The organism is Frankia sp. AgB32 (assembly GCF_023243045.1).
Classification (GTDB): domain Bacteria; phylum Actinomycetota; class Actinomycetes; order Frankiales; family Frankiaceae; genus Frankia.
In genome coordinates, this window is record NZ_JALKFX010000019.1 from 1 (window position 1) to 57,671 (window position 57,671).

Here is a 57,671-nt window from a genome sequence, read left to right on the forward strand (position 1 = left end):
GGGGGGGGGGGGCCCCCGGCGCCGCCCCGCCGCGGCCCCGGCGGCGCCGTCCGGCACCGACATGCTCCTGCGGCGGCGCGCGAACACCTTGTCTCCTTTCGGCTTTCGTCGTCTGGGTGGATCTGCCGGCCGCGTCGCACTCACGAGTCCTGGCGCGGCGACCCACACGACCAGGGCCTGGGTCAGGGACCGCTGCCGGCGGCGCTCGGGATCGCCGGTAACCGAGCGTGAAGGCACTCCCGCCGGCGTGGACGGGACCGACCGGGAGCCAACCCGCGCTTGCGGCGCCCACCCGGCGACCTCGGCCGTCCGGCTGGCCTGAGGACCCGGGCCGGCGGGTGGTCCGTTCAGCGGACAGCTCCGTCGGCCAGACCGGCGCGTTCGGCCACGCCCGCGGCCTCGGCGGCCAACGGCGGCACCTGCCGGCCAGGCGTACCGCTCAGGCTGGCTGACCCGACTCCGCGACGGCCGGTGCGGACAGAACTGGAGACACTACGGCCACTCCCTACGCCGGAATTACCCGGACAGGTTCAGGCGGTCGGCGGCGCCGGGTCTGCACCCAGCCGCCCTCTCAGCCTCCTTGGGTGGAAGCTCCCGCATCATCGTTCGGACAAAAGTACGGCACGATCGAACTTCCGCCAACCCTGCGAACCGGCCGCGGTCAGGAAGCGATGGCCGCGGGAGCGCCGCGCCGCGGCGGCACCCAGCCGCGCTCCCGCAACGCGCCGGTGAGCAGGGCAGCGGCCTCGTCGGGTGCCTGGCGCAGCAGGCGCGCCGGCAGCAGGACGACGAGCTCGCCGTCGGGCTCACGGCGCGTGAGCGGTTCGGTCACCGTCGTCGCGATCTGGGCCTGGACCGACCACGGTTCGAAGCGCACCCGCAGCCGGGAGACGGGCTCACCCGCCGGACCGTCCACCGAGCACAGCGCGGCGGGCAGGTCGTGGAGCTGCTCCAGCCGCCGCAGCCTGATCTCGGTGAGCCGGGGTGCGTCGGACTCGAGCACGTCGAGCGTCTCGGCGATCAGCGTCCGGCGGCTGATCGGGCCCCGCCGGGCCAGCGCTCCGCGCAGCCCGCCGAGGCTGACGACGCCCTGGAGCACCGCGTCGACGATGGATCTGTGCGCCTGGGCTCGCGTCGGTGCCCACTCGGCCATGTCGACGACCGACCGGCTCGGCGTCGTCTGCCGGGGCAGCCGCAGCGCGTCGATCTCGGAGGTTTCCAGCCGAGCGCTGTGCCGCACCTGGATGCCAGGTGGGGCGTTGACCCGGCGCGGGGCCGGAACCAGCACCGTCACCGGCTCCGTGGGGTGGCCCGCCAGCCCGGCGAGGGCGGCCGCGCAGCCCCCGGCGAGCACCGCGTCGGGACCGACGGCCTGCAGGGCGGCCCACAGCCGCTGCGGGTCGGCGGGCGGCGTGAGGTCCGTGACCAGCACGCCTCGGAACGGCTGCCGCCAGCGGCCCGCGGTCAGGTGCGCACGGATCTCGGTGCGGGGCAGGCCGGCCGCGACCGCGTCGCGAATCGTGATCACGCCAGCCTGCGTGAGGGCGATCTCCTGCCAGGAGAGTCGGCCAGGGATAAGGGCCATGAGAAGACGATGACGGTTGTGCCCGCGTTGATCCAGCATCTGGCCCGAGTTGTGGAAAACTTCTGTGGAAATCGGGCGTGTCAGGCCGGATCGCGGGGCGGAAACTCGATGCGTCGCCGCCCGCGCCGAGGTGGTCTGCCATCGCCAGCCTCGCCCGCGGGCCCCGGCGCGACGGGACCGCCGGCCGGTGGAGTGGTGATCGGCGGTGGTGGGGTCACCGGCGGTCGGGCCGTGGCCGGCGGTCGGGCCGTGATCGGTGGTGGGGTCGTGATCGGTGGTGGGGTGGTGGCCGGTGGTGGGGTGGTGACGGGGACCCAGCCGCTGGGGGCCGGCTCCTGGCGGGCGGCTGGCCCGGCAGGGCGCGGCCCACCGGTCGGCGGGCCTTCGGGAGGCAGCCGAGCTGCGGTGGACGGCCTCGCGGGCGGCCAGGCGGGCGGCCACGCGGGCGGTGCCGCGGCGGGTGGCGCGGGTCGTGGTGATGGCGCCGGTGGTGGTGCGGCGGTGGGCCTGGCTGGGAGGTAGGCCAGGTTGTCCATGGGTACCGGGGCGGGGTGCCGGGGCAGCGGTGGGGATGGCGGGGCGGCCTCGACGGGCCTCGGCGGGAGGTCGTCGGCCCAGGCGGCCGGCCAGGCCGCCGACGGTGCCATCGCGGCCGGCGGAGCGGCGAACGGTGGTGCCAGCCCGGCGGCGGTGCGGGCCGCCGTCCAGCGGTCCACCGGGGAGACCCGGGGGAGCAGCACGGTGCCGGGGTTGCAGTCGCCCAGCGTCACCCGGTCCGGCCCGTCGATCGCGCTGACCAGCAGGAAGGCGGTGGTCGGCAGAGTCTGCACGGTGGTCGGTTCGACAAGGAACTCGTACACCCGCTGGGAGGTCTCGCCGTCGGTCGTCGAGTCGCTGAGCGAGGCGTTCACGGTGCGCTGCCAGGTCTGCGACCGTGACGTCGTCACGGACTCCTGCCAGCCGGTGTTCGTCGAGGTGTTCTGCAGCCAGGGCAGGATGCGGGTGCGGTCGTAGGTGCGGCCGGTGCCGCCGCTGGTCCCGGTGGTGTCGGAGACGCCGTCCTGGCTGCCGACGCTGTCGCTGTCGCCGACGGTGAAGCTGCGCCCGACCTGCGCGGTGACCTGGGACAGGACGAAGCGGTGCCCGCGGCCGATGAACTCCGCGGCGGTGGTGGCGTCCTTGCCGTTGCCGAGCCGCATGATGATCGTCGAGCCGCCCTGCTCGCCGAGCAGGCGTTCGGCGTCGTCCGCGAGCCGTTCGAACAGCAGCACCAGACGCACCCCGGCGATCTCGGCGTGCCGGCTCAGGCTGGTCAGTACCGGTCGGCCGAGCTGATCCGCCCCGGCGACGACGAGCATGTCGTGACCGGCGCCCGGCATCATCGGGCGGTGCCGGAGCTGGTGGAACACGGCCTGGACGGCGAGTCGGTCGGCGAGCTCCTTCAGGTGCGGGGCGGAGCCGCGGCTGGAGGTCGCCAGTACCCGCAGGCCGCGCACCGGCCACCAGGCCGAGAGCCGCCGCGGGCGCGCGCCCGGGTCGTTGCCGCCGGCGGTGGCCGGCCGGCCCGCGGTGTCCGCCGGCGCGGCCGGCGGGCAGAGGGCCTCCAGCGACGAGCGCAGGTAGCGCAGCTCGTCGGCGACGCGGTCGCCGCGGCCGAACGCGTTCATCCTGCCGACGACGGCGCCGGCCTCGGCGGGCGTCAGGGCGCTGGCCGCCCGGCCGTCGTCGAGGCCTTCCAGTACCCGCAGGCCCTCGGTGAGTCGGCGGAAGGTCAGCCAGGGGCCGAGTACCTCGATGACCGCGTTCAGCAGGTCGGCGTGCAGGGCCCGCCGATGATGGTCGGGCTCGTTCTCCCGGCCCGGGGTGAAGGCGTCGGCGACGAGCTCGGCGGCCTCCCGCGGCGCGAGGCCGTCCAGCAGCCCCACCTCGTCGAGCTGGTGGGGCAGGTCCCACGATTCGACGGGGCAACGGGCCTGGCCGGCGAGTCGTGCCAGGCCGCCGCCGACGGTCCGTTCACTGAGGTCGACCAGCAGGATCCCGGTGCCGCCGCCGAGCACGGAGCTGCCGGCGGTCGCGAGCAGGCTGGCCCAGCCGTTCCCGTCGCCGCCGAAGACGTCGACCCGCGGTGTCGCGGTCGGGCTGGTGACCGGGTAGAAGGCGCTGTTCGCGGCCCGTCGGCGCTGCTCGGCGTCATTGTGCGCGGCCACGGTGCTCCGCCAGGCGGTCATCGCCTCCTCGTGCGCGGCGCGGGCCTTCGCGGTGAGGGTGATCGTGCGGGTTCGGGCGCGGGCGAGCTGTGCGTGCCGCACCAGCGGGGCGGACCCGGCGAGCAGCGCGAGCGCACCGCCTGCGGGGACGAACAGCAGTCCGCCGGTGGTGGCCAGCACCGTGCCGAACAGGATGAACGCCGCGGGCAGCAGCATCCTGATCCAGGTCGCGCGGATCGCGCGGCGGCGTCGGTCGACCAGCGCGGGCAGGTCCGGCAGGTCCGGCTGGGCCCAGGTGGGTGGCTGGTCCGCGAGCGGGCTCGGCACGGGCGGTCCGCCGTCGACGAACTCCCAGCCCCAGCGTTCGACCGGGACGAACAACCGGTGCGCGAGTCGAGACTCCGCGGTCAGCAGGGCCGCGTCCCCCATCATCGCCCCCAAGAAGCCCGTGTCGGCCGTACCACCGCGGCGGCTGGGGCGCCGGCCGCGGGACGCCAGGTGGATCCGGGGGCCGGCACGCGCCGTGGCGAATACGCATCCCTACGGTCACAGTATGGCGTCTTGTGTCCGCTCTGTCGCGTTCCGCCGCTCAGCCGGCGGACGGGGGCGCGCCGACCAGGTCGGCGATCTGGTCGGCCAGGTCTGTCAGCCCGGGGCCGGCACAGGCCGCCGCGAGGGCGGTGGCGAGGCAGGCCGGGTCCGTGCCGCCGGCGAGCGTCCGCACCGCGTCGAGCAGGCCGCTGGCCGACACGTCGCCGACGCTCACCCGGTCCGCGCCGCCGGCGTAGATCGGGCTGCCGCGAAGCCAGTCGAGCTGCCCGCCGAGAGTGTCGCCGGTGATGGCGAGGCCCCGCTCGCGCCAGGACGCGGTGAGCGGGTGCGGCCCGGCCGCGGCACCGGACCGGCGCACGGCGTCACCGAGGGCGAGGCGGACGTCCTGCCACCGATAGACCCCGGCGGTGAGCCGCCGCGGGTCGGCCGCGTCGTCGACCGGGCCGGACAGGTCGGTCGGGCTGGCGGCCAGCAGCCGGCGCAGGGTGCCGCGCAGGGCGTCGGCGAACTCGTCGGGGTCGACGAACGTACGCAGCAGCGGTCCGCGCGCACCCGCGGACCGGTCGACGGCGTGCGCCAGCAGGCAGTCCAGCCGCCGCGGCGGCTCGGCGGCGAGGGTGGCACGCAGGGCCTGCGACGGGGCGAACGGCGGCAGTCCGAGCAGGTGGGCGAACCCCATCACCTGGTGCGCGGCGACCGCCTCCACCCACAGCACCAGCCGGGGATCGGCGGCGGCGAGCGCCGCCGTCTCCGTCTCCTCCAGGCTGCACGGCCGGCCGGACACGCAGGCAGCGCCGCAGTGCGCGCTGCGCCGGCCGGCCAGCGGCACCCGGTCGTGGCGGGCCGGCTCCGGCGTCTCCCGGGCGTCGCCGGCGACCATCTGGGCCAGGACGGGCCGGTCCATGCCGTCGATGCTGACCGCGGCCACCCCGGGGGGCAGGGAGACGACGACCTCGGACTGTTCCGGGCGCAGGTTCATCGTCGCGCCGACGGCCTCGCGGTCGTCGGCGGCGGGCAGCCGGTGCATCACCTTCAGAGCGGTGTTCTTGATGACGTCGGGCAGGATCTTCGCCGGGATCTGCTCGACGACGACGAGTCCCTCGCCGTAGGCCCGGATCTCCGCGAGCAGCGAGGCGAACAGCTCGACGGCTGCCGCAGCCGGGCCGTCGGTGACGTTCTTGAGCAGCCGGTGCGCCTCCTCGACGACGAGGACGTGGCGCAGCCCGCCCGCGCCCGTCGCGCCGAACCGGACCCGCAGGTGCTCGACGATGCGGATGAGCACCGCCCCGAGCAGGAACGCCTTGTCCTGGTCGCTGGTGATGTCCTCCAGCTCGATGACGGCGTTGCGGGTCAGCAGCGCGCCGATGTCGAGCGGGTGACCGCCCTCGAAGAACCGGCCGGGGCTGCCTTCGCGCAGGCTGCCGATGCGCACGTCGACGAACCCGCGGACGTCGGCAGTGACCTCCGCGCCGTACCCGATGTCCTCCACCACCCGGGTGGCGGTGCGTTGCAGGTCGCCGAGGGTCGGGTAGCGCCGGCCCGCCTCGACCAGGGGGTCCGCGTCGGGACCGGCGATCCGCAGCCGCGGCCGGTGCGCCGGTTCCGGCCGGTCGAGGACCAGGTTCCAGCCCAGGTCGCGGTAACAGGCGGTGAGCGCGCGCGCGAGGACCTGGGGGAACGGCTCGTGCGCCTCGAAGGCGGCGAGGAACAGCGCGCGGACCAGGTCGACGTGGCTCTGCAGTGGGAAGCCGGCTTCCGGCTCCAGCGGGTTCAGCGACGCCGGCGGCGCGTCGAGCCGCCCTGGTCGGATCACCAGGACCTCGCCCCGCCCGGCCCGACCGTCGGCGGGGTCGGCGCCGAGCGCGGGACCGGTGAGGTCGGCGAGGCGCCCGGCCATCCGGGCGTACTCCGCCTTCGCGGGTTCGAGCACCAGCCACGGCACCGGCCGCGGCGCCCGCGTCAACGACTCCAGCAGGGACCGGACGGTCTGCGACTTGCCGGAGCCGGTGGCGCCGCAGACGAAGGCATGGCGGTTGAGGGTGGCGCGCGGGACGGCGAGCGCGCCGGCCGGTGACCAGCCGGCGTCGATCACCTCGCCGAGGCGCACCGCCTCCGGCTCCCCGTTGGGATCCGCCGGTCCGGCGCGGTCCGGGCCCTCCGGGGTGACGTCGAACGTGTGCGGGGTGACGAGCGTGATGCCCGGCAGTTCCCGGGCGGGCGGACGCGCCAGTGCGGCGAGCAGTTCCGCCCCGGCCCGCAGCGGGGCGGGGGCGGCCGGCGGGCGGGCCGCGAGCGCCTGCGGCAGGGAGCTCACCGGGCCGGCCGGGCGCAGCGTGTACGGCAGTTCGTCGAGGTCGCTGGAGCTGCACAGCAACGCGGCAACGGAGAACGCGCCGGCCCTGCTCCCCCCGCCGACGAGGATCTGGACGTCCCACATGCCGCTGGCCGCGGCCCGGCCGAGCTCCCGGTGGCGCCGTTCGGCTCGCTCCAGGTCGAGGCGGGCGTCCTGGTCGTCCTCCCGGCGGCGCAGCGTGGGGATGGCCCGGCCGAGTGCGTCGCGTTCCGCGTCGAGGTGGTGCGCGGGCACCGGCCAGGCGAGCACCAGCCAGGCGAACGGGCCGGTGAGATGGGCGGCGTAGTCGTCGAACGAGCCGCGCCGGGGGGCGGCGGGTTCCTGGGCGTCCGGGCCGCTGCCGGACGCCGAGGCCCACAGGGCGTCCGGCGTTCCGGCGCAGTGCAGCCAGAACGGCAGCCGCGCGAGGTCGGCGGGCACGGTGCCGGGGGGCATCGGCCGCGCCGTCGAGCCGGGCGGGTAGAGCAGCGGGGCCGGCCGGCCGGTCGATCTTGGCCGTGCGCCCGGCCCCCGCGGTTTCCCCGGCTGGTGTAGGCCCGGCGGGGGCACGGCGGGGAACGGCGGAAGTGCCGGCAGCCCGGCGCCGTCCGCGGCCGGCCAGTCGTCGGCGGTGATCCATCCGGCGTCGCCGGTCGGTGTGCGCATCCCGGGCCAGGCCGCGAGGCCCCCGCCGGGGCGGGCGGCGGCGGGGCGTGCCGGCGGTGTGGGCAGGACCGGCGGTGTGGGCAGGACCGGCGGTGTGGGCAGGACCGGCGGTGTCGCCAGCGTCGGCGTCGGGTCGGCCGGGCTCGGGTCGGCCGGGCTCGGCGGGAAGTAGGGCCGGCCGCCGACGAGGAAGCGGATGTGGGCCTCGCCGGGGCCGCGAAGCCAGGCGACGGCGATGCCTGGCGCCGCGGGGCCCGGTTCGATCGAGGTCAGCTCGGCGTGGGCGCCGACGAGCGCGGCGAACAGCGCGGCCGGGACGGGATCGGGCCGGTCGCCCGGGTCGGGTCGGCGGGGCGCGCTGAGGACGCGGTGAAACAGGAAGTCGTCGAGCACGATCGGCTGGCCTGACTCGCGGGGCCGGATGCGGGCGGACGGAATCTATCACCCTCTGCGTGGCATTCGATCCAGATCGTGGTCATCATTGGTCGGATCAGATGGAGTTGCTGCTTTCCGGAGGTGTCCGGACGGCGCTGGTGGGCGAGTGGTGATGGGAGCGTGACGGATGATCCTGAGTTGTCCCTCGGCGGCGCCGAGGCGTGCGAGGCGAACAGGGCAGGCGTGGGGGCACCTGTCCCAGGACGGGGGCACGGGCGCGAAGTACCCCGGTTTCGGGGGGAAGCAGGCACGTATCGTCGTGGCCGGTGCGGTCTGGCCGCACCCCCGCGGCGCGGGCGAGAGCCTCGCGGGGAGCGCCGGCCATCGACAGCGTGACGCTGCCTCGCTCGCGGCGTTATCCCGGAAACCGGAGACATGGCCGATCACCGAAGCAGGCGGCAGCGGACGCGGCCACGCACAGACACGACGCGCGGCCGATCGATCGCCGTCGGTGTCGCGGCGGTCGGCGTGACGCTGGCCGTGGGCGCCGCGAGCGCTCTCCACTTCATCGGTTCCGGGCCCGAGGGTGGCAGTGCGCCGAGGTCCGCCATGAATATCCGGGCGGCGTCCACCGGGGCGTCCGTCCCGTCCGCGGCGACACCCGATCGTCTGCGGCCGAACCGGCTCGCCGGGCGGGCCGGTGCGCCGGCCAGCGCCGGCGCCCTGCCGGGTCTGGGCTCGGCCATCCTCGCCAGGATTCCGCACGAGTCGCTCCAGGTGATCATCGTGAGCGGCGCCGACCGCGACGCGAACACCAACAGCGTCACGCTGTGGCAGCGCGCGAACGTGGACGCCCTCTGGACGGCGTTCGGCACCCCGATCACCGGCCGTAACGGCGAGAACGGATGGACCACCACGCATCACGAGGGTGACCTGCGCAGCCCGATCGGTGTGTTCAGCCTGACGGCGGCCGGGGGCCGGCTGCCCGACCCGGGCACCGGCCTGCCCTACGAGTACCGGCCGTCCTACTACCGGACCGCCGCCCCGCAGGGCCTGCCGCTGGCCGACGCGTTCAACTACGTGGTCGCCATCGACTACAACCGCCTGCCCGGCCACCCGCCCTCGGACCCGACCCGGCCGCTGGGCGACGACGTGGGTGGCGACATCTGGCTGCACGTGGACCACCGCACGCCGACCCGGGGCTGCGTCGCCGTCCAGCAGGACGCCCTCGCGTCGATCATGCGCTGGCTGGCTCCGACGTCGCATCCGATGATCGTCATGGGGGACGCGCCGGACCTGGATCTCGAAACCTGACCAGGACGGCCGGCCCGGCCGGAAACCGCGTTCCCGGCCGGGCCCACGAGGCTGCTACGGCTTGTGCTGCTCGGCGTGGCCGCCGAACTGCTTGCGCATTGCGGAGAGGATCTTGTCCGCGAACAGGCCCTCCCCGCGGGAGCTGAACCGCTCGTAGAGCGACGCGGTCAGCACGTGGGCGGGGACACCCTCCTCGACCGCGGCCAGCACCGTCCAGCGGCCCTCACCGGAGTCCGAGACCCGGCCGCTGAACTCCGTCAGCTCAGGGTCGGCGTGCAGGGCGGTGGCGGTGAGGTCGAGCAGCCAGGAGGCGACGACGCTGCCGCGCCGCCAGACCTCGGAGATCGCGGCGGTGTCGAGGTCGTACTGGTAGTACTGCGGGTCGCCCAGCGGCGCCGTCTCGGCGTTGTGCTCGGCGGCCTCGCGGCCGATGTTCGCCTTGTCCAGGACGGCGAGGCCCTCGGCGAAGGCGGCCATCATGCCGTACTCGATGCCGTTGTGGACCATCTTCACGAAGTGCCCGGCACCGTTCGGCCCGCAGTACAGGTAGCCCTTCTCGGCCTGGGACGGCTCGCCGGTGCGACCGGGCGTGCGCTCGACCGAGCCCACGCCGGGCGCGATCGTCTCGAACAGCGGCTCCAGACGGGCGACGGTCTCCGCCTCGCCGCCGATCATCAGGCAGAAGCCGCGCTCCAGGCCGAACACGCCGCCCGAGGTGCCGACGTCCACGTAGTGCACGCCCTTCGCGGCCAGTGCCTGGGCCTGGTGGATGTCGTCCCGGTAGTACGAGTTGCCGCCGTCGATGATGATGTCGTCCGGCGCGAAGTGCTCGGCCAGCGCGGTCACCGTCTCACCCGTCAGCCCGGCCGGGACCATGACCCAGGCGGCCCGCGGCGGGCGCAGCGCCGCGGCGAACTCGGCGAGCGTGCTCGCCCCCGTGGCGCCCTCGGCCTCCAGGGCCTTGATGGCCTCGGGGTTCACGTCGTAGACCACGCACTCATGGCCGCCGCGGATCAGCCGGCGCACCAGGTTCGCGCCCATTCGGCCGAGTCCGACCATCCCGAGCTGCATCTCGTCTCCCCGCTCGTCTCGTTCGGCGGCCCGGACGGCGAGGTGCGCCGCGGCCGGGCCGTGCTTCGGCTCCTGCCATTGTTCCCGGCCAGCCGCCCGGCTCCCGGACGTGGTCGGCGCGCCCGTCCGTTCGGGCCGGGTGCTTCTCGTCACCGTCCGGCGGCGCGACCCCGCCGGGGGCTGCCACCCGCTCACGGTGCTACCCGATCCCGTGCGATCGGCTCACGGCGCGACCCGCCGGCGGACGGTCGGGGCGGTTTCGCGCAGCGCCGACCGGCCTGGCCGGTTCACCGTAGCCGTCCGCGTACCGTGCGACGGTCCGACCCGGCAATTCCGACCCGGCAATACTGCCGTGGCCAGGTAACGACACGGGGTCGGCCGGGTAGCGGGCCGGCAGCGGGGGAGGGCGGTAGGCGTGGATGAGGACACGAACGTTGACGTGATCGTGATCGGCGCGGGGCCGGCCGGGGAGAACGTGGCCGGGCGCTGCGCGGATGCCGGGCTTGCCGTGGCGGTCGTCGAGCGGGAGCTCGTCGGCGGCGAGTGCAGTTACTGGGGCTGCATTCCCAGCAAGACGCTGATCCGCCCCGGCGAGGTGCTGGCCGCGGCCCGCCGGGTGCCCGGGGCCGTCTCGGCGGTCATCGGCACGGCGGATGCCGTCGCGGCCTTCGCCCGGCGGGACTGGATGGTCAGTGACTACTCCGACGAATCCCAGGTGCCGTGGCTGACCGACAAGGGGGTCGAGCTCGTCCGCGGCGTCGGCCGGCTGACCGGCCGCCCGCGCGAGGTCGAGGTCACCGCGGCCGACGGCGCGCGGCGGCTGCTGCGGGCGTCCCGGGCGGTCGTGGTGGCCACCGGGACGCGGGCGACGATCCCGCCCATCCCGGGCCTGGCCGACGCGCAGCCGTGGGACAACCGCACCGCGACCGGCGCCCACACCGTGCCGCGGCGGCTGGTGGTGCTCGGCGGCGGCGCGGTCGGCGCCGAGCTCGCCCAGGCGTTTCGCCGACTCGGCAGCGAGAAGGTCACCCTGGTCGAGGGCTCGCCCCGGCTGCTGGCCCGGGAGGAGGAGTTCGCCGGCGAGCAGGTGGCGGTGTCGTTCGCGGCGGACGGCATCACGGTGCTGGTCGGCACCCGGGTGAGCGAGGTCCGCCGGGCCCGGACCGACGTCGACCAGCCCCTCGGCCCGGTCACCGTCACCCTCGACCGCGGGCACCGGCCGGCCGGCACCGACGTCAATACCAGCGCCGCCGCAGATGGCGAGGCGCCGACGTCCCTCGAGGCGGACGAGATCCTGGTGGCCGCCGGTCGTACCCCGGCGACCGCCGAGCTGGGACTTGCCGCGTTCGGGCTGCGCCCGGACGGGTTCATCGAGGTCGACGATCAGCTGCGCGCCGTCGGCGTCGCCGACGGCTGGCTGTACGCCGTCGGCGACGTCAACGGCCGCGCCCTGCTGACGCACATGGGCAAGTACCAGGCGCGGATCGCCGCCGATGTGATCACCGGCCGCCGGGATCCGGCCGGGCAGGCCGCGCGGGATGTCGCCGACGGGTCCGCCGTGCCGCGGGTGACCTTCACCGACCCGCAGGTCAGCGCGGTCGGCCTGACTGAGCGGGCGGCGCGCGCGGCGGGCCTGTCGGTCCGCGCCGTCAGCGTGGCCACCGGCGGGGTCGCCGGGGCGTCCGTACGCGGCGAGGGAACTGCCGGAACCTCGATGATCGTGGTGGACGAGGCGCGCCGGGTCCTCGTCGGCGCGACGTTCACCGGACCGGACACCCAGGAACTGGTGCACGCGGCGACGGTCGCGATCGTCGGGGAGGTGCCGCTGGAGCGGCTGTGGCATGCCGTGCCCTCGTTTCCGACGGTGAGCGAGGTCTGGCTGCGCCTGTTGGAGGAATACGGCTTGTGAGTCGGGGGGGGGGGGGGGGGGGGGGGGGGGGGGGGGGGGGGGCCGCGCCGGGGGGGGGGGGGGGGCGCGGGGTCCGTCACGCGGGGGGGGGCGGCCCCCCCGCGGCGCCTCCCGCCGCCCCGAGCGCGAGAACCGCGAACTTCTGGTGGACGGCGCCCACGTCAGCGAGATACCGACGTGGGCGAAACCCTCGACGTCAGGGCGATGACACCGGGCGAACATGGGATCAGGTGAACACCGAGACCCCGCCCGGACCGATGAGCAGGCCGACGACGATGAGCGCGATCCCGTAGAGCAGACCCCCGCGCACGATCGTGACGATTCCAGCGATGACCAGCACCACGGCGATCAGCCAGAGAAAAAATGCCATGCCGACTCCCTTCCGCGGTCGGCACCGGTAAAACCCTCGGGCGCACCGTGGCGAAATACTGTTTTGCCCGGCGCAGGTCAGCCGGCGGTTGCCCGGTGGGAAGTCAGCCGGCGGCCGGGGCCGGGTCACGCCGGTCGGTGTGGGCGGCGCGGCGCACGTCGGGCGCGCCGAGGCGGGCGGCATCCGCGGTGACGTCGTCGGCCTGTTCCTGGGCGGCCCGTTCCGCCGCGACCCGGGCCAGGTAGTGCTCGACCTCCCGGTCGCGGGCCGCGGCGTCCCAGCCCAGCGTGGGGGCGATCAGCTCGGCGACGGCGGGGGCCGCCTCGACGCCGCGGTCGCGGGTCTCGATGGAGATCCGGGTCCGGCGGGTGAGCACGTCGTCGAGGTGCAGGGCGCCCTCGTGGGTGGCCGCGTACACCGCCTCGGCGCCGAGGTAGCTCGGTGCCCCGGGCAGCGGCAGGGCGAGCTGCGCGCGGGTCGCGGCGAGCGCCAGCACCTCCTCGGCGAGCGTGCCGTAGCGGTGCAGCAGGTGCTCGATCCAGTCGACCCCCAGCCCGGAGCGGCGCGCCAGGGTCTGCCGGGCGTTCCACAGCGCCGGGTAGCCGTCCGCGCCGAGCAGCGGGATCTTCTCGGTGCACGACGCGGGAACCGGCCGGTCCATCCCCCGCACGGCGGCGTCGACGGCGTCGGCGGCCATCACCCGGTAGGTCGTGTACTTCCCGCCGGCGACCATCGTCAGGCCGGGCACGGGCGAGACGACCGCGTGTTCCCGGGAGAGCTGGGTGGTGTCGTCGGACTCGCCGGCCAGCAACGGGCGCAGGCCGGCGTAGACGCCGATGATGTCGCCGGTGGTCAGCGGCGTGCGCAGCACCCGGTTGACGGTTGTGAGCAGGTAGTCGATGTCGGCGCTGCTGGCGACCGGGTGGGCGCGGTCGAGGTCCCACTCGGTGTCCGTGGTGCCGATGATCCAGTGGTCGCCCCAGGGGATGACGAACAGGACGCTGCGCTCGGTGCGCAGGATCAGCCCGGTCTCGCCGTGGACGCGGTCGCGCGGGACGACGATATGCACGCCCTTCGAGGCGCGGACGGTGAGCGGCCCGGGGGTGCCGACCATCGACTGGATCTCGTCCGTCCACACCCCGGTCGCGTTGATCGTCTGCCGCGCCCGCAGCGCGATCTGTTCGCCGGTCTCGACGTCGAGCACGGTGACGCCGCTGACCCGGTCGCCGTCGCGCAGCAGGCCGGTGACGCGGGCGCTGGTCGCCACGCTGGCGCCGTAGCGCGCCGCGGTGCGGGCGACGAACAGGGTGTGCCGGGCGTCGTCGACCTGGCCGTCCCAGTACTGGATCGCGCCGACGAGGGCGTCCGGGCGCAGCGACGGGAAGACCCGCAGGGCGGCCTTGCGGGTGAGGTGGCGGTGGTGCGGCATGGTGCCGTCGCCGCCCGGGCCGATGCGGGCCAGGCCCTGGCCGAGGGTGTCGTAGAGCAGCACCCCGCTGCCGATGTAGGCCCGTTCCCAGCCGTGGCGGGTCAGCGGCAGCAGGAACGGGACGGTGCGGACGAGATGCGGCGCGAGGGTGTCCAGCAGCAGCGATCGTTCCCGCAGCGCCTCGCGGACCAGCGGGGCGTTGAGCTGCTCGAGGTAGCGCAGGCCGCCGTGGATGAGCTTGCTCGACCGGCTGGACGTGCCGGCGGCGAGGTCGCGGGCCTCGACGAGGGCGACCGACAGGCCGCGGGTGGCGGCGTCGAGGGCCACGCCCGATCCGGTCACTCCGCCGCCGATCACGGCGATGTCCATCACCTCGGTGCGCATCCGCTGCAGGGCCTCGGCGCGGCGGGCGGGTTCGAGGCTCGCGGGCGGCGCTGTGGGCCTGGTCGGCGTCATGATGGCGATCCTCCTTCGTGCCTGCGTGGTGCGTGCTGACGGTGTACGGCCGTTGCGGCGTGGCCGTCTCCATCGTGCCGGCTGGCGGTGACGAACGCCTGTGCGCAGGTGAACGACGGGCGTCGACGGGACGGCGCGACGGCGCTGGCCGGAGTTTGTCGAGCGACGCACGACCGGGTCGTGGAGTACTACGGTCTGTCTGTCCGGACCCTCCCGCCCCTGCGACGAGGCCGACAGATGGGTGCGACCACGTGGACCTGACCTACTCTCCGGCCGCGGCGGAGTTCCGCGCCGAGCTGCGGGCGTGGCTTGCCGCGAACATCCCCGCGCGGTGGGCCGCGCCCGGGTTCTGGGCGTCGCTCGACGAGGACGAGGCGTTCGACCTGCGCCGCGACTGGGAGCGCCGCAAGGCCCTGGCCGGCTTCGCCGGGGTCGACTGGCCGGTCGAGTTCGGCGGGCGCGGAGGCACTCCGGCGATGGCGGCGATCCTCGACGAGGAGCTGGCGCGGGCCCGCGCCCCGCGGTCGGTGAACACCCTCGGCCTGACCTTCCTGGCGCCGACCCTGATGGCCGTCGGCACCCCCGAGCAGAAGGCCGAGATCATCGGTCCGCTGCTGCGCAACGAGGTGATCTGGTGTCAGGGGTTCTCGGAGCCCGGCGCCGGCTCGGACCTCGCGGCCCTGCGCACCCACGGCGAGCGCGACGGCGACGAGTTCGTCGTGAACGGCCAGAAGGTGTGGACGACGTTCGCCCGCCGCGGCGACCAGATCTTCACCATGGTGCGGACGGAACCGGGTTCCAGCCGGCATCGCGGGCTGTCCCTGCTGCTGATCGACATGCACGCGCCCGGGGTGGAGGTCCGCCCGATCCGGCAGATGAGCGGCGTCAGCGAGTTCGGCGAGGTCTTCTTCACCGATGTGCGGGTGCCTGCGGCGGCCTGCGTCGGGGGTCTCGGCAACGGCTGGGCGACGGCGATGCTGCTGCTGTCGTTCGAGCGTGGCGCGTCCGCGATCGGCCAGTACACCGACTACCTGCGCGCCTTCGAGGAGATCGTGCGGGTCGCCCGGGCGCTGGGACGGGACGGCGACCCGGTCGTGCGCCAGGAGCTCGCGCGGCGCCGGGTCGAGCTGGAGTGCCTGCGCTACCACTCGCTGCACGTGCTCACCGAGGTCGAACAGGGCCGCGATCTCGGCTTCGCCTCGTCGGTGACGAAACTGCAGTGGTCGCAGGCCTACCAGGGGCTGTTCGAGACGTTCGACGAGCTGCTCGGCCCCGACGCGGCGCTCGTGCGGCCGACGGCGGACGTCGACCTGACGGCGCTGCGCCGGGAGAGCTTCTGGACCAGGTCGGTGACGATCTGGGGCGGCTCGTCGCAGGTCCAGCGTTCGATCGTCGCCGAGCGGGTGCTCGGTCTGCCGCGTGGGTCCTGACCACCCGCTGGCCCCACCATCGCTGGCCCGACCGCCCTGGGCGCCAGCCGCCTCGTGTCCCCGTCCCGTGCCGTCAGGAGACCACCGACCGTGTTCTTCGCCCTGACCGACGAGCAGCGTGCGCTCGCCGCCTCCGTCCGTGACCTGCTCGCCGGCCGCTTCGACCTGGCCGCCGTGCGGGCCGTGTTCGACGACCCGGCCGGCGACGGCCATCCGCTCGACCTGTGGAAGACGATCGGGGAGCAGGGCTGGCTGTCCGTGCGGGTACCGACGGAACACGACGGTCTCGACCTCGGCCTGGTCGACGTGCAGGTGATCGCCCGGGAGTTCGGCGCGGGCGTCGTGCCCGGGCCGTGGGCGGCCACCGTCCTCGCGGGCGAGGCGGTGCTGCGCGCCGGCGGCCCGGAGCAGGCCGCGGCCGTGCTCGGCCCGCTCGCCGCCGGTGACCTCGTCGCGACCGTGGCGCTGCGCGGGCCCGGCGGCGGTCCCGGGCCGGACGGCGTCGCCGTGCGTGCCACCGCCGCGGGACGGCTCGACGGGATCGCGTCGGGCGTCGAGTACGCCGGAGTCGCCGATCTCGTCGTGGTCGCGGCGATCGAGGGGCCCGGCCCGTCGGCCGCCGGCACCGGTCCGGGCCTCGGGCTGTACCTGCTGGACCCGACGGTCGCCGGGGTGACGATCGAGCCCCAGGCGGCCCCCGACGGCACGACCCGCCTGGCCGCGCTGACGCTCGCCGGCGCGGCGGCGACGCGACTGCCCGGTTCGGGCGCCGCCGCCCTCGCGGACCTGCGGCGTCGTGGGGCCGTGCTGGCCGCCGCGGACCTCGTCGGCCTCGCCCGCGCGGCGCTGACCCGCACCGTCGCCTACGACACCGACCGGGTCCAGTTCGGCCGACCGGTCGGCTCCTTCCAGGCGGTGGCACATCACCTCGCCGACCTGCACGTCGCCGTCACGATGGCCGAGCACGCCGTGCTCTACGCGGCGCACGCACTGGACGCCGGCCGCCCGGACGCCGACCTCGCCGTCGCCGTCGCCAAGAGCAAGGCGAACCAGGCCGGTGCGGACACCACCGCCGCCATGATCCAGTACCACGGCGGGATCGGTTATACCTGGGAACACGACGCTCATTTCTTCTACAAACGCGCACGGCGCCTCATCGCCGCCTTCGGCGACAGCCAGTGGCACCGAGAACAGGTCGCGCGGCTGACGATCGACTCCGTGGGCTGATTGTCCCGCCGCGCCGAACCCTGAGTTCGATCACCGGCGGCGATCCTTCCCGTTTTTCGGTCGGCCGGCGGCGGGCCGACATCTGACACTGCGCGGTCAGCTGCCCCGGGCGCTCCGCCCGGTTGCCGGATCCCCCACACTTATGCGACATGAACGGACGCTCCGTGCAGGCGCTGTCAGCGGTGATAGTTCGATGCACGGCTCAGTTGCGGGTCGCGCAGATCGGATTCCTGCTGTTTTTCGGCATGGTCTGGGCCGGCTGGTACCGCGACCATCCGATCGCGGTGGTGGCCATGGCGGTGCTGGTGGCCTGGGGTCTGCTGCTGGCGCTGCTCCGGCGCGGCCCGCGACGGGCGTACGTCGTCGCAGACGCGATCGTGTCCGGGCTCGCCGCCGCCACCACGACCTGGATCACTCCGGCCGAGTCGCGGGGCGACCCGGCGTCCGTCGTGTTCGTCGTCGTGCTCACCGTCGTGGTCGGCGCGGCCTTCTCGCACAGCCGGCGGCTGTTCGTGGCCATCCTGGCGACACTGGCCGTCGCGCAGCTTGCCAGCGCCGTGGGACACCGACCCCAGGTCTTCGCCTCCACGGCGATCATGGTCGTGGTCGCCGTGCTGGTGCGCCGGGCCGTCGACCGGCTGCGCCGGGTCGCGATCGAGGCCGACAGACAGCGCCGCGCCGCCGCCGCCCGCCGCCGAAGACTGCTGGTCGCCGAGGGCCGCGAGCGCGACACCCGGGAGCAGGAGCGGCTGCTGCACGACACCATCCTCAACACGCTGACCGGGCTCGGCATGAGCGTGGACCAGCCGGTGGAGCTGCTGCGCCGGCAGTGTGACCACAGTGTCCGCGTCGTCGAGGAACAACTGGCCGGCCGGGCGGAGCCGGGCGTCGGTGTCCTCGAACGCCTCGCCCAGGTCGTCAGCGCCGCGTCCGTCGACGGCCTGCGCGTCACGCTGGTCCGCGTCCCGCCCACCGCGCAGGCGGGTACGGCGCGGCCCGGCGCGGCTGAGTCGGTCGGTGACGAGTCGGTCGGGGACGAGTCGGTCGGGGACGAGGCGGTGGGGGAGGGACCGGGCGGCGATCCGGCGGCGCTGATACCGGACGAGGTCGCGACGGCCGTCGCCGCCGCGGCGGGCGAAGCGCTGCGCAACGTGCGTTCCCACGCCGGCGTCGCGCACGCACGCGTCGAGGTGGCGCTGAACCCGGGTGACCTGTGCGTCCGCGTCGTCGACGAGGGGCGTGGTTTCCAGCCGGAGCTGGACGCCGCCGGTGGGCAGCGGCTCGGCCTGCGCAACTCGATCGTCGCCCGGATGTGGGCGGCCGGCGGTCGGGCCGAGATCTGGTCGCGACCCGGCCGCGGCACCCAGGTCACCCTGAGCTGGGAGGCTCCACCGGCGGAGCCGGCCGAGGCGCTCGCCGCCGCGCCGCTGGCCGAACAGCTCACCATCGCGGCCCGCCGGGCCTTCGCGGTCGCCGTCGTCGTCGGCTGGCTCGCCGCCCTCGTCCCCGTGATCCTGCACCGTGACCAGACCCGCTCGTTCGCGGCCGGGCTGGCGGTCTGGCTGGTGACCGCGGTGGTCATCGCCGTGACCGCGCGGGTCGTGGCCCGCCGGGCGCTGCGCCGCGGCGAGGCCCTCGGCGTCCTGCTGGTCGCCATCGCCTCGGCGGTCGCCGGGGCCGTCAACACCGTCGAGCTGCCCGGCCACCTGGTCGTCAGCTGGGGCACCACGATGGTCAACCCGCTGCTGGTGGCACTCGCCGTGCTCACCCGGCGGGCCCGGGAACGGTACGCCGCGGCCGCGCTGGCGGCGGTCGCGATGGCCGCGATCGTCCTCGGCCTCGGTGGCTGGGGCAACGAGCTGGTGATGGCCCGGCTCGGCGCGGCGATCTACGCGCTGGTGATCCTCCAGCTGTTGGTGACCATGTTCGGACCGGTCCTGCGCGCCAGTGCGCAGCAGCGGGCGCGCGCCGCGGACCTCGACGTCGAACTCGTCAGCCGCCGGGTCCTGGGCCGGGCGGTGCGGCGGGACCGCCAACTGCGGCTGAAGGAGCTGGACGCCCGGTTCCTGCCGCTGCTGCGCGACATCGCCGCGGGTCGGCTCGATCCCGCCGACCCCGACGTCCGTGCCCAGTGCACGGCCCGGGCCCGCGCGCTGCGCCGCGACCTGACCGGCGCCGGGCCGGCCGCGCTGCGGCGGCTGACCGGGCCCATCGAGGAGGCCGAGGCGCGGGGCATCGCCGTCACCGTCCAGACGGTCGGCGAACTCATGGTCATCCCGGAGGCGGTGCGGGGGGAGTTCCTCGCCCGGATCTCCGCGGTGCTCTCCGCCGTCCGCCACGGCCCGGTGCTGCTCACCGCCTACGTCGACGACTCCGGGGCGAACGTCTACCTCACCTATCCCGCCCGCTCGGCAGCGCGCCCGCCCGCGGAGCGCGCCGCGGCTGTCTCGTCGGCGGCAGCGACCTCCCCCGCGGAGGCAGCCGTGGGGCGCCGCGGCGGGGGACGGCCAACCCGGCGCGCGGCGACGCTCGCGGACTTCGGCCGCACCGGCGAGTTCGGCCCCGGTGGTTCCGGGCTCGTCCGCGGCGGCGGGACCATCGGGGACGGCGTCGTCTGCGTGGAGATGCACTGGTCCGCGGCCGAGGCGGTGGGCGACGCTCCGCCCGCCCCGCGCCAGCCCGGGCAACCCGTCGAGACCGGTCGGCCGGCGGGGCGGACGCTCGCCGCGGCGGGAGCTGGCGGGTCCGGCGGCCCGGACGCGCTGATCGCCATCGCCGGCCTGCGTGGCTCCGGTCGGAGCGGCGAGGACGTCAGGCAGTCATCGCCCGATCGAACAGCCGGGTGGCGGCGGCGAGCGCCGCGCGGCGCTCGCTAGCGACGAGGCCGATCCGCGTCCGGCGGTCCAGCAGATCAGCCGCGTCGAGGGCGCCTTCGTGACGCACGGCGAACAGTAGTTCCGCCCCTGTCACCGACAGGCCGGTGGCGATCGGCGCCAGCAGGTCCGGGTCGTCGTCGCCGAGCGCGAGCACCCGGGGGGCCTCCGTTCCGTACCGCTCGACGAGGCGGCGGGGCGCTGCCACGTCGGCGAGCGCCGCGCGGGGGGCCGCGCCGACCAGCCCGACCTGGCGGGTCCGGCAGGGCCCCGCGAGCAGACCCGTGACCGCGAGAGCCGCGTCCACCGCGTCCGCGGCCATCCGCCGGTAGGTGGTGAGCTTCCCGCCGACGACGGTGACCAGGCCGTCGGGGCCGGTGTGCACGAGATGACGCCGGGACAGGTCCGCGGTGCGCCCGCCGGCCGCCGCGCCGCCGTCGAGCAGCGGGCGCAGGCCGGCGAAGGCGCCGAGCACGTCGGCGCGGTCCAGCGGGGCGGCGAGCACCGTCGACACGACGTCGACCAGCTGGGTGATCTCCTCCTCGGCGGGCTCGGGAACGTCGGTGACCTGGTCCACCGGGACGTCGGTCAGCCCCACGTAGACACGGCCGTCCCCCTGCGGCAGGACCAGCGCGAACCGGTCGAGCTCCCCGGGCATCGGCACGGACAGCGCGCCGCCGCGGGCGAGGGCGTCGCAGCGCACCACCAGATGGGTCCCGCGGCTCGGCCGCAGCCGGACGGCGGGCGCCAGGGTCGGTGCCCAGACCCCCGTCGCGTTCACCACCGCGCGGGCGCGCAGCGTGAACTCGCCGCCGCCAACGCCGTCCCGAACGGTCACCTCGAAGCCACCGCCACCGGGCCGGGTCCGGCCCTCGACGTGCCGCACGGCCAGCCGGGTGAGGATCCGGGCGCCGAAGCCGGCGGCGCTGCGGGCCAGCGCGACGACGAGCCGGGCGTCGTCGACGAGCTGGCCGTCCCAGTACACCAGCCCGCCACGCAGCCCGGTCTCCCGCAACGCCGGGGCGATCCCGAGCGTCTCCACCGCGGTCAGCCGCCGGGGTGTGGGCAGCACCGCGCGCGGGGTGCCGGCGGCGCGGCGCAGCGCGTCGCCGACATGCAGGCCGGCGTGTACCAGGGCCGCGGTCGGCCGCGACACCTGCGGGGTCAGCGGGGTCACCATCGGCAGCGCCCGGATGAGGTGCGGCGCGGTACGCCGCATCAGGATGTCGCGTTCCACGGCGCTCTCCCAGGCCACCGGGAGATCGCCGTGGGCGAGGTAGCGCAGCCCGCCGTGGACGAGCTTCGAGCTCCACCGGCTCGTCCCGAAGGCGAGATCATGGGCCTCGACCAGGGCGACCCGCAGCCCCCGCGACGCGGCGTCCAGCGCGGCCCCGGCCCCGGTGACCCCGCCGCCGACCACGATCAGGTCCAGCCGCTCACCGCCGGCGAGGGCGGCCAGCTCCCGTTCCCGCCGGCCGGCGTTCAGGGAGGTGTCCCCAGGCGGGAACGCCCCGGTCGCGGTGCTCACGACGCGGCCTCCCCGCTGACGGGCGGCGTTCCCGAGGCCGGCGGCTGTGCGGCTGGTGGTGTCTGTGAGTCCGGTGGTGTCTGTGAGTCCGGTGGTGTCTGCGGGGCCGGTGGTGTCTGTTGGGTCGGTGGAGCGAGGTAGGTGCGCAGCAGATGGCGCAGCTCGGCCACCTGGGTGTCGGCGGGGACGGTGCCACCGAGCGCGCCCGCGGACAGCACGAACGACTGCACGACGAGCAGCAGCATCACCGCCAGCGCCTCGGGGTCGGCGCCCCGCACCGCCCCGTGCCGCGCGGCCGGGCCGAGCTGCGTGGCCAGCAGATCCACGATCATCTGCTGGGTCGCGCCGCGGCGCTCGGTCAGGTAGGGCAGCAGCAGCTCCGGTTCGGTCTCGATGATCCGCAGGTAGACCGGATTCGTCCGGAACGCCTCGACGGTCGCGACGATCTGCCCGACGAGGCTGTCGAGGGTGCCGTGGTCCGGATCGTGCGCGGCCAGGTTCGCCGCCTCGGTGACGATCCGGCTCCACTCCCGGGTCATCACGTCCCCGAGGAGGGTGCGCAGGTCGGGCCAGCGCCGGTAGAGGGTCATCCGACTCATCCCGGCGCGGCGGGCGACCTCGGTGAGCGTGGTGCGGCGCACCCCGACCGCGAGCAGGGTCGCGGTCGCCGCGTCGAGGACCGCCGCCTCGCCCGGCCACCGCCCGGGCCGCGGGCCCGCCTGGACGGCCGGGCCGACGTCGACGTCGCGGTCGAGGTCGAGGATCACGCGTTCCTCCCATCCCCGGGAGGCCGACCTGGCCGGCGGGCCGGCGGGCCGGCGTCGGGTATGCCATCGTGGATCGAGCCTGTGTGACAATGTTACGTCTACTGTCACATCGGCACGGGCGGGAGTCCATCCGGATCGATCAGGTGTACCGGAGGCGACGTTGACGAGCACCGATGCATCCCGCGGAATCGCCGCTACCGAACCCGTCTGGTGGGGATGGGGTCCGGCGGTGGCCCACGACCCGCTGCCGGAAACCACCCGCCGCCTGCTCGCCTACCTGGGTATCACCGGCCAGCCCAGTCCCCCCGTCGCCCTCGACGAGGTGCGCCTGCCGCCGGCCCGACTGCCGGTGTCGGCCCGGGCGGCGCTCGTGGAGGTCGTCGGCGCCAGCCACGTTCGCGACGACCGGGAGACGCGCGTGCGGCACTGCCGCGGCCGTTCCACCTCCGACCTGCTGCGGCTGCGGGCCGGCGACGCCGCCGCCGCGCCCGACGCCGTCGTCCTGCCCGCCGGCCACGACGAGGTGCTCGCCGTGCTGCGGGTCGCGACCCAGGAGCGGATCGTCGTCGTGCCCTACGGCGGCGGCACGTCCGTCGTCGGCGGCCTCGCGCCGTCCGGGCACGGCGACCGGCCCGTGATCGCGCTCGACCTGTCCCGGCTGGACCGCCTGGGCCGGGTCGACCGCGAGTCCAGCACCGCCGAACTCGACGCCGGCCTGCGCGGCCCGCGGGCCGAGGCGCTGCTCGCCGAGGAAGGGCTCACCCTCGGGCATCTGCCGCAGTCGTGGGAGTACGCCTCGATCGGCGGTTTCGCCGCCACCCGGTCCAGCGGCCAGGCCTCGGCGGGCTACGGCCGTTTCGACGACCTGGTCGTCGGGCTGCGCGTGGCCACGCCCGCCGGCTCCTGGGAACTCGGCCGCGCGCCCGCGTCGGCGGCCGGGCCGGACCTGCGCGAGCTGGTCCTCGGCTCCGAGGGCGCCTTCGGCGTGATCACCCAGGTGGTGGCGCGGGTGCGGCCGCTGCCGGCCCGGCGCCTCTACGAGGGCTGGACGGTGCCCGACTTCGCCACCGGAACCCGGCTGCTGCGTGCCCTGGCCGTGCGCGACCTGCGGCCCACCGTGTGCCGGCTGTCCGACGAGACCGAGACGCTCGCCGGCCTGGCCGGGCCGCCGCGCCAGCACGACACGACCAGGCGCGGCTCCCTCGAGGGCGCCGACAGAACCGGCACCGACCTGGACAGCGGCCCGGCGGCGGCCCTGGACGGCGCCGCGGCCGGCGGCGGCTGCCGACTTGTCGTCGGCTACGAGGGCGCCGGTCCGGCGGTGGAGCGCCGCGCCGCCCAGGTCACGGTCGTGCTGCGGGCGGGCGGGGCGCGCCGGCTCGAACCGGCGGCCGGCACCGACTGGGAACTCGGCCGGTTCCGCGCGCCGTACCTGCGCGACGCCCTGCTCGACCTCGGGATCTTCGCCGAGACGCTGGAGACCGCCGGATTCTGGTCGGCGCTGCCGGCGCTCTACGCCGACGTGCGCCAGGCACTGACCGACAGCCTCGGCGCCGCCGGGCTGTCCCCGGTGGTCATGTGCCACATCTCGCACCTGTACGAGAACGGCGCGTCCCTCTACTTCACCGTCGTCTGCGCCCAGGGCGGCGATCCGATCCGGAGCTGGCACGCGGCGAAGACGGCGGCGGGCGACGCGATCATCGCCGCCGGTGGCACGATCACCCACCATCACGCCGTCGGGACCGACCATCGGCCCTGGCTCGGCGCCGAGATCGGCGGGCTCGGGGTGGAGGTGCTGCGCGCGGTCAAGCGGACCCTGGACCCCGCGGGCATCCTGAACCCGGGCGTCCTCGTCGAGTAACGACTGGCCAGTGACCGTTCGTCGTGACCCAGCGCTATGATCCATTTGCCGTCTGCTGATGTCTCTGTCGTGAACGGGGTATACCGACGGCATGCAGACCCTCGGAGCGGTCATCGTCGCCTTCGCGCTCATGCTGATTCCGCTGATCATCGTGGGTGGGGCGCTGACGTGGGTCTACCTGCGGTGCGCCCCGCTGCGGGCCGCCAACGCGCGCTCAGCCGCCCGGGCCCGGCCCGCCGGTCACCCGGCCGCCGCGGCCGCGGCCCCGGTCCGTCCACCCGATCCGGCGATCCCCGACATGTCCGGCCGTGGCCTCCGCCAGGATGAGGGACATGAGCAGCACCGCAGCGCGGTCTTCCGCCACGGCCTCCGCTCCGGCGGCGCCGCCGGAACGGTCGGCCGCGGCAGCCGCGGCCGTCGCGCCGGGCGCCGGTGGGCACGCACCGGACGTCGGGCCACCCACGACGCGGGGACTCGTCGTCATCGGGCCCGGAGCGAGTTTCGGCGCTGAGCTGCTGCGCCGCTACGGCCGGGAGGGATTCGCCCTCGGCGTCGTCTCGCGTTCGGCGGACACTCTGAGCCGCGTCCGGGACGAGCTCGCGCCGGCCGGGCTGGCCGTCGCCGGCGCCGTGGCCGATGTCACCGACGCCCCGGCGCTGACCCGCGCGGTCGAACAGCTCTCGGCGGAGATCGGCGGGCTGACGGTCTGCGTGTACAACGCCAAGCTCAGCATTCGCGGCGCCGCCCTCACCGTGTCGCCGGCGACGCTCAACCAGACCCTCGCGGTGAACATCACGGGCGCGCTCGCCGCCATCCAGGCCGCCGTCGGGCCGCTGGAGGAACGCCCGGCGGCCACCATCCTGGTCACCTCGGCGAGCCCGCGGACCCAGCCGGTGGCCGGCCGGTTCACGCTGGCCGTCGGTAAGGCCGGCCTGGCCGCCCTCGCCGAGGCGCTGCGCCCGACGCTCGCCGCGCGAGGGATCCGGCTGCGCACCGTCGTACTGGACGGACGGGTGGCGCCGACCGGGCCGCTGCGGCCCGAGGCGGTCGCCGACCACTTCTGGCAGGCGTTCGCGGCGCCCCGCGGTGACATGTTCCGGCTGGCACCGGCCAGACGGGACACCTCGGTGGCGCAGCTCCCCCTGGAGGTGTGAGCTGGCCAGGACGCGGTGCCCGCCGCGCGGTGGGTCGCGGACGTGCCACGTCACCGCGGTGGGTGGGCGCGGGTCGGCAATCCGACATGTCTGTCAGTGAGGCGATCGCACCCGACAGGGTGCGCAACGCGTGGAACGTGCGACGATCCGGCAGGACCTGAGCGCGCGGCAAGTGCCAGGCGGACGACCACAGGGCGACGGCGCGATCCGACGCGGTACGGCGGGAGATGGACCGGTGAACGACGGACGCGACGGTGACGAGCAGACGGCAGACGGCGCCGACATGGTGCCCGCTGAAGGCGACGTGACCCGATTGTCGGATCCGCGGGCGCGGGGCGGGGCGAAGGGCGCCCGACCCGGCGCGCCCGCCGGTCCGCCACCACCGGCGGACTCGTTCCGCCCCGCCGGTCCGCCACCGCCGGCGGACTCGTTCCGGCCCGGCCGCCCCCTGGGCGCGGCCGCCGGTCCGCCGCCGCCCGCGGCCCCACCCACCGGCCGGACGGCCCAGGTGCCCCGGCGCGGCGCACCGGCGCCGGACCCGGCCGCCGGGGAATCGTCCGAGGGCACGATGATCATCGAGCGCGGCGGTGCCGTCACCTGGGACGCCCGCTCCGGCGCGCCCGCGCCCGGTGGGCCTGGTGTCGGTGGGCCTGGTGCCGGTAGGCCTGGTGTCGGCGCGCCGCTGCGCAAGCAGTCGCAGCCGTACCCTTCCAACCCGGCCGAGCCGTGGCCCGGCACCGGACAGTTGCCCGTCAACGCGACGCCCGCGGCCTCCGCCGGGCACGGCGCTGCCTCCGGGCCGCCTGGCCCCACCGCGCCGAAGCCACCGCGGCGGCGGCGGCGCGGCCGGCTGCTGGCGATCATCGCGGTCGTGCTGGTGGTCCTGTTCGTGGTGGGCGACCGGGTCGGAGTGGTGATCGCCAAGGGGCAGATGCGTAAGCAGGTCGAGGCCTCCGTGGCCGAGAACCTCAAGCCCGGCGACCCGAAGCCGACCGTCACCGACGTCAGCATCGGCGGGTTCCCCTTCCTCACCCAGGTGCTTTTCGGCAAGTACACCGACATCGGGGTCGGCATCGACGGCATCCCGACTCCCGGCCCGAAGATCACTTCGGTGAAGGCCCACCTCAAGGGCCTGCACGTGCCGCTCAACGAGGCCCTCACCGACAGCGTGGGCAAGGTGCCCGTCGACGAGGTGCGGGCCACCGTCGTCATCACCTACGCCGACCTCAACGCCTATCTCGCGAAGCAGGCCGGAGCGGTCCAGGTGAACCCGGTCGACGGCGGCAAGCGGGTGGAGGTGCTCGGGACCCTGGACGTGCCCGGCTTCGGCTCCCAGCAGGTGGGCGGCGTGACGACGTTCGCGGTCACGGACAACTCCCTGACGCTGGTGCCGTCCGGGCTGAAGGTGGCGGGTGTCAGTATTCCGCTGCCGACCGGGGTGTTCCCGGCGATCCCGATCCCGGTGTCCGGGCTGCCGTTCCACCTGAAGCTGGTGAAGGCGTCGACCAATGCGACCGGCCTGTCTCTCACCGCGACCGCCAAGGATCTGGTCCTGCCCGCGAAATGACCCCGTCGCCGACGATCGGCGTAGCACGGATCACCTTTCCGTCGGCCGGCATGAATCGCGACACGTTCACGGCGTCCCGCGTCGGCTCCGCCCGTCCGCCCGTCCGCCCGTCCGCCCGTCCGCCCGTCCGCCCGTCCGTCCGTCCGGCCGACCGGTGAGCCGTCGGTGACCCACCGGCGCCGTCGCCACGGCTGGCCGGCGGTCGGGTGTCGTCGGCCCCCGGCGGGCGGTACGTGGCCGGCGTCGCGCACACGCGGTATTCGGCGCTCCGCGCCCGCGGGTATGCGGCGGCACCGGCCGGGGGACCGCTCGGTCCACCGCCGATGACGTGCGGGAATCGATTGAGTGCGGAGCGCGCGGTACCGGAGGCGATTCCGGTCACCTGCCCGGTCGGATCGGCGACATCCACCACTGTCCGGGTGTTCCGGGCGGCATTCTCATAAAGTGCCGCACGGGAGTCGCGTGCGGCACCATCGGGGATCGGCCTCCGGGCCGGGGACGAATCCGTGCCCAGTGGCCAGCCCGAAGGGCCAGGTCGAAGATCAAATGGAAAAGGCGGCGGGAACCCGAGAGATGTCCACAGGTCGAAACGCGGCGGCGACATCCGTCAATCGTCACCCGGGGTGGATCAAGGTCATCCCTCGACGCTACGATCGGACATCCGGCATGATCGGTCAACCCGCGTGACCGCTCGATGTGGCGCCGCCGCCCGCCCGGGCGGCAACGCTCGACCTGGCTCCGGCACCCGAACCGGTGGCAACGCTCAAACTGGTGACAACGCTCAAACTGGTGACAACGCTCGACTTGGTGACATGGTGGAGTTCGGCGGGACAACCCGGCCAGCGTCCCGTCGCGAAGGGGGAAACACGTGCAGACGACCTTCCTGAGAGTCGTCACCGAAGCTGGTGCGGCGACCGTACCCGCCGACGCCCAGTTCATCATCGGCCGTGCCCGGACCGCCGACTACGTCATCGCCGACAGCCGGGTTTCCCGTCGTCATCTCCTCCTCGAGCGGACCGGCGGCGGCTGGGTCGTCCGCGACGTCAGCTCCAACGGCACCTGGCTCGACGGCCAGCGGATGCCCGAGGCCGTCAGCGTCGACGGTGAGATCCGGTTCCGGCTCGGCACGCCGACCGGTCCCGAGGTCGTCGTGCACGAGGAGTTCCCGCAAGGCCGAGGCCCGGTGGACGAACCGGCCTACGACCCCGGCTACGACATGCAGACGATGCTGCCCAACGCCACCGGCTACACCCCGCCGCGGGCGACCGGCAGCCGCGGCGGACGTGCCCACCAGGGCCCGACCAGCCCGGCGCAGCGCGGACGCGACTACGACGACTACGACGACCGCCGCCGCGACGACCGCGACGACCGCGACCGTGCCGCCGGCCTCACCAGCCTCGAGCAGGAGCACGAGCGGCGCACCACCTACCGCCTGCGCCAGGGCACGATGTCGATCGGCCGTGCCCGCAACAACGACGTCGTCATCACCGACCTGCTCGCCTCCCGCCGGCATGCCGAGCTCTACGTCGGCCGCGGCGGCGTGCAGATCGCCGACCTCGACTCCGCCAACGGCGTGTTCGTCAACGGTCGCCGGATCAACCGGACGGACCTGAACCAGGGCGACGTCATCGCGGTCGGCCACCACATCTTCCAGCTCGAGGGCGACCAGCTCGTCGAGTACATCGACTCCGGGGACGTCAGCTTCGAGGCCGACGCGCTCAACGTCTGGGCCGGCCAGAAGCAGCTCATGCACGACATGACGTTCAAGCTGCCCGGCCGCGCGCTGCTCGGCGTCGTCGGGCCGTCCGGCGCCGGCAAGTCGACCCTGCTCAACGCCCTGACCGGCTTCCGCCCCGCGGACAAGGGCACCGTCCGCTACGCCGGCCGGGACCTCTACTCCGAGTACGACGAACTGCGCCGCCGGATCGGCTACGTCCCGCAGGAAGACCTGCTGCACACCTCGCTGACGGTGCGCAAGGCCCTCGAGTACGGCGCCCAGCTGCGCTTCCCGCCGGACGTCACCAAGGACGAGCGCCGCACCCGGGTCGACGAGGTGCTCGCCGAGCTCGGCCTCACCCAGCACGCGAACACCCAGGTCTCCCGCCTGTCCGGTGGTCAGCGCAAGCGGACCTCGGTGGCGCTGGAGCTGCTGACCCGGCCGACCCTGCTCTACCTGGACGAGCCGACCTCCGGCCTCGACCCGGGCATGGACAAGAACGTCATGGAGTCGCTGCGCAAGCTGGCGGACGACGGCCGGACCGTCGTCGTCGTCACCCACAGCGTCGCCCAGCTCGACCTCTGTGACTACATCCTCGTCCTCGCGCCCGGCGGCTACGTCGCCTACTTCGGGCCGCCCGGCGAGGCGCTGACCTTCTTCGGCAAGCGCGACTACCCGGACGTCTTCCTCAACCTGGAGGCGACGCCGGGCGCCGAGTCGGCCGCGAAGTTCCGCAACTCGCGGTACTTCGTGCCCGCCTCGATCACCGCGCCCTCGGCGCGGCCGGCGCCCGAAGAGCTGCCCTCGCTGCGGCAGCAGTCCGTCGCCTCCCAGCTGGCCACGCTGAGTCGACGAACGATGGCCGTCGTCGCCTCGGACAAGTCCTACCTACGGCTGATCATCGCGTTCCCGTTCCTGCTCGGCCTGATTCCCCGAGCCATCGGCGGAAACTTCGACCTCACCGCCGAACAGGCCAAACAGTTCTCCCCGAACTCCGACGGTCCGACGATCCTGCTGATCATGGTTCTCTGTGCCTGTTTCATGGGCATGGCGAACTCGGTCCGCGAAATCGTCAAGGAACGGGCGATCTACCGCCGAGAGAGAGCCATCGGCCTGTCCCGATCGGCGTACATCCTCTCGAAGGTCGTCGTCCTCGTCTTCATCACCATCGCGCAGGCGATCCCCTTCACCCTGATCGGCCTCGCCGGGCGAACGCCGAAGACCGGACTCGTCCTCGGTAACTCGCTCATCGAGATGCTGCTCGCCGTCATCGTCGTCTCGCTGGCCTCGGCGATGCTCGGCCTGCTCATCTCCGCCATGGTCGACAACGCGGACAAGACCATGCCGCTGCTCGTCCTGCTCACCATGGGCCAGCTGATCTTCAGCGGCGGCATCGTGCCGGTCCACGGCACCGTCGGCCTGGAGCAGGTCTCCTACATCGCGCCGGCCCGCTGGGGCTTCGCCTCCATGGCCTCCGTCGCCGACCTGAACCGCATCACCCTGGCCGGCGTCGCCCGACCCGACGACCCGACGAAGAAGGTCAACCCGAAGGTCGTCGTCGACCCAACCTGGCAGCACACGGTCTCGACCTACGTCACCGACATCGCCGCCGGCGTCGTCGTCGGCCTCATCTGCGTCATCATCGCCTCCATCCTCATCCGCCGCATGGACCCGAAGGTCGTCAAGCGCGCCCCCGCCGCCCCCATCAGCGGCCCCCCCCGCCGCTAACGCACCCCGCCGCTCCGCCGCTCCGCCGCCCCGCCCGCCGACACCCGCGTCGGCCGGCGGGGCGTTCGCGGTTGCGGGCCGCTTCTGTAAGGGCGAATCGGACACGGAGCGCTACAGAAGCGGCCCGAAGTCACAGCCCAGTGCGGAGCCAACGAGCGCCATGATCCGCGGCCCGTCGGCGACCACGTCCCGCCACGTGAAGCGCAGCACCTGCCAGCCGAGCCGAACGAGCGCGTTCTGGCGGGCACGGTCGCGATAGAGTGCCGCGGGCTCGCCATGGACACCGACACCGTCGGCCTCGACCGCCAGCCGCGAAGCTGGCCAGGCGAAGTCGACTCTGGCGACCAGACGCCCGCCCGCTGGATCAAAGACCGGCCACTGGATCTCATCGGGATGCAGTCCGCCGTCGCCCAGAAGCAGGCGCAATCGCGTCTCCAGCGGTGACTCCGACCGCCCATCGATCAGCGGCCACCAGTGCCGAGCCCTGTGACCGTTCCGCCGAGCCTCCACTCGAGCGCGTAGTCCGGCCAGGCCGCCCTTGCCCAGACGTAGCTGATGAAGCATGCCGTCGACGACGCACACAAACGACTCCCGGTCGGACAGCAACGCCATGTCTTCCAGCGTCCGAGACACCGAGGTCGTGGAGATCCCGCCGAGATCGACGATGTCCGACGGGTGCAGAGCCAGGCAGCGCCGGACATAGCCATTCCGCCGCCGGTGGTGGCCCTCATCGTTGTCCGCGACGTCGACGGGCTCCTGCGCCTCGCGCGCCAGCAGGCCGGGCATCCGGTGCAGACGGGCGGCGGTGAGCCCACAGATCGTGCCGCCGACCATGGCGACCACCGCTCGTGCGCGGGCCCGCAGCTCGTCACGGACAGGTGGAACGGTCAGAGTGCCGCGAATCGGCGATGTCCAGCCCTGGTCACGCCGCCGTCGGGCGATCGCCGCGTCCGACATGCCGAGCTGGCGCGCCTGTCGCCGGGTGAGGACATCGTCCTGGCGGCGGGCAAGCGCGATGACCTTGTCGTGGGCGTCCATTCGGCAAGTCTCGGCTCGAATCGGCCGTTGGAGACGATCCGGTGGCCGTCCTGTGGACAACTATGGCGGCGGCCCGCATCACCCTGGCCCGCCCTGTTTCGCCGCCTCCTGAAAAAGTCTTCAGGGAGCCGTCACAGACGTCGTCCTGGCACCGGCCGCCGACCGTCCTGTGGACAACTCGGCAGGATCACAAGCGCTGGCATGCCGAGCCGGATCCGCGCGGCAGATGAGATCTCTCCGCGGGAGAATGCATTTGATCCGTCAGGCATGCGTCGCCGACACTGTTGGCGTGCTGGCCGAGGACGACGAGGGAAACCAGCTGCTCGCCTTTGAACGAGATGTCCGCGAAGACGCTCTCGCCGTGCGGGCTTCCGCAGCAGCGGTCGCGTCTCCCGGGGATGTCGCATCACCGTGGAAGGTGCCGCTGCCCGCCGCGCTGGTCGCGCTATGGCATGGCGATGAGCTGCTGCTTGTCTTCGACCGGTACCGGCATCGCTGGGAGCTGCCCGGCGGCGGGATCGACTCGGGGGAGACGCCCCGTGAGACGGCCGTGCGCGAGCTGCGGGAGGAGTCCGGTTACGAGGTCACCGACCTGCTCCTTGCCGGTCGGGCGAGGTTCGCCCTCCAGGCCGGCCAGCGCGTCGAGGACGCCGCGATCTTCGCCGGTCGCGCCGAGCCCACCGGCGCCTTCACTCCGAACCCGGAGATCGCCGCGATCACCTGGTGGGACGGCGTCCGGCCGATCGACGGCCGCGTCCAGGTACTCGACCTGATGCTGGGACGCCTCGCCCGGGCCGCCCTGCGCTGACGAACCGCAAAGCTGGACCCGCGCTGGCGCCGAAGCCGGGCCGTCCCGCTGCCGGCGGCGGGCGAACTTTCGTCCGTGCGCAGGTCCGGGAACGGCCAGGCGGTCAAAGCGGCCGGGACAACGGCATCCCCGCTGGAGGGGTGCGACCGGGTCCGGCGCGTGGGTCAGCCGGCGTTCCAGCGGACGTGGGCGGGGAGATCGCCGCCTGTCGTGATCGCGTGGTCGGTGGCGGGGTCCTGGGGGTTGAGGACGTGGAGCTGCTTGCCCCCCTCACCGTCGCGCTGGGCACTGAAGACGAGGCTGCCGTCCTTCGCGAACGTCGGGTCCTGGTCGTCGCCCTTGGCGTGGGTGAGCTGCTGGATCGACGTGCCGTCCGAGTTCATCTCGAAGATCTCGAGATCGCCGCCGGTGAGGCGGCTGAAGGCGATCTTTCCGCCGTCCGGTGACCAGGCCGGGTCGGCGTCGCCGTTGCCCTGGCCCTTGGTGAGCGGCGTCGGCTTGTCGTCGGGCTTGGTCCCGATGACGACGATGAAGCCCCGAAGGCCGCCGGACTCGTTCGCCCAGTAGGCGATGTTGTCTCCGCTCTGAGACCAGGCCGGGTCGGTTGCCTGCTTCGCGGCGTTCTTGATCTGAGTGGCCGTGGACGTCTTCAGGTTGACGATGTAGAGGCCGGCCTGGGCATTGCCGGAGCCATCCGTGGTGGAGCGGGTGACCACCGACCCGCCGTCCGGGGAGAAGGACGGGCGGGAGTCGTCCTGGATCGTCAGGTTGGCTGCCTGGCCGGTGGAGAACAGTGAGACCGGTTTGCCGGTGCCGTCCGCAGCGATCGCCATGTAGCGGTTCGTGCCGCTGCTGTCCTTGGTGAAGTAGACGATGGTCTTGCGCCCGGGTCGGATGACGGGGAGTACCTCGTTGCCTGGGGTGTTGGTGATTTGCTTGATGTCGGTGATCAGGCCGGACGCGGGGACGGCGGCGGAGAACAGATCGTAGTTCGTGCTGCCCTGCTTCTTGGCCGTGTAGACGATTCGGTCTTCGCCGAGAGCCTGGGCGGACGCGGGCAGGGCGCCCGCCGTGGCTGGGGCGGTGGCTGTCGCGGTGGCTCCGGTGCCGGAGGCGGTGTTCTTGTCGTCGTTACCGCCGGAGCTGAGGGCGAGGACGGTGGCGAGGATGGCGCCGACGGCGACGATGGCGCCGCCGATGAGCAGGGGTGTGCGGTTCTTCGAGCGGCCGCGGTCGCCGGGGCCGCCTGGCTGGGCGGTGTTGCCGTACGGGTCGGTGCCGCCGGGGCCGCCGGCGTGGGTGGGGGACTGGCCGCCGATGGTGCCACCGCTGGTGGCGGCCTGGCGGCCGGCGCCGGTGGGCAGGCGGGTCGCGTCGTCCGGGCCCGCGGTGTAGCCGCCGGTGCGGCCCGGCAGGCGGGTCGCGTCGTCGGGGCCGGCGGTGTAGCCGCCGGGGCCACCGGGCAGGCGGGTGGCGTCGTCGGGGCCGGCGGTGTAGCCGCCGGTGCCGGTGGCGCCGGGGCCGGGGATGGGGAGCTGCCAGCCCTGGAGGACGTTCGTGACGTCCTCGGGGTTGACTGCGGCGGCGGCCTCGGGGCCGGTGCCTGAGGGGTCGCCGAGCAGGCGGAGCATCAGCTGCTGGGCGGAGGGGCGGCCGGCCGGGTCCTTGCGCATCGAGAGCCAGACGATCGGGCGCAGGGCCGGGTCGACGTCGTCGAGGCGGGGCTCCTCGTGCAGCGCACGGTAGAGCAGCACCTGCGCGGAGCCCTCGCCGAACGGGTAGTGGCCGGTGGCGGCGAAGGCGACCAGGCCGCCCCAGGCCCAGATGTCGACCGCCGAGGAGATCGGGCGGCTCTCGATCTGCTCGGGGGACATGAACGCGGGAGTGCCGAGCTGCTGGAGGTCGCCGGTCAGGCCGCTGCCCTCGTCGGCGGTGCGGGCGATGCCGAAGTCGATGACGCGCGGGCCGAACGGGGAGAGGATGACGTTGGCGGGCTTGAGGTCGCGGTGCACGATGCCGGCGCTGTGGATCGCGGTGAGTGCCGCGGCGACGCCGACGGCGAGCTGCTCCAGGTTCGCGTCGGCGAGCGGGCCGTTGCGCTTGACGTAGCTCGCCAGCGTCTCGCCCTCGATGAACTCGGTGACGATGAACGGCCATTCGGCGTCCGGGTCGGCGTCGAGCACCTCGGCGGTGCAGACGCGGGCGACGCGCCGGGCGGTCTCGGCCTCGAGGCGGAAACGGGCGCGGAACTCGGCGTTGCCGACCGCCTCCGTCCGGATCACCTTGATCGCGACGAGCCGGCCGCGCTGCGAGCGGCCGAGGTAGACGGTGCCCATGCCGCCCTGGCCGAGTTTGCCGAGCAGGGTGTAGGTACCGAGTTGGCGGGGATCGTCCGGACCGAGCGGGACTGACTTTGCCGCCACGCTGGCATCCGATGACGTCATCGAGCTGTTCCCCTGACTGCCTCGCGCCGACGGCGCCCCCGCGGGCCGCAGCGCCGCCGCCGCGTGACCCCGCCGGTGCCGCGCACCGACCCGTTGACCGTTTCGTGGTGTCCCGATCCGCCCGCATGGCGAACCACCTGGGTGAATCTTAGGCGAGATGGCTCCGTTGCCGGACCACCGTACGGTGACTCGGGGCGGACAGCGCTGTCCGAGGCCTGACAGGTTTTGGGTAGATCCGGATGGGCTCCAGCCGCGCGCGGTGTGCCATGGTCGTCTCATCGGAATCTTCGGTCGGTCCTGGGACCGATTGCTCCTGGGACGGAGAGTCACACGATGCTGGGAACCGCGGGCCGTGTCGCCCGCGCGGTCGGCGTGCTGGGCTGCGCCGCGGCGCTGCTGGCGCTGGCGGCCTGCTCGGACGGCGGTGACCCGCCGGCGGCGGCGAGCTCGGCCGCCGGCAGCGGCGCGGCGACGACGCCCGCCGGCACCGCCACGGCCGGCACCACGCCCGTGTGGGGGTTCGCCGGTCTCACCTCGCCCGACATCCAGATCGGCGCCTCGACGCCGATCACCGCCGCCCAGAGCTCGGGGAGCTGGATGACGGCCGGTGGCTCGGGCGCCTCCGCGCGGGTCACGGTCGTGCACCGGGCAACGGGAAGCTACCGGGTGAGTTTCCCGGGCATCGCGGTGCCCGGCGGGCGGGGCGTGCCGCTGGTGACCGCGCTGGACCGGGTGGGCACCGACCCGACCGGGCCGGTCGCGTCCTGCCACGTCGTGCGCTGGGATGCGGCCGGGACGGCCGAGGAGGTCGATCTCACCTGCCGTGACGCCGCCGGGACCCCGGTCGACTCGGCCTTCTCGGCGATCTTCACCCACGTGCCCGACACCGCCGCCGTGTCACCGGGCGGTTCCTACGCCTACCTGCGCCTCGACGCCGGCGCCGCCTCGGCCGCGACGGCGAAGCCCGCCGACGCCTACAGCGTGAGCGGTCCGGGCACGATCGAGATCCACCGCGTTGGCGCGGGCCACTACACGATCGACCTCATCGGCCCGGCCTTCGCGAAGAACGGTAACAACCTGCAGGTCAACGCGATCGGTGACGGCCCGGTCGGCTGCAACGCGCTCGGCCGGGTGGTCGGGAAGGACCGGCAGTCGGTCTTCGTCGGCTGCGCCAACGGCGCCACCCCGACGGACAGCCCGTTCGCGCTGCTCTACACCAGCGGCCACGCGCTGATCCCGACGGACGCGACGAGCTTCGCGCACGCCTTCACCGGCGTCACCCGCCCGGGCGGGCCCACCCAGCAGCCGCCGATCGGCCCGGCCGAGAACGCCTGGGGCTGGTATTCGGCGAACAGCACGGGGGCGGCGAACCAGGTCCGCCGGCTCGCCGTCGGCCGCTACGAGGTCACCTTCCCGGGGGTCGCACGCACCCCGGACCAAATCCAGGTCACGCCGTACGGCGAGCCGACTGCCCGCTGCTCGGCGGCGACCGGCCCGTCACCGGCCGCCGGCCAACCGATCACCGTGTCGGTGCGCTGCGTCAACGCCGCCGGGCAGCCGGCGGACAGCTACGCCAGCGTCGCCTACGCCAGCGCCTCCGGGCCGGCGACATCCTGACGGTCCCGGACCCGGACGCTCCTGACCCCGACGCTCCTGACCCCGACGGTCCTGGGGGCACCGCCCCCGCCGGTGCCCCCAGCCCCCCAGCCCCCGAACCGTCGACCGGCCGCCGGGTGGGACAGGACGCCCCCGAACGTTCCCGGCTCACCGCAGCGACCGCCCTGGAAGCATCAAACCCGCCCGGTGGCCCCAACACCCCGTATCTAGGCGGTTTTCGGTAGATTCCCGCTGGCCGCTTCGGCGGGCCGGGTCGCTCGGGCTTCGCCGTCAGTCCCCGGTGGTGAGGATCTCGTCGACCCCCCGGCGGGGCGTCGGGTCCAGCGGGTCGGCGCCGGCCGGCGCGTACCCGACCCGGAGGATCATCTGGACCTGCCCGAGGCCGCCGGTGGTCGCGCGGAACCGGTCACGCAGGCCTTCCACGTCGATTGCCTGGGACATCGGCGACGCGGCGAGGCCCAGCGCGGTCGCGGTGAGCAGTACCCGCTGCATGGCCTCCCCGGCGCGCAGCCGGTCGGCGGCCGTGTCCGCGTCGGTGCCGATGAGCAGCACCCCGGGGCGTTCCACGCCCGGCTCCGACGCCGGCGGTGGGTCCGCGGGGGCGGCGGGGTCGAGATCGCGCATCGGGAACTCGGCCTGGCGCGTCGCCCCGGCGGCCACGACCGCGCCGCGCGGGACGCCGTCCGGGGCCGGCTCCGAGCGGATCCACGATTCCAGCTCGCGCCGGTAGGCGGCGTCGTGCTGCTCGATCCAGTCCGCCCGCGACAGCAGGACGTTCACCTGGACGCGCAGGTCGGGATCGGTCAGGGCGGTCAGCCAGGCGCCCTGCGCCTCGGCGGCGGCGCGCAGCCGCGCGACGGCACCGGCCGGCAGGGGCCGGCCGTCGAAGGGTCGCCGGTCCGTGCGCCGCAGCGGGATCGCGTCGGAGAGGGCCCGTTCGGCGCCGTCCGCGGGGCGCTGCCCGGCGACCGTGATCGTGGCCAGCGGGTCGGCACGATGGTCGTCGCCGTCCGGCAGGATCGTGACCTGCGGGACGAGACCGCGGGCGCGCAGGGCGAGCGTGGCGTTGCACAGTGCCGCGCCGCAGCTCAGCAGCAGCTGACGGCCCTCCGGGTCGGTGACGGCGAGCCGGCGCGAACCGTCGGCGAGCAGGGTGAGACCGCCGGCGTCGAGCCGCCACAGCCAGGGCTGGGTGTTGTGGATGGACGGCGCCGCGGCCGCCGCGGCGACCAGCTCCCGGGCCAGGCCGGGTGACAGCGAGAGCGATACGGAGTGCGCTGCTTCAGTGGGCATGGCAGCCTCCCTTCTCCTCGTACCTCCTCAAGCCTGCGGGACGGCCGCGTGCCATACATGCGTCGAACGGAGCCCAGGTGAGGGGACCGACGGCCGGCTCGGCAGAGCCGGGTGGCACCCGGCGGTCCCGGCGGATCCGCCGGGCATGGCGTAATTGGGGGGCCTGGCCTGCGGCGCGGCGCGGAGTGACGATCGGCTGCGGGGGTAGCCCCTTGACATGGCTGGAACCGATACCGAGGCGGTGGTCGCCGAACTGCTCGCTCGGCACGGGCGGACCTTCGCCGACGAGATCGGCGCCGACGTGCCCGCCGACACCGCCGAGGCGATGTTCCGGCTGACTGTCTTCGCCCTGCTGGCAGGCGCCCGTATCCGGGCCGACGCGGCGGTGCGAGCGTGCCGCGCGCTCATGGACGCCGGCTGGACCGACGCCGCGTCGATGGCGGAGGCCACCTGGGCCGAGCGCGCCCAGGTGCTGAACCAGAACGGCTATGCCCGCTACGACGAGAGCACCTCCCGTCAGCTCGCGGACGCCTGCGACTACCTGTCCGACGCCTACGACGGTGACGTGCGGCATCTGCGCGAGGCCGCCGACTGTGCCCCCGACCGCGAGCGCGAGATGCTCCAGCGGATCAAGGGCATCGGCCCGGTGGCCGCGGACATCTTCCTCCGGGAGGCCCAGGCCGGCTGGGACGAACTCGTGCCATACCTGGACGAACGGGTGTTGCAGACGGCGGGGGAGCTCGGGTTGCCGACCAGCTCGGAGGACTTCGTCGAGCTCGTGGACCGCAACGACGTGCCGCGCCTGGTCGCGGCGCTCGTCCGCGTCCACCTGGAACACGACGTGGCCGATCTGCGCCAGGCAACCTCCCGCCCATCCTGACCCGTTTCGGCCCGTTCCGGCCCGTTCCGGCCCGCCGTTCGGGCCACGCGGCCGGTCCGAGCGCCCGAAGATGGCGGTGAGCCCCGTCGGCGGGTGCCCGTTCGGCGCGGTTCGTGGCGATGATCGACCCCACTCCCCGGGCGGGAAACCGTAACCTGGAGCAGGTGCCGGATACCGGCGCGGCCTGCGCGGACACCACGTTCTCGCGGCGGGCCGGGAGGATTCGCGGATTCGCGGCTGCTACCTTCCTGGCTCACCGTCGGGCGTTCGGACGAGGGACCTGCCAGGGTGCCCGCCCGACCCCGTCCGGCCGCCCGCTGGCGCCCGTCCGGCCGCGGCGCGAGTTGTCCGGCCGCCGTGCGATGGCGTGCGTGGGCAGGCGAGCTGTCCATCCCCCGGTCGGTCCCCGCCGACCGGTGCCGAACCGACCCAGACCGGGAGGAGCGTCCGTGCCGACCAGGCAGGATGTCGAGCGCGCCCGCGAGCAGGCGTATCTGGACAGGCTGTACACCCGGCTGGACGAGGTCCGGGAGGTCACCCGCGGGCAGTTGCGGGGCGTGCTCCTCGCGGTGGGCACCGGAACCCCGCAGTCGATCGTCGAGCGGGACGTCTTCGCCGCCGCGCACGCCGACCGGCTCGCCCGTCTCGACGGCGCCGAGGGCCGGCTCTGCTTCGGCGCGATGGACCACGACGACGGCCGGCGCACCTACATCGGCCGGATCGGGCTGTCCGACGACGAGCAGGAGCCGATCCTCGTCGACTGGCGGGCCCCCGTCGCCACCGCCTTCTACCGGGCCACCCTGGCCGATCCGCACGGTCTGATCCGCCGCCGGCACCTGCGCACCCGCGGCCGGGAGGTCACCGGTATCGCCGACGACCCGCTGGGGGCGGCCGAGGCCGCCGCGGCCGGCACGGTCGCCGAGTCGGGCGACTCGATGCTGCTGACGGCGCTGGCCGCGCCCCGCACGGGCCGGATGCACGACATCATCGCGACCCTGCAGGCCGAGCAGGACCGGGTGATCCGGGCGCGGGCGAACGGCATCCTCGTCGTCGACGGTGGCCCGGGCACCGGCAAGACCGCGGTCGCCCTGCACCGCGCCGCGTTCCTGCTCTACAACGACCGGGCCCGGCTGGACCAGTCCGGCGTGCTGATCGTCGGGCCGAGCCCGGTGTTCCTCCGCTACATCGACCAGGTGCTGCCCTCCCTCGGCGAGACCGGCGTGGTCTTCGCGACCCCGAGCCGGCTGTTCCCCGGGGTCGACGCAACCGGCATCGAGCCGGTCGAGGCGGCCACCCTCAAGGGCGACCCGCGGCTGGCCGAGGTTCTCGCCGGCGCGGTCCGCGACCATCAGCGGGTGCCCGGCCGGGAGCAGACCATCCGTTACGACGACCATGTGCTCCGGCTGCGTCCGGACACGGTCACCCGGGCGCGCACCCGCGCGCGGCGCAGCCGCCGGCCGCACAACCTCGCCCGCGGGGTGTTCCTGCGCGAACTGCTCACCGAGCTCACCACCCAGGTGGTCAAGCAGATCCCCGGCGGCCTGCTCGACGCCGAGGAGCGCGGACAGATCACCCGCGACCTGTGGGCCGACGAGGTCGTCCGGGCGGCCCTGAACGCGCTGTGGCCGCTGCTGACCCCTCAGCGGCTGCTCATCGAGCTGTTCACCGACCCGGCGGCGCTGGCCCGCGCGGCCGGCACCCGGCTGACCGCCGAGGAGCAGGCGTTGCTGCTCGACCCGCCGCCCGCGGCGGCCCCGGCCGAGCAGGGCGCCGGGGGGTCGGACGACGACCTGTTCGCCGCCGCGAACCTGCTCCCGACGGCCGCCGGTGAGCGGGCCCCCGCGACCGCCCGGATACCGAGCCCGCGCGCGGACGGCCAGGGCGCCGGCGCGTCGTCCCGTCGCGGCCGGGCCGGGCGGGGGCGTGGGCGGGGGATGGATGGTCCCGGCCGGGCGTGGACGCCGGCGGACGTGCCGCTGCTCGACGAGGCGGCCGAGCTGCTCGGCGATCCCGACGCGGAGGCCGGCCGGGAGGCCGAGCGCCGGGCGGAACGGGAACGCGCGGAGGAACGCGAGTACGCCCGCGGGGTGGTCGACATGCTGGGCTTGGACGGCGAGGTCGACGCCGCCGCCCTGGCCGACCGCTGGGCCGGCCCGCGGACGCGGCGCAGCGCGGCCGAGCATGCCCGGCAGGATCGGAGCTGGGCTTTCGGTCACCTCGTCGTCGACGAGGCCCAGGAGGTCTCGCCGATGCTGTGGCGCCTGCTGTGGCGGCGCTGCCCGGGGCGCACCGCCACCCTCGTCGGCGATCTCGCCCAGACCGCCCGGCCGGGCGCGCCGACCACCTGGGCCGAGCTGCTCGCGCCCGTCGCTGACAAGCAGTTCACCGTCGAGCGGCTCACCGTGAACTACCGCACCCCGCAGGAGATCATGGACGTCGCCGCGGAGGTGCTGCGCGCGCAGAACCCGGCGCTGTCCGCGCCGGTCTCGGTCCGTTCGGCGGGCCGGCGGCCGAGCGCGCTGCGCGTCGGAGACGTGGCCGCCGACGAGGTTCCCGGGCTGGCTGAGCTGCTCGCCGCCCAGCCCCCGGCGGCGGAGGGGCCGTCGGCCGGGCTGCTGGCCGCCGTCGCCCGGGCCGCCAGCCGGGAGGCGGCCGGCGTCGGCACCGGCCGGGTCGCGGTGATCACCCGGCCGCGCGACGTCCTGCCGCTGCGATCGGCGCTGATGGCGCTGCTGCCGGAGCTCGCCGTCGTGGCTGACTCCGTCGACCCGGCGAGCGTCGCCGGCAACGCGCTGGACGCGCCGGTCGCGGTGCTCAGCGTGGCCGAGACCAAGGGCCTGGAGTTCGACGCCGTGGTCCTGGTCGAACCCGCCGCGCTGCTCGCCGAGCCCACCCGTGGCCTCGCCGACCTCTACGTGGCGCTCACCCGGGCGACGCAGTCGCTGTGCGTGGTCCACTCCGGCGAGCTGCCGGCGGTGCTGGCCGGCCTCGACCAGACCTGACCGGGGGGCCGGGCTGGCCCGGCGGCCCCGCGACGGCCGGCGGGCCAGGACTCACTCGCCACCCATGGCCGCCATCCGGCGGGCCGTCTCCTCGGGAGAGACGATCTCGACCCGCGAGGCGACGTTCCAGCGGTGCCCGAAGGGATCGAGGTACTGGCCCGACCGGTCGCCGTAGAACTGGTCGCTGACCGGGCGCAGCGGCTTCGCGCCGGCGGCGATCGCGCGGTCGAAGGTGGCGTCGACGTCCTCGACGTACAGGTGCAGCGTCACTGCGGTGCCGCCGACCGCCAGTGGGCCGATCATGCCCATCTCGGGATACTCGTCCGACAGCATGAGCAGCGAGTCGCCGAGGGTCAGCTCGGCGTGACCGATCTTGCCGTCGGGCTGAGCCATCCGGACTGTCTCCGTCGCGCCCAGCACGTCGGTGTAGAAGTCGATCGCGGCGGCCGCGCCGTCGACGCAGAGATAGGGCGAAAGTCGGGGGTACTCGGCGGGGATCGGAGTGATGTCGCTCATCGGGGCCTCCTGGGACGATGACGGCGGGGTGACGCGGGACGGCGGGGTGACGCGGGACGGCGGGGTGACGCGGGACGGCGGCCGGCGCGGGACGAGGCGCTGGGCACGGCGGGCGCGCCCGTAGGCGCGTGGCGCCATGCTCGCGCACGGGTCCGACAGTTTCGGCCGCCGCCGATGGCCCGGGCTCGTCCGATCGCGCCCGCGTGCGGTCTGTCCCACCGGCGCGCCGTCGCTGTGCGTGGTGGGCCGGCCAGCCCGATGGTCCTTCTGTACGGATGAATCGGGCGCGGAACCGTAGAGAAGGACCGCCGCGGCCCTCGTGCGATGTTGACCCAGCGTGACTTTTGGCGGCCATCCCTGCCGCCGTCCGCGTCCTGCCGTGGTCCTGGTGCCCAGAGTCGGCCGGAGTCGGATAAACAGGCGGACCGATATCCGGTTACTGGTCTGCCGTATTTCAGTGCTGAAATGTCATGGAACATCGGTCTGGTTGGGTGGCGCGCTGGCTTCCGTAGCGGCTCCGGTTGTGTCTCGGAGTGTGCCGGATGGACGTAGTCGCCCGCCCGCCATGGCCGTACGGTAATTTTTCGCTCGGCCGCAGAGAATGCCAGGCCGAAGCTTGGACCGGGGGTGTCACTAAAGGTCCGGGCCGGGATCCCAATTAGCTGGGGGAAATTCGTCATGCGCACGGGAAGAAGTGCGTCCGACGGTCGCCGCGCGCAATTGCGGGCAACCGGTGGGCGGAACCCAGAAATGTATTCGACACCGGCCCGGGGCCGGGCGGTGCGCGGCCTGGGCGGAGACCGGCCGCGATGACGCCGGCAGCCGTGGGCGGCCAACCCGACGACCTCACCGGCGTGCTGCGCCGACCGGTCCTGCCGCGTCCCCGGGTCCCCCCGGACGACTACGGGCTCGAACCGGTCGCCGATCCGGATGCGCCCCCGCCCGGCTCGGCGTCGCCGGCGCGGCCGCAGGTGTCCGTGGTGGTGCCGACCCGCAACGAGGAGCGCAACGTGGGGCCCCTGCTGCGCCGACTGGACGACGCGCTGCGCGGGCTGGCCGGCGAGGTCATCTTCGTGGACGACTCGGACGACGCGACGCCCGACGCGATCGCCCGCATCCGCCCCAGCCTGACCCTGCCGGTGCGGATCCATCATCGTCCGCGCGGGCACCGCCCGGGCGGCCTCGGCGGCGCGGTCACCGAGGGTTTCTCCCTGTGCGCCGCGCCCTACGCCGTGATCATCGACGGCGACCTGCAGCATCCGCCGGAGACGATCCCGACGATGCTCGCCACCGCCGTACGCGACCAGTCCGACGTGGTGATCGGCAGTCGTTACGTGGCCGGCGGCAGCGCCTCCGGCCTGTCCGGCACCGCCCGTCACCTGGTCTCCACCGGGTCGAACCTGGCCTGCCGGCTGGCCTTCCCGCGCCGGCTGCGCGGTGTCTCCGACGTGATGAGCGGATTCTTCCTGGTGCGGGTCGCGGCGGTGAACCGGGCCGGCCTGCGCCCGGACGGCTACAAGATCCTGCTGGAACTGCTGGCCACCGCCGGGCCACTGCGGATCCACGAGGTGGGCTACGTCTTCGCCGAGCGGCACACCGGGGCCTCGAACGCGTCGCTGGCGGAAGGGATCCGCTTCGCCCGCCGGCTGTTCGCCCTGCGGGTGCCGCGGGCAGCCCGCTTCGCCCTGGTCGGGGCGTCCGGTACCGTCCCGAACCTGCTGGGCACGGCCGCCCTGCACCGCCTCGGCCTGCACTACCTGGCCGCGGCGATCATCGCCACCCAGGTCGCGATCGCGTGGAACTTCGCCGGCTGCGAGCTGCTGGTCTGGGACCGCCGCCCGGGCTCTCGGCGGCGCCGCTACCCGCCGTTCGCGGTCATCAACAACCTCGACCTGGTGATCCGGCTGCCGCTGCTGGCGCTGCTCGTCGGCCGGTGGGGGCTCGGCGTGGGCCTGGCGACCCTGCTGTCGCTGGCCGCCGCCGTCCTCGCCCGCTACCTGGTGGTGGAGCGGCTGGTCTATCGGGTCCGGCCGGTGCCGGCCGACCGGCCGTTCGGGCCGGTGCTGGCGGCTGCGGGGGAGGACGCGCCTGATGCGCTCACCTGACCACGCCGCCGCCGGTGCGCGTCGTCGCCGTCGGCGGCCGGCGCGGGCCGGCCGCGTGCTGGTCGCGGTCGTGCTGGCCTCGACGGTCGGGCAGTTCCTCGTCCTGATCGTCGCGGGCGAGCCGGCCGCGCGCGCCGAGACCTGCGCCGACGGCCAGTGGTCCGCCGAGTTCCACACCGGCACGGCCCTGGGCGGCGAACCGGTCGCCCAGCGCTGCGACGCCGCGATCGACGTCGACTGGTCGCAGAACGGCCCCGGCGTGACCGGGACCGGCACCACCGACTACTCGGTCCGCTGGACCCGCCAGCTCACCCTCGCCGCCGGCTCCTACGCGGCGAGTGTCACCGGCGACGACGGCGTCCGGGTCCTCATCGACGGCCAGACCGTCGCCGACGGCTGGGGCGACCACGGCCCGCAGACGTTCACCGGTACCCGCACCCTGACCGCGGGCGCCCACACCATCGTCGTCGAGTACTACCAGAACGCCGGCGGCGCGATGGTGGAGTTCGACCTCTCCGGCGGCCCGGGGGACGACGGAGCCAGCGCCGGGACCGACTGCCCCGCCGGCCAGTGGGCCGGCACCTACTACCCGAACCGCACGCTCAGCGGCACCGGCGTGCCCCGCTGCTCGGAGAGCGTCGACTACCACTGGGGGACGGGCGGCCCCGGTCTCGCGGGCATCGGCGCGGACGACTTCTCCGCCCGGTGGACGCGCACGCAGGAGTTGGCCGCCGGCACCCTGGCCCTCACCGCCGCCGCCGACGACGGCATCCGGGTCTCCGTCGACGGCCAGCCGGTCATCGACCAGTGGCACGACCAGGGCCCCACGACCTACTCGGCGAGCGTGCCGGTCAGCGCCGGCACCCACACCATCCGAGCCGACTACTACGAGCACACCGGCGACGCGAGTGCCCAGGTCGGGTACACCTTCACCCCCGCCGCAGTGTGCAACATGATCCAGTGGTCCGCGCAGTACTTCCCGAACGCGACGCTGGCCGGCGCGCCGTCGCCGGCCCGCTGCGAGACCGGCCTGCACCACGACTTCGGCCTGGGCGGTCCGGACGTCCCCGGCATCGGCAGCGACGAATTCTCCGCTCGCTGGACGCGGGTCGACCACTTCGCCGCCGGGCCGATCACGATCACCGCGGTGGCCGACGACGGGGTGCGCGTCCACGTCGACGGCATCCGGGTCATCGACGGGTGGAACGACCAGGGGCCGACGACGTTCACGGCGACCCCGACGCTCACCGCCGGCGCCCACACGATCGTCGCCGAGTACTACGAGGGGACCGGCGGCGCGCAGATCCGGGTCGACTACACCGGTGGCGGCGACCCCGGCCCGCTGCCGCCGCCACCACCCGGGGGATGCACCGCCGACTGCGGCGGATCGTGGCAGACGCTGAACTACCAGATGCCCGTGCGATCCGTGCACGCCAGCCTGCTGCACACCGGAAACGTGCTGCTCGTCGCCGGCTCGGGAAACGATCCGTCAGCATTCGACACGCATTCCTTCGCGTCGACGGTGTGGAATCCCACGACCGGCGAGTTCAAGGCTACTCCGGTAGCGGATGACCTTTTCTGCTCCGGGCATGTCCAGTTACCGGACGGCAAAATTCTGTTGGCCGGCGGAACGGCCGCGTACTCGACCGCGACGACGAACTACAAGGGCCTGGCGAAAAGCTACGTCTTCGACCCGGTGGCCGACACCTACACGGCCGCGAACGACCTGCCCGGCGGCGGCCACTGGTACCCGAGCCTGACCGAGCTCGGCGACGGGAACGTCGTCGCCGTGGGCGGCCTCGACCAGAACGCCGACGGCAACGTCGCCACCGAACTGTTCGACAGCGCGGCGCACCACTGGCTGCCGGCCGCGCAGGTACCGCAGAGCTACTTCTTCTGGGGCCTTTACCCCGAGCTGAAGCTGATGTCCGACGGCCGGCTGTTCTACGCCGGCATCCACACCTTCGGCAACGCGCCGACCGCCGCCGGGTCGAACATCTACGACCCGGCGACCGCCACCGTCAACGACGTCCCCGGCCTGCGCGACGTCAACCTGCGCGACCAGGGCGCCGCGGTGCTGCTACCGCCGGCCCAGGCCGGCCGGATCATGACCCTCGGCGGCGGCAACGGCGACGCCGGCGCCGACGCCGTCGCCACCACCGACCTCATCGACCTGCGCCAGACCGACCCGCACTGGCAGCCCGGCCCCGACCTGCCGGCCGCGAAGATGTACGTCTCCGCGGTGATCCTGCCCGACGGACAGGTCCTGGAGACCGGCGGTGGCCGTCACCTGCGCTCCGACCCGGTGCACGAGGCGTCGCTCTACGACCCGGTGGCGAACCACTTCACCACCGTCCCGCCCGACCCACAGGACCGGACCTACCACTCCCAGGCGCTCCTGCTGCCCGACGGCAGCGTGGCGGCGCTCGGCAACAACCCGCTGGACGGCTCGTTCAGCCAGACGATCTCCATCTACCGGCCCTGGTACATGACCCGCCAGCGGCCCGCGATCACCGCGGCGGCGGACACGTTCGGCTACGGCTCCCAGCAGTCCCTGACGGTCAGCGGCGACATCGGCCGCGTCACGCTGCTGCGCCCCGCCTCCGTCACCCACCAGGCCGATCCCAACCAGCGCAGCGTCGACCTGCCGATCTCCGCCAGCGGCCAGAACGGCATCAGCGTCGACGTCCCGGCCAACCCGAACCTACTTCCACCGGGGTACTACATGATGTTCGCCCAGAACACCGCCGGGGTTCCCTCGGTCGCCCGCTGGGTGCGTGTCGGTTGAGCTGGCACTCTGCCCACAACGGGCCTGACCGCGTCCACGCTGACCGGAGCCGGCGTCGCGGGAGGCTGGCCGCGATCGCGCTCACGGTCGTCGTCGTGAACGGCGTCGCCGGCGCGCTCGCGCGCGATGGCTGGCCCGCCGACGGCGCGGGGCCGCCGAACACCGGCGATCCCGCGGCCGTCGCGGCGGCGCCACCCGGTGTCCTGTCCGGCCGGGTCGTGCCACGCGGCAACGGCCGTCCCTCGCCGGTGCCCGCCGGACTCGACGGCTGCGACTACAACTACGTGGCGGGGGACACCGGGCGGCGGATTTGCGTGCCCCGCACGCCCCCGCCCGGCCAGCGACTCGACTGCGCCTACCTGCGGGCCCAGGGCATCGGCCCGGTCCGCGTGATCGGCGAGGACACCCGCAAACTCGCGGGCGCCATCCCGGTGACACGAGGCGCGGTGCTCTGTGCCCGGTAACGCGACGCCCCGGGTGCCGGGTCGCCGTCCGGGCAGCGCGGCCGCGGGGCTGGCAGCGGCCGCACTGCTGCTCCTATCTGCGGGCTGCGGCGGCGGGCCCAGGCCGGTGCTCGGTGGATCCGGGGCGCGGGCGGCGGGTACGCCGGTCGCGGCACCCAGCCTTCCCGGCGACTGGCACGGGACCGCCACGGTGGGGACCGTCCGCCGGCCGTCGTTCACGCTCACCGACACCGACGGCCGCCGCTTCGACTTCGCCCAGGCCACCGCGGGCCACGCGACCCTGCTGTTCTTCGGCTACACGCACTGCCCCGACGTGTGCCCGACGACGATGGCGGATCTCGCCGTGGCCCGGCAGGTCGTCGGGTCCGCCGTCGCGGCGAAGGTGACGGTCGTGTTCGTCACGACGGACCCGGCGCGGGACACCCCGGCGGTGCTGGCGCGGTGGCTCCGCCAGTTCGACGCCCGGTTCATCGGGCTGACCGGAACGTCGGCGCAGGTTGCGGCGGCCCAGCGGGCCGTCGGCGTCCCGGTCGCCCTCGCCGACCCGGACGGCGCTGGCCCGGACGGCGCCGGCTACCTGGTCGGCCATGCCGCCCAGGTCCTCGGGATCGGCCCCGACGACCGCGTCCACGTCCGCTGGTTCGCCGACACCACCGTCGCCGAGTACGTCGCCGACGTCCCGCGGCTCGCCGCCGCTGTCTGACCACACCTCGCCGCGGTCGCCGGCCACAGCGGCGACCGGGCGGCCCTGACCCACCAGGCAGGCAAAGTGAGATCCGAAACCGAGTCCGACCTTCCACCCACCCGCGAACTCCCCGCCTCCGCGCGCCGGGAACCGAGCCGACCGCCACGCCTCGACGGAGCCGACCCGTTGAGCCCGACCCGGCTCGCCGCCGCCGGCTGGGGCGTCGGCCTGCACGTCACGCTGACCGCCCTGGGCGCCGGCCCGCTCGGCATCGACCAGCCGCTGGCCTACCTGATCCCGGCGGCGCTGGCCGTCCTCGGCCCGCGCACCTCCGGCCGCGCCGGCCCTCGCGACGCGATCCGCCCAGCCCCTGCCGGCCCGGAGCGCGCCCATCGCGGGAACCGGCTGCCGCGGTGGGTCCAGCTCGCCTGCGAGGCGGCCGGCTGGTACGTGTTCGCCGCCGTCGGTGAGCCGGGCCTCTCGGGTGTCGGCGGGCCCGGCCTGTCGACCTGGCTGGCCGCCGCGCTCGGCGCGGTGACGGCGATCGCGGCCATCACCGTCCTGACCCGGCGCGGCCTGTCCGCCCGGCCGGCGGCACGCCGTCGCCGGCGGGTGGCGTGCGGCCTGGTCGTCGCGCCGCTCGCCGTCGCCCTCGCCGTCACCGCGGCGCGGCACCACCACACGGTGCTGCTGGCCGCCTGGACCGGAGTCTCGCTGCTGATGCTGGTCGTCGCGGTGGTGACGTTGACCCGCGGCCAGTACGGCTGGCAGCTGCCGGAACGGGTGCACCATGTCGACCTCACCGACATCGCACCGCCGCGGCACCGCGTCTCGCTGATCGTGCCAGCCCGCGAGGAGCCCGTACTCGGGCGGACGCTTACCCAGATCCTGGCCGGTGACTACCCGGAATCACTCGTCGAGATCGTGGTGATGGTGTCCCACGACGAGGTCGACCGGGCCACCCGGGAGATCGCCGAACAGATCGCGCGGCGGCATCCGAACGTGCGCGTCGTCGCGCCGGAGGGCAGCCGGCGCAGCAAGCCGCTGTCGCTGGAGGACGCCCGCCAGCACTGCACCGGCGACCTCGTCGGCATCGTCGACGCCGAATCGCTCATCGCCCCGGGGCTGCTGACCTACGTCAACACCCTGGCGTCCCGGCAGCCCGACGTCGGCATCTTCCAGGGCGGCGTGCAGCTGATGAACGTGCGCGGCCCCGACCGCGCCGACCAGGCCACCGGCCGGGACGGCGCCGGCGCCGCCGGCCCCCGGGCGGTGCTGCGCCGCCTGGACACCGATGCCTCCTGGTGGCGGGCCCGGAACTGTCTGGAGTACTACATCTGGTTCATGTCCCGGCTGCGCTTCCAGGCGCGGGCCCGGTTCATCCCGCTCGGTGGGAACACGGTGTTCATCCGCCGCGACGTGCTGGACCGCCTCGGCGGCTGGGACGTCGCCTGCCTGACCGAGGACTGCGACCTCGGAGTACGCGCCTCGGTCGCCGGGGTGCGCACCATCGTCTTCTACCACCCGGAGCTGACGACCCGGGAGGAGACGCCGGAGAGCCTGACCAAGCTCGTCGTGCAGCGCACCCGCTGGATGATGGGCTTCCTGCAGGTCCTGTTCAAGGGGGACTGGCGGCTGCTGCCGGGGGCACGCCAGCGGCTGATGGCCGCGGAGATGCTGGCCATGCCGCTGTTCCAGGCGGTCGCCGGGGTGCTGCTGCCCGTCTCCCTCGTTCTCACGTTGTTCCTCACCGCGCCGACGGGCCTGGTCATCGTGTTCTGGTTGCCGATGGGCGCGACCGTCATGGCCGTGTTCACCGAGCAGGCGGCGTTCCGGGAGTTCGCCGACGCCTACGACCTCGACGTCGGCCGCTGGGACAGCGTCCGTCTCGTGCTCAGCGCACCGCTCTACCAGCTCGCCCTGTCGGTCGCGGCGGTCCGGGCCGCCGGCCGCCTGCTGCGCGGCCGGCTCGAATGGGAGAAGACGTCGCACTCCGGCGCCCACCACGGCGTCGGCCGCGTCTCGCTGGAAGGCGTGTCCTGACCGCGACAGAGCTGGCCGGCGAGACGCTTCCGCAGGCGTTCGGGCCGCGCTCGACCGCCGGCCGGGCCGGCGAGCGGACGCGGACCGTGGTCGCGTGGCTGGCGGCGCACGCCCGGGCGCACCGGCAGAGCCTGGTGCTGCTCGCTGTCCTGCTGCCGGTCGTCGCGGTCATCCACGGGGTCAACTTCGACGGCTGGCCGGGCCGGGTCACCGACGACGAGGGCACCTACGCCGCGCAGGCCTACTCGATGCAGTACTGGAACCGTATCGCCCACTACACCTACTGGTACGACCACCCGTTCGGCGGCTGGCTGCTGATCGCCATCTACACCAAGCTGACCGACGGCTTCCACCGGGCGCCGACGGCGGTCACCGCCGCCCGGGAACTGATGTTCTGGCTGCACCTGGTGTCCTGCGTGCTGCTCTACCGGCTGGGCCGGCTGCTCGGGCTGCGCCGGTTCTTCGCCGCGTTCGCCCTGCTCGCCTACTCGCTGTCGCCGCTCGGCCTGTGGTACCAGCGGATGGCGTTCCTCGACAACATCGCGGTGATGTGGCTGCTCGCCGCGTTCACGGCCGCGGCCTCGCCGCGGCGCAGCGTCGGGGCGGCCGCGCTGGCCGGCACGTTCATGGCGTTCTCGTTCTGGTCCAAGGAGACGACGCTGCTGTTCCTGCCCGGGCTGTACGTGCTGCTGCGCCAGCACCGCGACCCGCGGAACTGGCGGTTCGTCCGGCGCAACTTCGCCGGCTGCCTGATCGGCATCTGCGCCATCTACATCCTCTACGCGGCGGCGAAGAACGAGCTGTTCGAGGGGCCCGGCCACGTCTCGCTGGAGTGGGCGGTGCGCTGGCAGCTCTTCGAGCGGGCACCGAGTGGCAGCGTGCTGGACAGCGGCAGCGACACCTACAACGTCGTCCGCTCCTGGCTGGACCTCGATCCCTACCTGGTGCTCGCCGGGATCGCCGCGGCGGTGCCGCTGCTCGCGCTGCGCCGCCTGCGGGTGGTCGCCGTGCTGCTGCTGGTCCAGTTCGGGTTCATCTTCCGCGACGGCTACCTGCCGAACCCGTACGTCACCGCGATGCTGCCCTTCGCGGCCCTGTGCGTCGCCGGGCTGCTCGACATGGCTCTTCCCCGCCGCGCTCTGCCGCTTCAGACGGGACGGCCGCTTCAGACGGGACGGCCGGCCTGGCTGGGGATGCTGTGGGCGATGGTGCGCCGGGGAGTCGTCGGTGCCGCGGTGGTCGGCGCGGTGACGGCCGTGACGCTGGACTGGACACCGAAGATCCACACTGCGCTGACCCGCGACGCGGGCGCCCCGAGCCGGGATGCCACCCGCTGGTTCCTGGCCAACCTGCGCGACCACGGCACCGTCGTCACCGACGACATCGCCTGGACCGACCTGGTGATCGCCGGCCGCCGTCCGTTACCCGTGTGGTTCTACAAACTGGACCTCGACCCGCAGGTCCAGGCCCAGTTCCCGAACGGCTGGCGGGACGTCGACTACCTGATGATGGGCAAACCGCCGGACTCGGTGCTCGCCGAGGTCCCGCTGGTCGCCGAGGCGCTGCGCCACTCGGTCGTGCTGAAGTCCTTCGGCAACGGTGAGATCGAGATCCGCCGGGTGGTTCCCCCCGGCTGCCGGGCCGATCTCCCACCCGAGCGTTGCGAGCACCGCGCCAGCCCGCGCCGCAGGACGCCGTCGCACACCTGACCGGGGTGCGCCGCGGCGCACCCCGGTACCAGGCGGGACGGCGTCAGCTCAGGGACGGCGTCAGCTCAGGGCGAGCAGCGCACCGAGGAAGAACCCGATGCCCGCGAGCCAGACATACGTGGGCAGCACCCGCAGCCAGTTGATCGACGCCTTCGGCCGCGGCGCCGCCTCCGCGGCCGGGCGGGCGCCGCCACCGCTGCCACCCGCGTGGGATGCGCTGGTGGCGGGCGTGGCCGCGGTGCGTGGTGCCGCGGCGGCCGGCGCCCCGGGGGCGCCCCCCGGGGCGCGGGGGGGGGGGGGGGGGGGGGGGGGGGGGGGGGGGGGGGGGGGGGCCGGGGCGGCCGGCGCCCGGGCGCCGACACCGGCCAGCATGGTCTCCTGGTCGTCGACGTCCGGCTCACTGACCGGCGGGCGGGGCGGGGCGGGCGGCGGAGTCAGCACGACCAGCGGGCCGTCGATCGCGCCGAGGCGGATCCGGGCCTCCCCACCGGTCAGCGCGACCACGCCGGTGCGAACGCCGTCGCGCCACATGCCGTTGGAGCTGAGGTCGCGGGCGACCCAGCCGTCGGGGCCGGGTTCGAGGCTCAGGTGACGGCGCGACACCCGGGCATCCGGGATGACCAGGTCGCAGTCCCGGCCGCGGCCGACCACCCGGGTGCTTTCGGCCGTCAGCTCGGCCTCGCCGGACGGGGTGACGACCCGTATCGGGCGCAGATTCACGGCAATGTCCTCTCTGGGACCGTGGCCGGCCGTCAGGCCGGGAAGACCTCGCCGCCGCGGACGGCGACCGCGACGGGGGGGAGCGGTGCCTTCGCGGGGCCGGCGACCGGCTGGCCGGTGCGGGTGTCGAACGCGCTGCCGTGACACGGGCAGAGGATCCGGTCGCCCGACACCGCGTTCACCGAGCAGCCCTGGTGGGTGCAGACCTTCGAGAATCCCTGGACCTCGCCGGCGGCGTTGCGGGTGAGCACGACGCCCTCGCTGTCGAGGATCAGCCCGCCCTCGGCGGGCACGTCGTCGACCTTGGCCAGGGCCGTGGCGGCGCCGCCGCCACCCGCGGCACCGGAACTGGCGGGGGCGCGGCTGGCAGCGGGGTCGTCCGCCGCGTCACTGCCGCTGGCCACCGCGTATCCGGCGACGCCCGCGGCCACGGTGACCGCGATGCCGGGGACGACGGCCCGCCGGCTCGGCGCGTGCTGGCTGCTCATGCTTCTCGTCCTTGTGCTCGGGAGCCGACGTTGCCGGGGCGGGAGACCGCGACCGGGGTGCGCTCAGACATGGGGGATTCCGGCGCGGGTGAAGAACCACAGCGACGCGGTCAGCCAGAGCGTGACGAGCGCGGCGAACACCAGCGAACCGAGTACCGGCAGCGTCCAACCGGGCAGGCCGCGCACCCGCAGGCCGAGCATCTTCGACGCGTACGCGCCGTAGAAGGCGCAGCCGGCGATGCCGTGGACGAGGACCCGCGCGTCGGTGTCGGCGAAACCGAGCGACCAGATGCAGGTGAACGCGACCGGCAGCGTCACCACGAACGCCGCCGTGCCGGCCCACCGGTGCACCAGGCTGGCCCACGCCGGCGCCGAGCCCGCGCCGGGCAGCCGGCCCCACATCCACAGCGCCGTGGTCAGCTGTCCGACCGCGAGCACCAGTGCCACCGTCGTCAGCCACGCCTTCATCGGCGTGGCGCTGGAGAAGCCGAGCGTGAGCACCGGCCGGCCGGCCGGGTCGTGGACCTTCGCGTACGTCCCGAGCGACACCGCGATGACGGCGCCGATCAGCAGTACCCACACGATCGCACCACCCCGCGCCGTCGACCGCTCGGTCGATTCAGTGCCGACCGTCATGGCCGCCCACCCCCCTGAAAACTGCCTTAAGATTTCCTCTGCAACCGGAACATGCCCGAGTACAGCAGGTCGCGCCGGAAATCGTCGTCGGGACGACAAAGACGGCGAGTTTGAGGGGTTCGCGCCGTTACGCGGCGCGACAAGGTCGGCGAATCAGCCGCGAGCGCGCACCGAGCGGCGCAGCTCGTCGGTGGCGTCGACGACGACCCGGCGCAGCAGCGGATCGATGTCCTCCCGGCCGAGCAGCTCCTCGGCGGCGTCCACGGTCGCCGTCGAGACGGCGTACTGCGGGTAGGCGGCGGCGGCGATCTGGCGGGCGGCGTGCGGGGTGCGGCGGCCGGTCATCGCCGGCATCTGCTCGAAGTAGCGGGCCACGTAGCCGGCGGTCAGCTCGTCCTGCTCCGGCTGCCAGAAGCCCTCGGCGCTCGCCGCGACCAGCCGCGCCGACGCGGTGTCGTCGGCGACGATCGACTCCCAGGCACGGGCCTTCGCCGCCGGATCCGCGATCGCGGCCCGTGACCGCGCGGCGTGCTCGGCGGCCCGCGCGCTGCGGTCGAGGCGCGCCTCCGCGGCGATCTCCGCCTCGCCGGCCCGGCCCAGCACGACGAGCCGGTGCAGCACCGTCCAGCGTAGTTCCGGGTCCACGACCAGACCGGCGGGCACGTCGTCCCCGGTGAGCCAACCGGCCAGCCCGGCGGCCTGCGCCGGCCCGCCGCAGCCGATGGCGCCGCGGGCTGCGGACAACTGCCGGCCGCTGCCCGCGACGGCCTCGGTGAGCACCTGGCGGCAGGCGGCGTGCAGCCGGGCGGCGGCCGGCGGGCGTTCGGCGGGGGCGAGGTAGCGGTTGAGCACGGTCGCGCGGGCGAACCGCAGGGCGTCCTCGAAGACGGCGAGCTGGGTCTCCGCGGGCAGCGCCGCGGCGGCGAGGGCCAGGTAGTCGGCGGCGGGCCAGTCGGCGTCGCGTGTCGCGTCGGCCGCGGCGGCCCAGATCACCGCGCGGGCCAGCGGGTCGGCGACCCGGGGCAGCACGTCGGGCAGGCTCGCGCGGTCGGCGGCGGTGAACCGGATCTTCGCGTAGGTGAGGTCGCCGTCGTTGACCAGCAGCAGCCGCCCGGCGGGCAGGCCGGTGAGCGCGCCGATGTCGGTCCTGCCGCCCGGCGCGGCCGGGTCGAGATCGACCTCGACCCGGCGGACGAGCTCCACCGGGGCGTCGGGGTCGGCCTCGCGACCGGTGGCCGGCGCGTACACGCCGATCCCGACCCGGTGCGGGCGCAGCGTCGGTGCCTGCGGTGGCGCCGTCTGGATCACGGCCACGGCCGCGAGGTTCCCGGCGGCGTCGGCGACGACCCGCGGGTGCAGCGTGTTGACCTGCTCGCGGCGCAGCCACACCTCGGCCCAGCCGGCGAGATCACGACCGCTGGCACTCGACAGGGCGGCCAGCAGGTCGGCGAGGGAGGCGTTGGCGTAGGCGTGCGCGCCGAAGTAGGCCCGCAGCCCCGTCAGGAACGCCTCCTCGCCGACCCAGGCGACGAGCTGGCGCAGCACCGAGGCACCCTTGGCGTAGGAGATCCCGTCGAAGTTCAGCAGCGCGAGTCCGGTGTCGGCGACGTCCGTCGGCGCGACCGGGTGGGTCGACGGGCGCTGGTCGGCGGCGTACCCCCAGCTCTTGCGGCCCACCGCGAAGCTGGTCCACGCCTGGGTGAAGCGGGTCGCCTCGGCCGTCACCCGGTAGCCCATGTACTCGGCGAACGACTCGTTCAACCACAGGTCGTCCCACCAGCGCATCGTCACCAGGTCGCCGAACCACATGTGCGCCATCTCGTGGGCGATGACCACGGCGCGCAGCTCGCGCTCGGCGTCGGTCACCGCCGAGCGGTAGACGAACTCGTCGCGGAAGGTCACGCAGCCCGGGTTCTCCATCGCCCCCGCGTTGAACTCGGGCACGAACGCCTGGTCGTACTTGCCGAACGGATAGCGGTCGGCGAACAGGTCGTGGTAGCGGTCCAGGCACGACTTCGTGACCTCGAAGATCTCGCCCGCGTCGGCCGCCAGGTACGGCCCGAGCGAACGGCGGGCGAGCAGGCCGAGCGCGATACCGTCGTGGCTGTCCTCCACCAGGTGGTACGGCCCGGCGACCACGGTGACGAAGTACGTCGCCAGCGGCGCGGTCTCGGCGAACTCCCACCGGCCCGGCTCGGTCTGGCGGCCCGCGCCGTTGGCGCGCACGACCCAGTCCGGCGGTGCCAGGACGACGAGGCGCACCGGTGCCTTGAGGTCCGGCTGGTCGAAGCAGGCGAACATCCGCTGGGCGTCGTCGAGGAACGTCTGGGCGTACAGGTACACCTCGCCGTCCTCGGGGTCGGTGAAGCGGTGCAGCCCCTCGCCGGTGTTCGAGTACCGCATCGTCGCCGTCGCGACGAGCTCGTTGCTCGGGTCGAGCGCGTCGAGCGGCAGTCGGTTACCGTCCAGCCCGGCGGGGTCCAGCGCATGGCCGTTGAGCCGCAGCTCGTGCAGGGCCGCCGGCTTCATCTCGGCGAACGTCCCCGCGCCCGCGCCCGCGCCCGCGCTCGGCGCGGAGCCGGCCGGCGCGGCCGGCGCGGCCGGCGTGGCCTCGCGGAGGCTGAACCGCACCCGGGTGGTCGAGCCGAACTCCGCCGAGGTGCGGGCCGCCGTCAGGTCCAGCTCGATGTCGTAGCCGTCGACGCGCAGCAGCTCGGCGCGGGCGACTGCCTCGGCCCGGGTGAGGGTGTGCATACCGCGAACCTACGAGACGCCGGGGCGGCTGTCCGCTTCGCCTCAGAGGAGCTGCGACCAGGTGAAGGCACAACCGTCATCGGATTCGCAGCGCCACAGATGCCCGTCGGTGCCGCCGGATCCACAGTTGGCCGGTGCGCACACAGACGGCGCTGTTCGGTGCGGACGGGCTGAGGGTGATCTGGGAAGGGTAGGCGTCGCCGCCGGCCTCCCCGACGCCGAAGATCGGTTGTCCGAGCCGGTCGTGGACGAGCAGCGGGTTGCCGGTGCCGGTGGTGCCACGTGCACGCTCGATTCGCGCGGCGGTGGTTCGCCGGGCCGGCGCGAAAGTGGCGGCCGGGGCCTGACGGTCAGGCCGTCGGGGCCGGTGGCGCGTCGGCGGTCGTCGTCCCGTCCGGGCGTGGCGCGGTCCGGCGCAGCCAGGCCAGGCCGAGGACCGGCAGGACGACGGGGATGAACAGGTAGCCGCCGCCGTACGTCGACCAGACGGCCTGGTCGGGGAACGCCGAGGAGTCGAGGACACTCGCGGTTCCCACCGCGAGCACCCCGGCGAGCTCCGTCGTGCACGCCGCGACGGCGACCCGGTGCCAGTGCACCCCGGGCCGGGTCAGCGCCACGGTCGCCACCACGTAGACCACGGCGGCGAACGCCGAGAGCAGATACGCCAGCCTGGCGTGGTCGAACTCGGTCGCGATCTGCACCGCGGACCGGGAGCAGGCCGCCACGGCGAAGATCGCATAGACCGCCACCAGGATCCGCCCGGGCCCGGACGACGTGCCGGCCGGCCGGTCGGTCGACGCGCTAGCCACCAGTGCCCTCCCAGACCTGGCCGAGCCGGACAACGATGATCGCGACCGCCACGCAGGCGACGCTCAGCACCGCGCTGCCCCAGCGGGTCCGCTCGCCCAACGACCACCACACCCCGGCGGGCAGCGCCGCGACCGACCCGATCAGGTACAGCACGAACACGGCGGGCTGGTCGGCCCGCTGCCCGCGGGAGATCTCGACGACCGCGCCGACGACCTGGGCGAGCAGGACGAGTTCGGTCGCCCCGGTGCCGGCCAGCAGGCCGACGCCGACCGGCCGGTCCCGCCAGGTCTGCAGCAGACAGGCCGCGCCGACCAGCAGCGCACAGATGATCGACGCGGCCGCGAGACCGTCGATCATCCGCGCCGCCCGGCTGTGTCCGTGCCGCCTGGCCGCATGCCCGCCCCCTCCGGCCGCACCGCCGCGCGGCGTCCCGTCCCCGTCTACTACGGATGGTAGGACTTCCGGCGGGAACGCCGAGAGCCGGCATCGTCGATCGGGCGGTTCGCCACGGCGGGCGCGGCGGCGCGGTAGCGTCGGGTCCGGCCGCCGTGGCCGCGGTCCGGTGGACAGCCGCGGCGGGGACGGGAGGCCGGGCTGGACGCCGACCTGCGGCTTGGGCTGGGTCTCGGGCTGCTGCTCGTCGTGACGCTGGCGGTGCTGAGCTGGGCGCGGGTGCCGCGCCGGCGAGACGTGCTGACCGCCTCGGCGCGGGCGATCGTGCAGCTCGCCCTGATCGGGCTCGCGTTGCGCGGG

The 57,671-nt window shown here is 74.3% G+C and carries 38 protein-coding genes, 1 pseudogene and 1 riboswitch (1 of these 40 running past the window's edge); of the genes and pseudogenes, 20 read left to right on the forward strand and 19 right to left on the reverse strand.

Going from position 1 to position 57,671, the window contains the following annotated elements; genetic code table 11:
* Positions 1–485: 485 nt before the first annotated feature.
* A riboswitch (TPP riboswitch) is annotated at positions 486–608 on the reverse strand.
* A gap of 53 nt (positions 609–661) precedes the next feature.
* From MXD60_RS08235 to MXD60_RS08245, 3 genes are all read right to left on the reverse strand, one after another.
* Positions 662–1,585 (reverse strand): type IV toxin-antitoxin system AbiEi family antitoxin domain-containing protein, encoded by a 924-nt coding sequence (locus tag MXD60_RS08235; protein ID WP_248818400.1) that lies wholly within the window; start codon positions 1,583–1,585, stop codon positions 662–664.
* Positions 1,586–1,665: 80 nt separating this feature from the next.
* Positions 1,666–4,221 (reverse strand): hypothetical protein, encoded by a 2,556-nt coding sequence (locus MXD60_RS28675; RefSeq protein WP_283098020.1) that lies wholly within the window; start codon positions 4,219–4,221, stop codon positions 1,666–1,668.
* Positions 4,222–4,381: 160 nt separating this feature from the next.
* Positions 4,382–7,735 carry a helicase HerA domain-containing protein gene (locus tag MXD60_RS08245; protein WP_248818401.1) on the reverse strand — a complete coding sequence of 1,118 codons (3,354 nt, stop codon included), beginning with the start codon at positions 7,733–7,735 and terminating at the stop codon, positions 4,382–4,384.
* Positions 7,736–8,245: 510 nt separating this feature from the next.
* Here MXD60_RS08245 and MXD60_RS08250 point away from each other — a divergent pair.
* A complete protein-coding gene (locus MXD60_RS08250) occupies positions 8,246–9,031 on the forward strand; it encodes a L,D-transpeptidase family protein (protein WP_248818402.1) in 786 nt (261 codons plus the stop codon).
* Between the two features lie 54 nt (positions 9,032–9,085).
* Here the strand turns inward: MXD60_RS08250 and gnd are convergent, their stop codons facing one another.
* The gene (gnd, locus tag MXD60_RS08255; RefSeq protein WP_248818443.1) at positions 9,086–10,102 is read right to left on the reverse strand and encodes a phosphogluconate dehydrogenase (NAD(+)-dependent, decarboxylating); all 1,017 of its coding nucleotides are present in this window, start codon (positions 10,100–10,102) and stop codon (positions 9,086–9,088) included.
* A gap of 415 nt (positions 10,103–10,517) precedes the next feature.
* Here gnd and MXD60_RS08260 point away from each other — a divergent pair, with 415 nt between their 5' ends.
* A complete protein-coding gene (locus tag MXD60_RS08260; protein ID WP_248818403.1) occupies positions 10,518–12,011 on the forward strand; it encodes a dihydrolipoyl dehydrogenase family protein in 1,494 nt (497 codons plus the stop codon).
* 226 nt (positions 12,012–12,237) lie between these two features.
* On the opposite strand, the gene MXD60_RS08265 is transcribed toward MXD60_RS08260, so the two are convergent.
* Together MXD60_RS08265 and MXD60_RS08270 are read right to left on the reverse strand one after the other, a co-directional pair.
* A complete protein-coding gene (locus tag MXD60_RS08265; RefSeq protein WP_248818404.1) occupies positions 12,238–12,381 on the reverse strand; it encodes a GPGG-motif small membrane protein in 144 nt (47 codons plus the stop codon).
* A gap of 103 nt (positions 12,382–12,484) precedes the next feature.
* On the reverse strand, positions 12,485–14,266 hold the full coding sequence (locus MXD60_RS08270; protein WP_248818405.1) for a glycerol-3-phosphate dehydrogenase/oxidase: 1,782 nt from the start codon (positions 14,264–14,266) through the stop codon (positions 12,485–12,487).
* Positions 14,267–14,517: 251 nt separating this feature from the next.
* Here MXD60_RS08270 and MXD60_RS08275 point away from each other — a divergent pair, with 251 nt between their 5' ends.
* The 3 genes from MXD60_RS08275 (at position 14,518) to MXD60_RS08285 (ending at position 19,799) form a co-directional block, all read left to right on the forward strand.
* The gene (locus MXD60_RS08275; RefSeq protein ID WP_248818406.1) at positions 14,518–15,696 is read left to right on the forward strand and encodes an acyl-CoA dehydrogenase family protein; all 1,179 of its coding nucleotides are present in this window, start codon (positions 14,518–14,520) and stop codon (positions 15,694–15,696) included.
* 90 nt (positions 15,697–15,786) lie between these two features.
* Positions 15,787–16,923, forward strand: a complete 1,137-nt coding sequence (locus MXD60_RS08280) for an acyl-CoA dehydrogenase family protein (protein WP_248818407.1) — start codon at positions 15,787–15,789, stop codon at positions 16,921–16,923.
* Positions 16,924–17,129: 206 nt separating this feature from the next.
* Positions 17,130–19,799, forward strand: coding sequence for an ATP-binding protein (locus MXD60_RS08285; protein ID WP_248818408.1), 2,670 nt, complete (start codon positions 17,130–17,132; stop codon positions 19,797–19,799).
* Here the strand turns inward: MXD60_RS08285 and MXD60_RS08290 are convergent.
* Positions 19,735–21,324, reverse strand: coding sequence for a glycerol-3-phosphate dehydrogenase/oxidase (locus tag MXD60_RS08290; protein WP_248818409.1), 1,590 nt, complete (start codon positions 21,322–21,324; stop codon positions 19,735–19,737). The genes MXD60_RS08285 and MXD60_RS08290 overlap by 65 nt on opposite strands.
* Entirely contained in the window at positions 21,321–22,091 is a 771-nt protein-coding gene (locus MXD60_RS08295) for a TetR/AcrR family transcriptional regulator (protein WP_308222405.1), read from the reverse strand. The genes MXD60_RS08290 and MXD60_RS08295 overlap by 4 nt, the downstream gene beginning before the upstream one ends.
* Positions 22,092–22,251: 160 nt before the next feature.
* On the opposite strand from MXD60_RS08295, the gene MXD60_RS08300 reads away from it, so the two are divergent.
* The 4 genes from MXD60_RS08300 to MXD60_RS08315 all read left to right on the forward strand — a co-directional run bounded on the left by MXD60_RS08300 (position 22,252) and on the right by MXD60_RS08315 (position 30,118).
* Complete coding sequence (locus tag MXD60_RS08300) at positions 22,252–23,952, forward strand: FAD-binding oxidoreductase (protein WP_248818410.1); 1,701 nt, start codon at positions 22,252–22,254, stop codon at positions 23,950–23,952.
* A 332-nt stretch (positions 23,953–24,284) separates the two neighbouring features.
* Positions 24,285–25,106: an SDR family NAD(P)-dependent oxidoreductase gene (locus MXD60_RS08305; protein WP_248818411.1), complete on the forward strand. Its 822-nt coding sequence runs from the start codon at positions 24,285–24,287 to the stop codon at positions 25,104–25,106.
* Between the two features lie 235 nt (positions 25,107–25,341).
* Positions 25,342–26,673 (forward strand): LmeA family phospholipid-binding protein, encoded by a 1,332-nt coding sequence (locus tag MXD60_RS08310; RefSeq protein ID WP_248818412.1) that lies wholly within the window; start codon positions 25,342–25,344, stop codon positions 26,671–26,673.
* 868 nt (positions 26,674–27,541) lie between these two features.
* Complete coding sequence (locus MXD60_RS08315; protein ID WP_248818413.1) at positions 27,542–30,118, forward strand: FHA domain-containing protein; 2,577 nt, start codon at positions 27,542–27,544, stop codon at positions 30,116–30,118.
* A gap of 111 nt (positions 30,119–30,229) precedes the next feature.
* On the opposite strand, the gene MXD60_RS08320 is transcribed toward MXD60_RS08315, so the two are convergent.
* Positions 30,230–30,952, reverse strand: coding sequence for an endonuclease domain-containing protein (locus MXD60_RS08320; protein ID WP_248818414.1), 723 nt, complete (start codon positions 30,950–30,952; stop codon positions 30,230–30,232).
* 90 nt (positions 30,953–31,042) lie between these two features.
* A pseudogene (locus MXD60_RS30260) lies at positions 31,043–31,156 on the reverse strand (type IV toxin-antitoxin system AbiEi family antitoxin domain-containing protein); the annotation flags it as partial.
* 253 nt (positions 31,157–31,409) lie between these two features.
* Here MXD60_RS30260 and MXD60_RS08325 point away from each other — a divergent pair.
* Positions 31,410–31,964, forward strand: a complete 555-nt coding sequence (locus MXD60_RS08325) for an NUDIX hydrolase (RefSeq protein WP_248818415.1) — start codon at positions 31,410–31,412, stop codon at positions 31,962–31,964.
* A 164-nt stretch (positions 31,965–32,128) separates the two neighbouring features.
* Here MXD60_RS08325 and MXD60_RS08330 read toward each other — a convergent pair whose 3' ends face one another.
* Entirely contained in the window at positions 32,129–34,408 is a 2,280-nt protein-coding gene (locus MXD60_RS08330) for a protein kinase domain-containing protein (RefSeq protein ID WP_248818416.1), read from the reverse strand.
* A gap of 333 nt (positions 34,409–34,741) precedes the next feature.
* Between MXD60_RS08330 and MXD60_RS08335 the strand changes: the two genes are divergently transcribed.
* Positions 34,742–36,025, forward strand: coding sequence for a hypothetical protein (locus MXD60_RS08335; RefSeq protein WP_248818417.1), 1,284 nt, complete (start codon positions 34,742–34,744; stop codon positions 36,023–36,025).
* A 270-nt stretch (positions 36,026–36,295) separates the two neighbouring features.
* Here the strand turns inward: MXD60_RS08335 and MXD60_RS08340 are convergent, their stop codons facing one another.
* Positions 36,296–37,318, reverse strand: a complete 1,023-nt coding sequence (locus MXD60_RS08340; protein ID WP_248818418.1) for an Acg family FMN-binding oxidoreductase — start codon at positions 37,316–37,318, stop codon at positions 36,296–36,298.
* A 217-nt stretch (positions 37,319–37,535) separates the two neighbouring features.
* Here MXD60_RS08340 and MXD60_RS08345 point away from each other — a divergent pair, with 217 nt between their 5' ends.
* Together MXD60_RS08345 and MXD60_RS08350 are read left to right on the forward strand one after the other, a co-directional pair.
* The gene (locus tag MXD60_RS08345; RefSeq protein WP_248818419.1) at positions 37,536–38,198 is read left to right on the forward strand and encodes an HhH-GDP family DNA glycosylase; all 663 of its coding nucleotides are present in this window, start codon (positions 37,536–37,538) and stop codon (positions 38,196–38,198) included.
* 449 nt (positions 38,199–38,647) lie between these two features.
* Positions 38,648–41,200 carry a HelD family protein gene (locus tag MXD60_RS08350; protein ID WP_248818420.1) on the forward strand — a complete coding sequence of 851 codons (2,553 nt, stop codon included), beginning with the start codon at positions 38,648–38,650 and terminating at the stop codon, positions 41,198–41,200.
* Between the two features lie 51 nt (positions 41,201–41,251).
* On the opposite strand, the gene MXD60_RS08355 is transcribed toward MXD60_RS08350, so the two are convergent.
* The gene (locus MXD60_RS08355) at positions 41,252–41,716 is read right to left on the reverse strand and encodes a VOC family protein (protein WP_248818421.1); all 465 of its coding nucleotides are present in this window, start codon (positions 41,714–41,716) and stop codon (positions 41,252–41,254) included.
* Positions 41,717–42,525: 809 nt separating this feature from the next.
* On the opposite strand from MXD60_RS08355, the gene MXD60_RS08360 reads away from it, so the two are divergent.
* The 6 genes from MXD60_RS08360 (at position 42,526) to MXD60_RS08385 (ending at position 51,510) form a co-directional block, all read left to right on the forward strand.
* Positions 42,526–43,821 (forward strand): glycosyltransferase, encoded by a 1,296-nt coding sequence (locus MXD60_RS08360; protein ID WP_248818422.1) that lies wholly within the window; start codon positions 42,526–42,528, stop codon positions 43,819–43,821.
* Positions 43,808–46,609: a PA14 domain-containing protein gene (locus MXD60_RS08365; RefSeq protein WP_248818423.1), complete on the forward strand. Its 2,802-nt coding sequence runs from the start codon at positions 43,808–43,810 to the stop codon at positions 46,607–46,609. The genes MXD60_RS08360 and MXD60_RS08365 overlap by 14 nt, the downstream gene beginning before the upstream one ends.
* On the forward strand, positions 46,606–47,073 hold the full coding sequence (locus tag MXD60_RS08370) for a hypothetical protein (protein WP_248818424.1): 468 nt from the start codon (positions 46,606–46,608) through the stop codon (positions 47,071–47,073). Before MXD60_RS08365 ends, MXD60_RS08370 begins: the two co-directional genes overlap by 4 nt.
* Entirely contained in the window at positions 47,063–47,776 is a 714-nt protein-coding gene (locus MXD60_RS08375; protein ID WP_248818425.1) for an SCO family protein, read from the forward strand. The genes MXD60_RS08370 and MXD60_RS08375 overlap by 11 nt, the downstream gene beginning before the upstream one ends.
* Before the next feature lie 66 nt (positions 47,777–47,842).
* Positions 47,843–49,801: a glycosyltransferase family 2 protein gene (locus MXD60_RS08380; RefSeq protein ID WP_308222407.1), complete on the forward strand. Its 1,959-nt coding sequence runs from the start codon at positions 47,843–47,845 to the stop codon at positions 49,799–49,801.
* Between the two features lie 86 nt (positions 49,802–49,887).
* Positions 49,888–51,510 carry an ArnT family glycosyltransferase gene (locus tag MXD60_RS08385; RefSeq protein WP_248818426.1) on the forward strand — a complete coding sequence of 541 codons (1,623 nt, stop codon included), beginning with the start codon at positions 49,888–49,890 and terminating at the stop codon, positions 51,508–51,510.
* A gap of 60 nt (positions 51,511–51,570) precedes the next feature.
* Here the strand turns inward: MXD60_RS08385 and MXD60_RS08390 are convergent, their stop codons facing one another.
* The 6 genes from MXD60_RS08390 to MXD60_RS08415 all read right to left on the reverse strand — a co-directional run bounded on the left by MXD60_RS08390 (position 51,571) and on the right by MXD60_RS08415 (position 57,275).
* Positions 51,571–52,230, reverse strand: coding sequence for an FHA domain-containing protein (locus tag MXD60_RS08390; protein ID WP_248818427.1), 660 nt, complete (start codon positions 52,228–52,230; stop codon positions 51,571–51,573).
* A 32-nt stretch (positions 52,231–52,262) separates the two neighbouring features.
* A complete protein-coding gene (locus MXD60_RS08395; RefSeq protein WP_248818428.1) occupies positions 52,263–52,718 on the reverse strand; it encodes a Rieske (2Fe-2S) protein in 456 nt (151 codons plus the stop codon).
* 63 nt (positions 52,719–52,781) lie between these two features.
* Complete coding sequence (locus tag MXD60_RS08400; RefSeq protein ID WP_248818429.1) at positions 52,782–53,354, reverse strand: DUF6529 family protein; 573 nt, start codon at positions 53,352–53,354, stop codon at positions 52,782–52,784.
* 153 nt (positions 53,355–53,507) lie between these two features.
* Positions 53,508–56,108, reverse strand: coding sequence for an aminopeptidase N (gene pepN, locus MXD60_RS08405; protein ID WP_248818430.1), 2,601 nt, complete (start codon positions 56,106–56,108; stop codon positions 53,508–53,510).
* Between the two features lie 350 nt (positions 56,109–56,458).
* Positions 56,459–56,917, reverse strand: a complete 459-nt coding sequence (locus MXD60_RS08410; protein ID WP_248818431.1) for a hypothetical protein — start codon at positions 56,915–56,917, stop codon at positions 56,459–56,461.
* Entirely contained in the window at positions 56,910–57,275 is a 366-nt protein-coding gene (locus tag MXD60_RS08415) for a hypothetical protein (protein ID WP_248818432.1), read from the reverse strand. Before MXD60_RS08415 ends, MXD60_RS08410 begins: the two co-directional genes overlap by 8 nt.
* Positions 57,276–57,560: 285 nt before the next feature.
* Between MXD60_RS08415 and MXD60_RS08420 the strand changes: the two genes are divergently transcribed.
* Positions 57,561–57,671 carry the start of an ABC transporter permease gene (locus MXD60_RS08420; protein WP_248818433.1) on the forward strand. Its footprint extends 618 nt past the window's final position, so the window shows 111 of its 729 coding nt (coding positions 1–111); it begins with the start codon at positions 57,561–57,563; its stop codon lies beyond the right edge, outside the window.

Coding starts and splice junctions, on each gene's coding strand:
- MXD60_RS08235 (WP_248818400.1), bottom strand. CDS start 1,585: ATGGCCCTTATCCCTGGCCGACTCTCCTGGCAGGAGATCGCCCTCACG.
- MXD60_RS28675 (WP_283098020.1), bottom strand. CDS start 4,221: ATGGGGGACGCGGCCCTGCTGACCGCGGAGTCTCGACTCGCGCACCGG.
- gnd (WP_248818443.1), bottom strand. CDS start 10,102: ATGCAGCTCGGGATGGTCGGACTCGGCCGAATGGGCGCGAACCTGGTG.
- MXD60_RS08265 (WP_248818404.1), bottom strand. CDS start 12,381: ATGGCATTTTTTCTCTGGCTGATCGCCGTGGTGCTGGTCATCGCTGGA.
- MXD60_RS08270 (WP_248818405.1), bottom strand. CDS start 14,266: ATGACGCCGACCAGGCCCACAGCGCCGCCCGCGAGCCTCGAACCCGCC.
- MXD60_RS08305 (WP_248818411.1), top strand. CDS start 24,285: ATGAGCAGCACCGCAGCGCGGTCTTCCGCCACGGCCTCCGCTCCGGCG.
- MXD60_RS08320 (WP_248818414.1), bottom strand. CDS start 30,952: ATGGTCGGCGGCACGATCTGTGGGCTCACCGCCGCCCGTCTGCACCGG.
- MXD60_RS08330 (WP_248818416.1), bottom strand. CDS start 34,408: ATGACGTCATCGGATGCCAGCGTGGCGGCAAAGTCAGTCCCGCTCGGT.
- MXD60_RS08335 (WP_248818417.1), top strand. CDS start 34,742: ATGCTGGGAACCGCGGGCCGTGTCGCCCGCGCGGTCGGCGTGCTGGGC.
- MXD60_RS08340 (WP_248818418.1), bottom strand. CDS start 37,318: ATGCCCACTGAAGCAGCGCACTCCGTATCGCTCTCGCTGTCACCCGGC.
- MXD60_RS08345 (WP_248818419.1), top strand. CDS start 37,536: ATGGCTGGAACCGATACCGAGGCGGTGGTCGCCGAACTGCTCGCTCGG.
- MXD60_RS08355 (WP_248818421.1), bottom strand. CDS start 41,716: ATGAGCGACATCACTCCGATCCCCGCCGAGTACCCCCGACTTTCGCCC.
- MXD60_RS08360 (WP_248818422.1), top strand. CDS start 42,526: ATGACGCCGGCAGCCGTGGGCGGCCAACCCGACGACCTCACCGGCGTG.
- MXD60_RS08365 (WP_248818423.1), top strand. CDS start 43,808: ATGCGCTCACCTGACCACGCCGCCGCCGGTGCGCGTCGTCGCCGTCGG.
- MXD60_RS08395 (WP_248818428.1), bottom strand. CDS start 52,718: ATGAGCAGCCAGCACGCGCCGAGCCGGCGGGCCGTCGTCCCCGGCATC.
- MXD60_RS08400 (WP_248818429.1), bottom strand. CDS start 53,354: ATGACGGTCGGCACTGAATCGACCGAGCGGTCGACGGCGCGGGGTGGT.
- pepN (WP_248818430.1), bottom strand. CDS start 56,108: ATGCACACCCTCACCCGGGCCGAGGCAGTCGCCCGCGCCGAGCTGCTG.
- MXD60_RS08415 (WP_248818432.1), bottom strand. CDS start 57,275: ATGATCGACGGTCTCGCGGCCGCGTCGATCATCTGTGCGCTGCTGGTC.